The organism is uncultured Microbacterium sp. (assembly GCF_900078385.1).
GTDB lineage: Bacteria > Actinomycetota > Actinomycetes > Actinomycetales > Microbacteriaceae > Microbacterium.
This window is the reverse complement of sequence record NZ_FLQR01000001.1, coordinates 727,732-785,402: the sequence shown is the minus strand read 5'-3', so window position 1 is coordinate 785,402 and position 57,671 is coordinate 727,732. Positions and strand designations below refer to the sequence as shown.

At 71.8% G+C, this 57,671-nt stretch carries 46 protein-coding genes, 3 tRNA genes, 1 other RNA gene and 1 pseudogene (2 of these 51 only partly in view); 24 read left to right on the top strand and 27 right to left on the bottom strand.

Going from position 1 to position 57,671, the window contains the following annotated elements; translation table 11 throughout:
* The 4 genes in view from QZL85_RS03860 to QZL85_RS03845 are tightly spaced (at most 4 nt apart) and all read left to right on the top strand, a layout consistent with a single transcriptional unit that may run on beyond the window.
* Positions 1-585 carry the end of a DUF6603 domain-containing protein gene (locus tag QZL85_RS03860; protein ID WP_295573786.1) on the top strand. The gene continues 2,535 nt to the left of window position 1, outside the view, so 585 of the gene's 3,120 nt are visible here — the last part of the coding sequence; the start codon falls outside the window, past its left edge; its stop codon occupies positions 583-585.
* A gap of 4 nt (positions 586-589) precedes the next feature.
* Positions 590-3,898: a hypothetical protein gene (locus QZL85_RS03855; RefSeq protein ID WP_295573784.1), complete on the top strand. Its 3,309-nt coding sequence runs from the start codon at positions 590-592 to the stop codon at positions 3,896-3,898.
* 3 nt (positions 3,899-3,901) lie between these two features.
* Positions 3,902-8,452, top strand: a complete 4,551-nt coding sequence (locus QZL85_RS03850; RefSeq protein WP_295573782.1) for a hypothetical protein — start codon at positions 3,902-3,904, stop codon at positions 8,450-8,452.
* On the top strand, positions 8,452-10,314 hold the full coding sequence (locus tag QZL85_RS03845; RefSeq protein WP_295573780.1) for a hypothetical protein: 1,863 nt from the start codon (positions 8,452-8,454) through the stop codon (positions 10,312-10,314). Before QZL85_RS03850 ends, QZL85_RS03845 begins: the two co-directional genes overlap by 1 nt.
* 29 nt (positions 10,315-10,343) lie before the next feature.
* Here QZL85_RS03845 and QZL85_RS03840 read toward each other — a convergent pair whose 3' ends face one another.
* From QZL85_RS03840 to QZL85_RS03830, 3 genes and pseudogenes are all read right to left on the bottom strand, one after another.
* Positions 10,344-11,162 carry an ABC transporter permease subunit gene (locus tag QZL85_RS03840; RefSeq protein WP_295573777.1) on the bottom strand — a complete coding sequence of 273 codons (819 nt, stop codon included), beginning with the start codon at positions 11,160-11,162 and terminating at the stop codon, positions 10,344-10,346.
* Positions 11,159-12,106, bottom strand: a complete 948-nt coding sequence (locus QZL85_RS03835; RefSeq protein WP_295573775.1) for an ABC transporter ATP-binding protein — start codon at positions 12,104-12,106, stop codon at positions 11,159-11,161. Before QZL85_RS03835 ends, QZL85_RS03840 begins: the two co-directional genes overlap by 4 nt.
* A 40-nt stretch (positions 12,107-12,146) precedes the next feature.
* Positions 12,147-13,990 (bottom strand): annotated as a pseudogene (locus tag QZL85_RS03830) (heavy metal translocating P-type ATPase).
* 93 nt (positions 13,991-14,083) lie between these two features.
* Between QZL85_RS03830 and QZL85_RS03825 the strand changes: the two are divergent.
* Positions 14,084-14,530 (top strand): universal stress protein, encoded by a 447-nt coding sequence (locus QZL85_RS03825; RefSeq protein WP_295573772.1) that lies wholly within the window; start codon positions 14,084-14,086, stop codon positions 14,528-14,530.
* Positions 14,531-14,560: 30 nt separating this feature from the next.
* Here QZL85_RS03825 and QZL85_RS03820 read toward each other — a convergent pair whose 3' ends face one another.
* The 3 genes from QZL85_RS03820 to QZL85_RS03810 are packed head-to-tail and all read right to left on the bottom strand — an operon-like array spanning position 14,561 to position 19,178.
* The gene (locus QZL85_RS03820) at positions 14,561-17,560 is read right to left on the bottom strand and encodes a bifunctional [glutamine synthetase] adenylyltransferase/[glutamine synthetase]-adenylyl-L-tyrosine phosphorylase (protein WP_295573769.1); all 3,000 of its coding nucleotides are present in this window, start codon (positions 17,558-17,560) and stop codon (positions 14,561-14,563) included.
* 5 nt (positions 17,561-17,565) lie between these two features.
* Positions 17,566-18,903 (bottom strand): type I glutamate--ammonia ligase, encoded by a 1,338-nt coding sequence (gene glnA, locus QZL85_RS03815; protein ID WP_295573768.1) that lies wholly within the window; start codon positions 18,901-18,903, stop codon positions 17,566-17,568.
* Between the two features lie 32 nt (positions 18,904-18,935).
* Positions 18,936-19,178 (bottom strand): SPOR domain-containing protein, encoded by a 243-nt coding sequence (locus tag QZL85_RS03810; RefSeq protein WP_295573766.1) that lies wholly within the window; start codon positions 19,176-19,178, stop codon positions 18,936-18,938.
* A gap of 100 nt (positions 19,179-19,278) precedes the next feature.
* Here QZL85_RS03810 and ppgK point away from each other — a divergent pair, with 100 nt between their 5' ends.
* The gene (gene ppgK, locus QZL85_RS03805) at positions 19,279-20,097 is read left to right on the top strand and encodes a polyphosphate--glucose phosphotransferase (RefSeq protein ID WP_295573764.1); all 819 of its coding nucleotides are present in this window, start codon (positions 19,279-19,281) and stop codon (positions 20,095-20,097) included.
* 35 nt (positions 20,098-20,132) lie between these two features.
* On the opposite strand, the gene rnpB is transcribed toward ppgK, so the two are convergent.
* Positions 20,133-20,493: RNase P RNA component class A (rnpB, locus tag QZL85_RS03800), an RNA gene on the bottom strand.
* Positions 20,494-20,627: 134 nt separating this feature from the next.
* On the opposite strand from rnpB, the gene QZL85_RS03795 reads away from it, so the two are divergent.
* Together QZL85_RS03795 and QZL85_RS03790 are read left to right on the top strand one after the other, a co-directional pair.
* Entirely contained in the window at positions 20,628-21,278 is a 651-nt protein-coding gene (locus tag QZL85_RS03795) for an LPXTG cell wall anchor domain-containing protein (RefSeq protein WP_295573762.1), read from the top strand.
* A 4-nt stretch (positions 21,279-21,282) separates the two neighbouring features.
* Complete coding sequence (locus QZL85_RS03790) at positions 21,283-23,043, top strand: DUF4012 domain-containing protein (protein WP_295573760.1); 1,761 nt, start codon at positions 21,283-21,285, stop codon at positions 23,041-23,043.
* 3 nt (positions 23,044-23,046) lie between these two features.
* Here QZL85_RS03790 and QZL85_RS03785 read toward each other — a convergent pair whose 3' ends face one another.
* Positions 23,047-24,762 (bottom strand): bifunctional 3'-5' exonuclease/DNA polymerase, encoded by a 1,716-nt coding sequence (locus tag QZL85_RS03785; RefSeq protein ID WP_295573758.1) that lies wholly within the window; start codon positions 24,760-24,762, stop codon positions 23,047-23,049.
* A gap of 19 nt (positions 24,763-24,781) precedes the next feature.
* Positions 24,782-25,513, bottom strand: a complete 732-nt coding sequence (locus QZL85_RS03780) for a zinc ribbon domain-containing protein (protein ID WP_295573757.1) — start codon at positions 25,511-25,513, stop codon at positions 24,782-24,784.
* Positions 25,514-25,599: 86 nt separating this feature from the next.
* Between QZL85_RS03780 and QZL85_RS03775 the strand changes: the two genes are divergently transcribed.
* A complete protein-coding gene (locus QZL85_RS03775; protein WP_295573755.1) occupies positions 25,600-27,081 on the top strand; it encodes an amino acid permease in 1,482 nt (493 codons plus the stop codon).
* On the opposite strand, the gene QZL85_RS03770 is transcribed toward QZL85_RS03775, so the two are convergent.
* Positions 27,078-28,343 carry an APC family permease gene (locus QZL85_RS03770; protein WP_295573754.1) on the bottom strand — a complete coding sequence of 422 codons (1,266 nt, stop codon included), beginning with the start codon at positions 28,341-28,343 and terminating at the stop codon, positions 27,078-27,080. The genes QZL85_RS03775 and QZL85_RS03770 overlap by 4 nt on opposite strands.
* 30 nt (positions 28,344-28,373) lie before the next feature.
* Positions 28,374-28,446 (bottom strand) — tRNA-Val (locus QZL85_RS03765).
* A gap of 150 nt (positions 28,447-28,596) precedes the next feature.
* On the opposite strand from QZL85_RS03765, the gene aceE reads away from it, so the two are divergent.
* The 6 genes from aceE to QZL85_RS03735 all read left to right on the top strand — a co-directional run bounded on the left by aceE (position 28,597) and on the right by QZL85_RS03735 (position 36,203).
* On the top strand, positions 28,597-31,326 hold the full coding sequence (aceE, locus tag QZL85_RS03760) for a pyruvate dehydrogenase (acetyl-transferring), homodimeric type (RefSeq protein WP_295573751.1): 2,730 nt from the start codon (positions 28,597-28,599) through the stop codon (positions 31,324-31,326).
* A gap of 8 nt (positions 31,327-31,334) precedes the next feature.
* Complete coding sequence (locus QZL85_RS03755) at positions 31,335-32,549, top strand: CdaR family transcriptional regulator (protein WP_295573749.1); 1,215 nt, start codon at positions 31,335-31,337, stop codon at positions 32,547-32,549.
* A 120-nt stretch (positions 32,550-32,669) separates the two neighbouring features.
* Complete coding sequence (locus QZL85_RS03750; RefSeq protein ID WP_295573746.1) at positions 32,670-33,593, top strand: ACP S-malonyltransferase; 924 nt, start codon at positions 32,670-32,672, stop codon at positions 33,591-33,593.
* Positions 33,590-34,591: a beta-ketoacyl-ACP synthase III gene (locus QZL85_RS03745; protein WP_295573745.1), complete on the top strand. Its 1,002-nt coding sequence runs from the start codon at positions 33,590-33,592 to the stop codon at positions 34,589-34,591. The genes QZL85_RS03750 and QZL85_RS03745 overlap by 4 nt, the downstream gene beginning before the upstream one ends.
* A 73-nt stretch (positions 34,592-34,664) precedes the next feature.
* Positions 34,665-34,913: an acyl carrier protein gene (locus tag QZL85_RS03740; protein ID WP_028495632.1), complete on the top strand. Its 249-nt coding sequence runs from the start codon at positions 34,665-34,667 to the stop codon at positions 34,911-34,913.
* Positions 34,914-34,964: 51 nt separating this feature from the next.
* A complete protein-coding gene (locus tag QZL85_RS03735; RefSeq protein WP_295573743.1) occupies positions 34,965-36,203 on the top strand; it encodes a beta-ketoacyl synthase in 1,239 nt (412 codons plus the stop codon).
* 208 nt (positions 36,204-36,411) lie between these two features.
* On the opposite strand, the gene QZL85_RS03730 is transcribed toward QZL85_RS03735, so the two are convergent.
* Positions 36,412-36,915 (bottom strand): DUF3145 domain-containing protein, encoded by a 504-nt coding sequence (locus tag QZL85_RS03730; protein ID WP_295573741.1) that lies wholly within the window; start codon positions 36,913-36,915, stop codon positions 36,412-36,414.
* A gap of 359 nt (positions 36,916-37,274) precedes the next feature.
* On the opposite strand from QZL85_RS03730, the gene QZL85_RS03725 reads away from it, so the two are divergent.
* On the top strand, positions 37,275-37,424 hold the full coding sequence (locus QZL85_RS03725; protein WP_295573739.1) for a hypothetical protein: 150 nt from the start codon (positions 37,275-37,277) through the stop codon (positions 37,422-37,424).
* Between the two features lie 21 nt (positions 37,425-37,445).
* On the opposite strand, the gene QZL85_RS03720 is transcribed toward QZL85_RS03725, so the two are convergent.
* From QZL85_RS03720 to QZL85_RS03710, 3 genes are all read right to left on the bottom strand, one after another.
* Complete coding sequence (locus QZL85_RS03720; RefSeq protein ID WP_295573737.1) at positions 37,446-38,114, bottom strand: VOC family protein; 669 nt, start codon at positions 38,112-38,114, stop codon at positions 37,446-37,448.
* A 102-nt stretch (positions 38,115-38,216) separates the two neighbouring features.
* Positions 38,217-38,290, bottom strand: a tRNA-Ile gene (locus QZL85_RS03715).
* A 41-nt stretch (positions 38,291-38,331) separates the two neighbouring features.
* Positions 38,332-39,402, bottom strand: coding sequence for a DMT family transporter (locus QZL85_RS03710; RefSeq protein WP_295573950.1), 1,071 nt, complete (start codon positions 39,400-39,402; stop codon positions 38,332-38,334).
* A 58-nt stretch (positions 39,403-39,460) separates the two neighbouring features.
* Here QZL85_RS03710 and def point away from each other — a divergent pair, with 58 nt between their 5' ends.
* Positions 39,461-40,027 (top strand): peptide deformylase, encoded by a 567-nt coding sequence (gene def / locus QZL85_RS03705; protein WP_295573735.1) that lies wholly within the window; start codon positions 39,461-39,463, stop codon positions 40,025-40,027.
* A 13-nt stretch (positions 40,028-40,040) separates the two neighbouring features.
* Here def and QZL85_RS03700 read toward each other — a convergent pair whose 3' ends face one another.
* Complete coding sequence (locus QZL85_RS03700; RefSeq protein ID WP_295573733.1) at positions 40,041-40,883, bottom strand: universal stress protein; 843 nt, start codon at positions 40,881-40,883, stop codon at positions 40,041-40,043.
* A 323-nt stretch (positions 40,884-41,206) separates the two neighbouring features.
* On the opposite strand from QZL85_RS03700, the gene QZL85_RS03695 reads away from it, so the two are divergent.
* The 3 genes from QZL85_RS03695 to QZL85_RS03685 all read left to right on the top strand — a co-directional run bounded on the left by QZL85_RS03695 (position 41,207) and on the right by QZL85_RS03685 (position 42,924).
* Positions 41,207-41,521 carry a hypothetical protein gene (locus QZL85_RS03695; protein ID WP_295573732.1) on the top strand — a complete coding sequence of 105 codons (315 nt, stop codon included), beginning with the start codon at positions 41,207-41,209 and terminating at the stop codon, positions 41,519-41,521.
* An 84-nt stretch (positions 41,522-41,605) separates the two neighbouring features.
* Positions 41,606-42,556 (top strand): NAD(P)-dependent alcohol dehydrogenase, encoded by a 951-nt coding sequence (locus QZL85_RS03690; RefSeq protein WP_295573730.1) that lies wholly within the window; start codon positions 41,606-41,608, stop codon positions 42,554-42,556.
* A gap of 38 nt (positions 42,557-42,594) precedes the next feature.
* A complete protein-coding gene (locus tag QZL85_RS03685; protein WP_295573729.1) occupies positions 42,595-42,924 on the top strand; it encodes a hypothetical protein in 330 nt (109 codons plus the stop codon).
* A 205-nt stretch (positions 42,925-43,129) separates the two neighbouring features.
* Here the strand turns inward: QZL85_RS03685 and QZL85_RS03680 are convergent.
* From QZL85_RS03680 to dusB, 5 genes are all read right to left on the bottom strand, one after another.
* Positions 43,130-43,205 (bottom strand) — tRNA-Asn (locus QZL85_RS03680).
* 65 nt (positions 43,206-43,270) lie between these two features.
* Positions 43,271-44,038 (bottom strand): ATP-binding cassette domain-containing protein, encoded by a 768-nt coding sequence (locus tag QZL85_RS03675; protein WP_295573727.1) that lies wholly within the window; start codon positions 44,036-44,038, stop codon positions 43,271-43,273.
* Between the two features lie 32 nt (positions 44,039-44,070).
* Positions 44,071-45,906, bottom strand: a complete 1,836-nt coding sequence (gene dnaG / locus QZL85_RS03670; protein WP_295573725.1) for a DNA primase — start codon at positions 45,904-45,906, stop codon at positions 44,071-44,073.
* Positions 45,906-47,276, bottom strand: a complete 1,371-nt coding sequence (locus tag QZL85_RS03665) for a deoxyguanosinetriphosphate triphosphohydrolase (RefSeq protein WP_295573722.1) — start codon at positions 47,274-47,276, stop codon at positions 45,906-45,908. The genes dnaG and QZL85_RS03665 overlap by 1 nt, the downstream gene beginning before the upstream one ends.
* A complete protein-coding gene (gene dusB / locus QZL85_RS03660; RefSeq protein WP_295573719.1) occupies positions 47,266-48,432 on the bottom strand; it encodes a tRNA dihydrouridine synthase DusB in 1,167 nt (388 codons plus the stop codon). The genes QZL85_RS03665 and dusB overlap by 11 nt, the downstream gene beginning before the upstream one ends.
* 63 nt (positions 48,433-48,495) lie before the next feature.
* Between dusB and QZL85_RS03655 the strand changes: the two genes are divergently transcribed.
* A complete protein-coding gene (locus QZL85_RS03655) occupies positions 48,496-48,999 on the top strand; it encodes a glutathione peroxidase (protein WP_295573717.1) in 504 nt (167 codons plus the stop codon).
* 10 nt (positions 49,000-49,009) lie between these two features.
* Here QZL85_RS03655 and QZL85_RS03650 read toward each other — a convergent pair whose 3' ends face one another.
* The 5 genes from QZL85_RS03650 to recO form a co-directional block, all read right to left on the bottom strand.
* Positions 49,010-49,702, bottom strand: a complete 693-nt coding sequence (locus QZL85_RS03650) for a DsbA family protein (protein ID WP_295573714.1) — start codon at positions 49,700-49,702, stop codon at positions 49,010-49,012.
* A 45-nt stretch (positions 49,703-49,747) separates the two neighbouring features.
* The gene (locus tag QZL85_RS03645; RefSeq protein ID WP_295573711.1) at positions 49,748-50,698 is read right to left on the bottom strand and encodes a hypothetical protein; all 951 of its coding nucleotides are present in this window, start codon (positions 50,696-50,698) and stop codon (positions 49,748-49,750) included.
* 4 nt (positions 50,699-50,702) lie between these two features.
* Positions 50,703-51,311 (bottom strand): hypothetical protein, encoded by a 609-nt coding sequence (locus QZL85_RS03640; protein ID WP_295573708.1) that lies wholly within the window; start codon positions 51,309-51,311, stop codon positions 50,703-50,705.
* 109 nt (positions 51,312-51,420) lie between these two features.
* On the bottom strand, positions 51,421-52,224 hold the full coding sequence (locus tag QZL85_RS03635) for an isoprenyl transferase (protein ID WP_295573705.1): 804 nt from the start codon (positions 52,222-52,224) through the stop codon (positions 51,421-51,423).
* Positions 52,221-52,949, bottom strand: a complete 729-nt coding sequence (recO, locus tag QZL85_RS03630) for a DNA repair protein RecO (RefSeq protein ID WP_295573703.1) — start codon at positions 52,947-52,949, stop codon at positions 52,221-52,223. The genes QZL85_RS03635 and recO overlap by 4 nt, the downstream gene beginning before the upstream one ends.
* A gap of 36 nt (positions 52,950-52,985) precedes the next feature.
* On the opposite strand from recO, the gene QZL85_RS03625 reads away from it, so the two are divergent.
* Positions 52,986-53,672 (top strand): trimeric intracellular cation channel family protein, encoded by a 687-nt coding sequence (locus QZL85_RS03625; protein WP_295573701.1) that lies wholly within the window; start codon positions 52,986-52,988, stop codon positions 53,670-53,672.
* 19 nt (positions 53,673-53,691) lie between these two features.
* On the opposite strand, the gene leuA is transcribed toward QZL85_RS03625, so the two are convergent.
* Positions 53,692-55,452 carry a 2-isopropylmalate synthase gene (gene leuA, locus QZL85_RS03620; RefSeq protein ID WP_295573699.1) on the bottom strand — a complete coding sequence of 587 codons (1,761 nt, stop codon included), beginning with the start codon at positions 55,450-55,452 and terminating at the stop codon, positions 53,692-53,694.
* Between the two features lie 194 nt (positions 55,453-55,646).
* Here leuA and QZL85_RS03615 point away from each other — a divergent pair, with 194 nt between their 5' ends.
* Both QZL85_RS03615 and QZL85_RS03610 read left to right on the top strand, forming a co-directional pair.
* Positions 55,647-56,285, top strand: a complete 639-nt coding sequence (locus QZL85_RS03615; RefSeq protein ID WP_295573696.1) for a hypothetical protein — start codon at positions 55,647-55,649, stop codon at positions 56,283-56,285.
* A 129-nt stretch (positions 56,286-56,414) separates the two neighbouring features.
* Positions 56,415-57,671, top strand: partial view of an HNH endonuclease signature motif containing protein gene (locus QZL85_RS03610; protein WP_295573694.1) — the 5' portion only. It continues 150 nt past the right edge of the window; 1,257 of the gene's 1,407 nt are visible here — the first part of the coding sequence; it begins with the start codon at positions 56,415-56,417; the stop codon falls past the right edge of the window.

The window sequence follows — 57,671 nt, the reverse complement described above, 5'->3', positions numbered from 1 at the left end:
GTGCCGCTGGGCGTCAAGATCTCCCACATCGGCGCCTCGCCGGTGAAAGCCGACATGGTGACGATGGGCGCCCCGCGCACGAGCGCCGGCGACGCGGCGGCGGTGAGCGCGCTGCTCTCGCCGTTCCCTCCGGGCCACTTCTTCGATCTCGAGGGTGAGAAGCTCCTGGGGCGCCCCGGCTTCGAGGACATGCAGGGTGGCTACCGCGTCGCGATGGCCACGACCCCGGTGCACGGGGCCGCCAAGCCCGCCGACGTCCGCTACCACACCTACGTGCGGGACGAGGATGACGATCGGCTCGCGCTCGAAGTCCCGTGGACGTTCGAGAAGTACGGCGCCGCGTACGTCGCGGGAAGCGTCGTCGGGCGCCGGGTGACGGAGACCGCGAATCCGTACGTCGTGCCGCAGCCCGAGCCCCCCGTGACGCTCGCCCCCGCGGGCACCTCCCTCCTCCGCGACGCCGCGACCGGCGCCGCGGTCCTTGAGGCCTGGGGTGGCCTGAGCGCCACCCAGGCCGATCTCATCGGCGCCGCGGCCGCGGCGCACGGCATCGCCGACGTCACCCGCGTGACAGTGAGGGGATGAGCCGATGGCCGAGCTCGACGACATCGCCGCCCAGCAGGTCGTGCCGCTCACGGCGGCCATCACCTCCGCGACCACGAAGGTCGTGAAGGACGCCTTCCGCCTCACGATCGCGCCCGAGGAGGAGTACGTCGAGAGCGCCACCGTCATCGAGAGCCTCGAGTTCGCGTCCTACGCCGTCGGCGGGCTCGCGGCGGCCGCCGAGACCCCGACCACGGGGGTGCGGGCGGAGTCCGAGGTCATCCTGCCGCTCTCGGACAGCTCCGGCGCCGTCGCGGAGTCGCGGCAGCGGATCGTGCTGTTCGGGCCGGGGGACGTGCGCGGCATCGACGCGCAGCAGATCCTCCGCCGCTACCCCGCGCCGGGGACCCCCGATGCGGAGGAGACCGCGCTCGCCCACATCGAGTTCGACCGCCCCGAAGTGCCGTGGGCCTTCAGCGCCGCCAAGGCCGCCGACCTCCTCCGGCCGTGGGTCACGCTCATCGTCGTGGAGAAGGCGCACGCGCGCTGGCTGCCCGCGACCGCTCTCCTGCCGCTCCTGGAGGTGCCGGTCGACGAGCTGCCGCGCCTCACCGACGCCCACCTCTGGGCCCATGCGCAGACGGCCCGCTCGGGCTCCGTGTCCCTTCAGACGCGCCTGTCGCCGGAGTACGCCCGGGTGAACCTGTCGCGCCTCGTCTCACCGCGCGTGCTCAAGGAGGAGACGGAATACCTCGCCGCGGTCGTGCCGACGACGGATGTCGGCGCGCGCGGCGGTCGCGGGGTCAGCGGCGGGGCCCTCTCCGAAGCGTGGACGTCCGGCGTGGGCGACACGGTCGTGATGCCGGTCTACGACTCCTGGGAATTCCGCACCGGAGAGGACGGCGACTTCGCGACGCTCGCCCTGCGTCTCAAGGGCATCGCCGCGCCGTACGAAGTGGGCCGACGCTTCATCGACGCCTCCGAACCGGGCCGGCCCCTCCCCTCGCTGACGGCAGGTGCGCCGGGTGGCGCGCAGGTGCTGCGCTGCGCGCTGTACTCCCCCACGCCTCCGCCGCCGGAGGCGGAGGAGGCCGAGAACGCCTCCTGGCCGGACGAGATGACCACCGAGCTGCGCCGCCAGCTGGATCTCCCGGCCGGTGTCGAGGGGTCCGAGGAGCGGGACGGCGTCCTGCCCGTGGTCCCCATCCTCGGTCCACGGATCTACGCCAAGCTGCACCGCGGCGACGCCGTCATCACCGGCAGCGACTGGTTCGCCGAGCTGAACCTCTCACCGATGCACCGCATCGTCGCGGGGCTCGGCACGCGCGTCGTCCAGACCGATCAGGAGCAGCTCATGCAGGCGGCCTGGGCCCAGCTCGGCGACGTCGAGCGCGCCAACCGCGCCATCGCGCTCGCCGAGCTCGCCGAGCTCCTCGCGACGCGGCTGCACGCGCGGCTGTCGACCCTCGAGCCCTCCCGGCTCCTGCAGGTCGCGGGACCGCTCGCCAGCCGGGTCTCCGTCACGGCGGGACGCACCGTGTCCGCCGAGATCGCAGCGAGTGCCACTCCGACGACCGTTCTCTCCGGCGCGTTCCGCCGCAGCATCCGCCCCGACGGGCCCGTCCTCCGGCACGCGGCGGCCGCCACCCGGGCGCGCATCGGCGGATTCGTCGGCGCGGGCGCCTCGACCCGCGACTTCACGCGCGTGTACGCGAATCCGGACGGTGTCGCCCATCTCAGTGCGGCGTCGATCGCGGAGCTCGACCCCGCGCTGGTCGCGCCGGTCCTCCATGTCTCCGCCGGGGCCGTACCGGAGACGCTGCGGCGCGCCGGTGACGCGATGGCCGGCGGCGTGTTCGCCCACCTCGCCGACGCGTCCGCGTGGCGCGCACCCGAGCCGGGATTCGACGCGGGGGCGGTGGTGGTGGAGCGGTGGGGCGACGTCGTGCTGCGGGAGCCCCGCAGCCGGGCCGTCGCGGCCGTCCGCGACCAGCGGATCGCACCCCTCGTCGCCGAGCTCGCCACCGCGAGAGCGGCGCGCGGCCTCTCGGTCGTAGGGACGCTCGAGGAGCGCGCGAAGACGCTCAACAACAGCCTGCTCGTCCGCTCCGGGAACGCCGGCGGCGATGTCGGAGTCATCCGGGGCGGCGGCATCCGTCGCGGAGGCGCCATCATCCGCGGCAACGCGATCGGTGGAGCGGTCGCACGGGTCCCGCTGGAGGGCGCACGCGCCGTCCGGGGTGCCGCCCTCGCGCGCGGCGTCGGCGGTCTTCGAGGGGTGCTGGACACGAGCTCCCTCTCGCGGATCACCACGGCGACGACCGCCGAGGCCACGGCCACCGCCTTCACACGGCTCGCGGCTCTCGCCACCGTCCCGGTCACGCCCGTCCTCGACGCGCTGCAGGCGCTCGGGGTCGACGAGCTCCGGTCGGCGGTCACGGCACTCCTCGACCCCGCGGGGATCGCGAAGATCGCGCCCGTCACGCGCCGCGACACCGTGCGCGTGGACACGCTCGCCGCCGCGCTCGACCCGCGCACGACCGTGCGTGCCGCGTTGAAGGGACGTCTCTCGCTCTCCGCGGAGTTGGCGGGCAAGGTGTTCCTGCCGCAGCGGATCCGGCGGATCATGGCGGCACCGGTGTTCCGTCGCCCGATGTACGAAGCGCTGCATGCGTACAGCCCGGACTGGCTCATCCCCGGACTGAGCCTGCTGCCCGACACCGACTTCGTGACCGTCCTCGCCACGAACAGCCAGTTCATGGAGGCCTTCCTCGTCGGTCTGTCCGACGAGATGGGCCGGGAGCTGCTGTGGCGCAACTACCCCACCGACCAGTCCGGCACCTACTTCCGCCGCTTCTGGGACAAGGATGACGACGAGCTCGGGCAGCAGATCCATGCGTTCTCGAAACGGCCCCTCGGCGAGCACATCCAGATCGGCGGGGACGGCGGCAGCGAGCCCCGTGCCGTCATCGTCGTCAAGAGCGATCTCGTGCGTCGCTATCCCGACGTCATCATTCAGGCGGTGAAGAACCACGGCACTCAGGCGGCGCCCCAGTTCGACGGCCCGGAGACCGTGATCGCGCGGCAGCTCTTCGCCGCCCACCTCCCGCCCGACGTCGCGCTCGTCGGCGTCGACCTGGGGCTCGACGAGATCGACGGCGATGACTGGTGGATCACGATCGCCGAGCACCCCACCGCGACGCGCTTCGACCGTCCCCGCGACGCGAACATCGGCGCGGCGCCCTTCTATCGCCCGCCCGGAGTGACCTCGGCCGCAGAGTTCGCGGTCGACCGGCTGCACGAACCGGTCCGGGTCGCGTTCCACGCCACCGACCTCGTCGTCTGGGAGGACTGAGCGATGCCCCTCGACATCCCCGACGCGCTGCGCGCGACGCGCGCGGACGCAGCCCGCATCCTGCGCGCCCGCGACAAGCTCGTGGCAGAGCCGCTGGACCGGGTCGGGCGCGGCCGCCTCGTCGAACTCGATCGCGACCTCATCGACGTGCTTGACCGGCTGAGGATCGACCCCTGCGACGCGTCTCCGGACGTGCCGCTCGTGCTTCTGCCGGTGCGCGTGGAGTGCAAGACGTCGGGCTCGACGCTCCGGGTCCGGGTGACGCCGGACGAGATCCACGTGGATGCGCTCGCGCGGACCCTGTCCGACCTCGAAGCGGAGTCCGCCCGCACGTGGTGGCGAGCCGTGTGGACGGATGCCGCGTCCCCCGTGCCGTGGACGGAGCTCGTGGAGACCGTCGGATCCGACCGCGCCGCCTGGGCCGCCCGCGCCATGACCCCGCTCAACCTGGACGGATTCGGCGCGGGCGATCCGCAGTTCCCCGATCCGCCCACCGAGGTTGCCAATGGCAGCGTCGCGCGCTGCCTTCCGGACCGCTTCGTCGTGACCGTCTCGATCGCCGGGCGGGACCCGATCACGGTCGTGGGACCGCCGATCCCGCGGGACGTGCCGATCTCGCCCCTCGCGCTCGGCGACGACGACGTCGTCGACATCGCGGGCCTCCGCGTGCCGGCCGGCTCCGAGTGGGCCGTGAGCTTCGATGAGGCGAAGAAGATCGGCCTCGGCATCGAGGTGCCGCTCCCCCGCGGGGCGACGGCGATCGACAGTGTCGTCGTGGTCGGAACGCGGAACTCCGTCGCCGAGCGCGACAACGCGCGCGACCTCGGCGATCTCCTCGTCAGCCACGCCTTCAGCGACGGCTTCGACCTGCTCGCGCACGGAATGCCGACCAACAACGCGCAGGCCGACCGGTCCCCGTACCGCACGGCCGAGAGCATGGGCGCGCCGGCGACCGCGGTGCCCGCGCCGTCCGCGCAGGCGGCAGCGGTCGCCCGGCTCCTCGGTGTCGACGGGGCCGTCGTGGAGTCCCTCCTCACCCCGGACGGCACCCGCTCCACCCTCGAGGCGGCGCAGCGCGCGGCCAACACGGCGCTGTGGTGGACGACCTGGGAGCCGGTGCTGAAGAAGGTCGACGAGGCCGACATCCCCGCCGTCACGCCGGGGACCATCGAGTCGGCACGCCGGCTGCACCGCGACGACGTGCGCGGGGCCGGGCACTCCTCGACCATCCGGGTGGGCGCTCAGCCCTACGGCATCCTGCCCGTCTCGGACCTCGACGCCTGGGAGCCGGAGTCCGGGGACATCAGCGCCGCGCTCGTCCCCCTCGTGCGCCGGGTCCTCGCCCGCTGGACGGCCCGCGCGCAGCGACTCCCGCGCATCCGCCCCGGCGACGAGGTGAGCGACGAGGCCCTGCTCGAGATGCTCGGGACGAACCCGACCTCCACCGGCGTGCGCGCCCGGCCCGCCGTCGACGGCCCGCAGATCTCCACACTCGCCGCCGCGACCGGCGCGCCGGTCTCCGTCGTCGCGGCGGAGAAGCAGCTGGCGCAGGCGGTCGTGTCGCAGTACTCCGTCGAGCTGGGCCAGCGGCTGACGGCGCCGGCGCTGCAGGACCTCACCCGCACGATCGCACTGCCCCTCGTCTCGGCGCGCGACGCGGAGGTCGTCGCGACGATCCTCGCCGACGGCGCCCCGCAGGTGGACAGCGTGCTGCAGGCGCTCCTGGACATCGCGTGGGACGAGGCGAAGGCCGCGCAGCTGCGGGCGGCCCCCAGCACCTACGTCGGCCCGCTGCTGGACTTCCTCAGGCCCGACGCGCAGATCGTCGCCCTCGCGCAGGCCGCGATGTCGTCCTCTATCGACACCGCCGTCTCGGCCGCGCCCGCGCAGTCCGCGCGCGAGCTGTTCGCCGCCGCCTCGACGCTCCGGTCCACGGTGCACTTCGACGGCCAGCCGACCGAGGCGATCAGCCTCGCCGCGATCGAACCGGTCGCGGAGGCGCGCACCTCGTTCGCGCAGGTCGCGCTGGAGCTCGGCGACACCCCCGAGGCGCGGTGGGTCGGCCAGGAGGCGATCGCCGGCATCCTGGAATTGTTCGGGATGCGGTGGGAGACGCGCGACGCGATGACCGCACTGGCGGCCGCGCCGATCGACGAGCGACGCATCGCCGTCGCATCGGCCCTCGACGTCGCCTCGCATCGCGTCGACGCGTGGGCCACCGGCATCGTCGCGGCACGGCAGCGGGCGCTCAGCACCGACGAGGGCATCACGATCGGTGCGTTCGGCTATCTCGAGGACCTGCGACTGGGTGTCGCGGCCCGCGAGCCCGAGGGCTGGCTCCACGCGCCCAGCCCCTCCCACGCGGTCGCGGAGGGCGTCCTGGCGAGTGCCCATCGTTCCCGGATCGGAGCGACGCAGGGGGCGCAGCCCTTCGCGATCGACCTGTCCAGTCGGCGCGGCGCCGAGCTGCGGCGGATCCTCGAGGGGATGCGGCGCGGGCAGACCATCGGAGCCATGCTGGGCTACCAGATCGAGCGCGGTCTCACCCGCTCCGCCGGGCGGTTCCAGCTGACACTGCGTCAGCTCGCGCCGCTGAACACGGAGGAGGTCGCCAACGAGGCGGCATCCCGCAGCCGCACCGCACGGATGGCGGCCGCCGACGTCGTCGACGGTGTCGATCTGCTGCGCCGATTCCCGCTCGAGAGCCTGGACGCCGCCGCGCCGCCGCTGCGGACGAAGCTCTCCGAGAAGCCCGTCAACGCGTACATCGACGGGGACTGGCCGGCCGTGACCGACGAGGAGTGGGCGACCGTCGTGTCGGCGCTCCGCGGCGCCGCGGAGACGCTCGACGCCGTGTCCGACGCCCTGCTCGCAGAGTCCGTGCTGCACTACGTGTCGGGGAACCCCTCGCGGGCCTCGGCGGCCATGGACGCGGCAGGCAGCGGCGGCGCCGTCGACCCCGACCTCGACGTTCTCGGCGTGCGTCAAGCCGGACGCAACCTCACCCACAACGCGTACGTCGTCATCCCCGAGGGCGCGACCGGCTGGTCGAGCACCCGCCCGCGGGCGGTCGCCGAGCCGCGGCTCGAGGCGTGGGCCGCCCGCCGCCTGGGCGACCCCGGCGACATCGTCGTGAGCGACGGCGCGGGGGGCAGGCTCACCCTCGCCGACGCCGGCTTCGCCGCACTCGACCTCGTGTTCGCCGACGATCTCCCGAGCCTCGTCCGCGACCTGCGCGCCGCGCTGCCGGCGATGGGGGACGTCGTGACCGCGCGGGGCCCGTCCTGGCCGCGGAAGGCGCGCCCGCTCACCATGGCCGCGGCCCTCGCCGCGACGCTGCGTTCGATCGCGGCCGGCGGGAACGCCCTCACCCCCGATCGTCTCGTGGGCTCGGGCGACCCCCCGCAGCACGCGATCGACCGCGATGAGCTCCTCGGCCGGTGCAGGACCCTGCTCGAAGCCCTCGCGGGCGCGCTGGAGATCGGCGAGGCGACGATCGGCGCGATCGACCCGCTGACGCTCGCGATCGCCGAGGCCGACGTGGCGGACCTCCGCGCGGCGGTCGAGCCGCTCGCCGCGTTCGGCGTGACGCTCTCGCCGAACCTCGCCGTGCCGACGGACGCGGCGTGGGCCGTGGGCGCATGGGAGGGCGCCTCCGCGCGCTACGTCTCGGCGACGGCCATGCTCGACGCCCTCGCCGCGACCGCCGCCGATCTCGTCGATGCGCAGGTGCTGACACGGGTCGAGGCGATCGCGGAGAGCATCCTCGGCGACGGATTCCCGATCCTCCCCGTCCTCCGTCACATCGACGGGGAGGGGAACGACTTCGCCGACGCGGTGCGGAAGCCGCTCTTCCCGGCGCCCCCGCCCGCGCGACTGGCCGCCTTCGTCCGTGACCACGCCGCCGTGCACGTCGGGCTCGGACGGCTGGCCGAAGCGCAGCTCATCGGCCGGGCCGCAGGGGCTGCGGTCTCGCTCACCGCCGTGCAGCTGACTCTCCGCGCCGCCGACGGGTCGGCGCTTCCCGGCACCGATCGCTGGCTCGCGGGCGACCTCCCGGACGGCCTGCCGTGGCCGGCGCACCCCGTCACCCACGTCGTGCTGGAGCTCGTGGGCACGCCGGCGGCTTCGACCGACGCCGTCGCCGGCATCCTGTTCGACAGCTGGGTGGAGATGCTGCCCTTCCAACCGGACGCCCACGCCGTCGGCGACGATGCCATCGAGACCCCGCTCCGCGATGCGCGCGCGACGACCGGGCTCGCGGTGCACGCGCATCAGGCGTCCGCCCGCGCACCGCAGGTGATCCTGTCCGCCGTCTCGCCGGACGGCGCGCGGTGGACCACGGACTCGCTCGTCGCGACGGTGCGGAGCGCCGTCGCACTGTCCAAGGCGCGCCTCGTGACGCTCGAGAGCGTGCCCGGCGACGCCGCGATCCTGCCCGCGATCTACGTCGCGTCCCGCTGGCTGCAGGTTCGCAAGGGATTCGCTTTCCACGATCTGGCGCAGGTCTCCTGGAGTCAGGTCGCCTACCCGTTCCTCTCGGAGGTGAAGTGATGGCGATCGATCCGCTCTCCCTCGTCACATCGGAGATCTCGCCCGAGCTCGCGCTCATCTCGAAGCACATGAAGTTCATCGACCCGCCGTCGATGGTGCGCCTGGAGCCCGACTCCATCACGGGCGACCCGGCACCCGGTGCGGAGGCGCGCATCGCGGATGCGGCGTGGATGCTGGGCCGGCAGTGGCAGTTCGGCGAGCTGATCGGCGAGGATGCCGGAACCGTCGTCTCGGTCGCGGTGCAGTCGCGGGCGATCCCGGTGACGGCGTGGGCGCCGCTGGCCGGCGATGCCGCCGTCGAGGGCGCCCCGTGGCGTCCCTGGCGGCCCGGCGCTCTCCTGGAGGAGCTCGTGCAGGACGTGCCTGCGCTGGACTTCGGCGCGGGTCTGCGGCAGCGCGCGGAGGGCGGTCAGCAGCTCGTCGAGATGCTCCAGGATGCCGGCGAGGACGCGCTGGCGGGACGCCTCGTGGACCTCCACCCGCTGACCCTCCCGCCCGATCCGCTGTCACCGGATGAGCCGGTCGTCGGCGAGACCGCGGACGAGCGCGCGGCGCGCGAGGCGATCGTCGCCGGCCGCGATGCGCTGGACCCGATGGCCAAGCGCCTCTTCCACGCCCTCGGCGGCGCCGTCCCGGACGGCGGCGCGATCGCGGCGGAGGCGCGCGGGGGCGAACCGGCGTGGGTGGCCGAGGCCTCCGACCCGGCGGTCGCCCGCACGGTGCTGGCGGCCTGGCTGGACTGGGTGACGGGTGACCCCGACTCGGGCGGCGCGTGGGATCTGGAGCGTCTGGAGTACCGCTTCGCGGTGCGCTTCGGCGACGATGCCGACGCGATCGTCGCGCGCGCGACGCAGTTCGGCGCCGCGACCGTGCGCTGGAGCGACCTGGAATGGATCCCCGGCGCGCAGCCGCCGCTGCCGGAGGGTGCGCCGGCCGGCGCGGCGGTGGAGTCGGCGGTGACGATGCTCGCGACGCCGCTGCGGTATCCCGCCATGCCCGCCGACCGCTACTGGCAGCTCGAGGACGGTCGCGTCGACCTCGGGGCCATCGACGCGCAGGCGTACGACCTCGCCCGGCTGTGCCTCGCGGAGTTCGCGATGTCCTCGGGCGACGACTGGCTCGAGGTGCCCGTCGACGGACTGCTCGGGGCCGTGAACCAGATCGTCTCCGTCACGCTCACCGACGACTTCGGCGAGACGGCGCAGGTCGCCGAGCTCGCCGACCCCGGCTTCACGATGTTCCGGGTCTCCACGCGCGCCGGAAGGCCGCTGCCGGGGATCGTCCTCGCCCCGGTCGCGAGCGACATCCAGGCCGGGACGGCACTCGAGGAGGTGCTGTTCCTCCGCGACGAGATGGCGAACATGGCATGGGCGATCGAGCAGACCGTGCAGGGTCGCAGCGGCGATCCGCGCGCGCGCTCGGCCGAGCCGATGCCGCCGCCCGACCCGTGGCCCACGGGTCTCACGCCCGAGGAGCGCGTCTACCGACTGCAGACGCCGATCCCGGAGCACTGGATCCCGCTCGTGCCGGTCTCGCTCCGTCCCGGCGCGATCTCGCTCCGCAAGGGTGCGATGCTCCGCAGCGTGATCGCCCCGGACGGGACGCGTGGCCCCGGCGACGGCGAGGAGATCCGACCCCTCGGCGTCACGCTGCAGCCACGGCCGCTCACGTTCCCGGGCGAGGAGATCCCGCGGGAGGGCATCGCGCTGCGCGCCCTGCCGATGCTCGCGCGGCGCGCCGACGGCCGGTACGTCCGGTGGACCGGGTACCGGGTGGGCACCGGGTCCGGCGAGGCCTCGAGCCGCCTCGCGTGGGATGCCGCGCTCTCCGTCGTCGACATGGGCCGCGGCCCGCGTCCCTGAGCCCCGTCGGGCCCGCGGCTCCCCCGCACCTAGCCGAGCACGTCCCGGCGCGCCAGGCCGAGCGTCGCGACCGCGATGAGCAGTGCGGACACTCCGAGGAGAAGCGCGAGACCGCCGCCGTCGAGCCCGTTCGTGAGCGGGGCGTTCCCGAACGCCCAGTCGAACGGGGAGAACCGGCGCAGTCCGTCCAGGTCCGCGCTGTTGTTCGCGACGGCCTGCAGCGTGTAGCCGGCGACCGCGACCCCCGCGCCCGCGCCGACGCTCCAGGCGCGCCGCCCGGTGAGTCCGCCCGCCGCCAGCGCGGCCGTCGCGGAGACGAGTCCGACGCCGACCCAGGCCGCGACGGTCCACCACAGCTTCCCGGCGTCCAGATCGAGCTGGGCGGGTCCGTTCAGCGCCCAGATGATCAGCCACGCCGCGAGCCCGAGCCATGCGAGCTTCACGATGAGCGCCGCGGCGCTCTGGAGCGCATAGGACGCCCGTCCCACGCCGTGCGCGAGGGTCAGCTCCAGACGACCGGACTCCTCCGCGCCGCCGATGAGGGCGGCGCCCCACGTGATCGCCGCGATCGTGAGCAGCACGTAGCCGATGAGCCCGAAGAACGTCGCCTGGGTGTACCCGGACCCGGTGCCGATGTTCTGATAGCCGATCGTCTCCACGAGCGCCGGCGGCAGCGAGTCCAGCAGGTCGGTGAGCTCCGGCGACTGCATCGACGGGAACAGGGGCAGGTACAGCAGGGCGACGGCCGCCAGGCCCACCGTCCAGCCGAGCAGACCCCGCCAGCCGTCGGTCAGCGCGCGTCGCAGGATGGGGAGCGCCGCGGGACGGGCGCCGCCACGGTCGCTCACGGCCGTGCCCGCCGACGGTGCGGCCGCGACTCGGCTTCGTACAGACCGAGGACGGACTCCTCCAGGTCGGGCTCCTCGACGGTCAGCTCACGGACGGTGGATGCCGTGAGGACCCGGAGCACGGGATCGATGTCGCCGCGGCTCGTGGCGCTCACCCGCACAAGGCCGCCCGTCGGCGCCTCGGCGACCTCCAGCGCCTCGACGCCCGGGGTGCTCTGAAGGGCGCCGCGGACGGCATCCGCGGTCGATCCGGCCAGCGTCGCGTGGATGCGGCGGACGCTCGCGAGTCGCAGTGTCGCGACGGGTCCCTCGGCGACGACCCGCCCCTCGGCGAGGACCGCGACGTCGTCGGCCGCCTGCTGGATCTCGCTGAGCACATGCGAGCTGAGCAGGACGGTCTGACCCCGATCGCGTGCCTCCCGGATGAGGGCCAGGAACTCCCGCTGGACGAGCGGGTCGAGCCCGCTCGTCGGCTCGTCGAGCACGAGCAGTGCGGGCTCGTGCATGAGCGCCTGCACGAGTCCGAGCTTCTGCCGGTTGCCCTTGGACAGCGCACGCACGGGGCGCGCGAGGTCGAGGCCGAGCCGTTCGGCGAGCTGCTCGATCGCCCCGGGGCGCACGGGCCCGCTGATCTCGGCGAGATGTCGGAGCAGAGCCCCGCCGCGGAGGCGCGTCCCCCATCGCAGCTCGCCCGGGACGTAGCCGATCCGGCGGCGCAGGGCGGCGCCACCGGCCCGCGGATCCTCGCCGAGCACGGAGATCTCGCCGGACGTCGGGCGGATGATGTCGAGAAGCATCCGCAGCGTGGTGGTCTTGCCGGCGCCGTTCGGCCCGATCAGACCGTAGACCGAGCCGCGCGGGACGAGGAGATCGAGCCCGTGCAGGGCGGTGTGCCGGCCGTAGTCCTTGCGGAGCGCGCGGGTGCTGATCGCGGGCGAGCTCATCCGGGTTCCTCCTCTTCCGCGGCCAGTGTGCCACCGGCGGTCATGCCACGGAAGATGCGCGCGGCGACGGCATCAGCCCCGACGTCGGCCCGCGCAGCGCCCGGAGGGCGTAGAGGATCGTGGCGAGGTCGACGAGCTCCTGGATGAGCGCCCCGCCGACGGCCGGGATGACGCCGGTCATCGCGACGATCATGAGGCCGAGGCTGAGGCCGATGCCGATCCAGATCGCGGTGAGGGCGACCCGCACCGTGTGCCGGCCGATCGCGACGGCCTCCGCGACCTTGGCGAGCGAGTCGACGAGGATGACGACATCCGCGGCATCGCCGGCGGCCGTCGCCCCCCGTGCTCCCATCGCGACGCCGATGTCGGCCGCGGCGAGGACCGGGGCATCGTTGACGCCGTCGCCGACCATCATCGTGGGGCGGGGGCGGAGCCCGGCGGCCAGGTGCACCTTCTCGGCCGGCAGGAGATCGGCGTGCACATCGTCGATGCCCACCGTCGCGGCGATCGAGGCGGCGGTCGCGCGCGCATCGCCGGTGAGCATCGCGATGCGCGCGACGCCGTGCCGACGAAGCCAGGCGACGACCTCGGCGGACTCGGGCCGCGCGGCGTCGGCGAGGATCAGCGCGCCGGCGAACCGGCCGTCGATCGCGACATAGGCCGCCGCCTGCCCCGGCGCGAGCGTCGCGGGCTCCATGTCGGGTGTCAGGCCGGCGACGTAGCCCGGCTTGCCGACCACGACCTCGCGGCCCTCGATGACGGCGGTGACGCCGTTCGTCGCGACCTCGCTGGCGCGCGTCGCGGAACTCAGCGGGATGCTGCGCTCGTGCGCCGCGCGGCGGATGCCGTCGGCCAGCACGTGGGACGAGTACTGCTCGGCGGATGCCGCCAGGCGCAGCAGGTCGTGCTCCTCGACGCCGGGCGCGGCCCGCACCTCGACGAGCTCCGGTCGGCCCTGGGTCAGCGTCCCGGTCTTGTCGAAGCACGCCGAGCGCACGAGGGCGAGCTGCTCGATCACCGCGCCGCCCTTCATGATGACCCCGGACTTGGCCGCCCGCGAGAGGCCGGCGAGGAAGGCGACCGGCGCGGCGATCAGGAGCGGACACGGGGTGGCGAGGACGAGGACCTCGGCGACCGGCCGGGTTCGCCGGAGATGGCCCACGCCGTCCCGGCGAGGACGAGCGAGACGGCGGTGAACGGCACGGCGAAGCGGTCCGCGAGGCGCACCACGGGCGCGCGGGACTCCGCGGCGCCGCGCACGAGCGCCACGATCTGCTGGTACTGGCTGTCCGCGCTGCGGCGCACCACGCGGATCCGGACCGCCACCGTGCCGTTGGCGGCGCCGGAGAGCACTTCCTCGCCGGCCCGCCGGGTCACCGGGAGGCTCTCCCCCGTGATCGAGGATTCGTCGAACGAGCCGGTCTCGCTCAGCAGCGTGCCGTCCACCGGCACGATCTCCGACGGACGGACGAGGAGGACGTCGCCGACCACGACGTCGTCGACATCGGCATCCTGGATCTCGTCCGCATCCGCCGACCGGGGGTGGACGATCACATGCGCGACGCGCGGAGTGCGGTCCAGCAGTGCCGTGAGCTCCCGCTTGGCGCGCCGCCCCGCGACGTCTTCGAGGGCCTCGCCGCCGGACAGCATGAGCACGATGATGAGCGAGGCGATGTACTCCCCGACCGCGAGGGTCGCGACCATCGCGACGACCGCGAGGACGTCGAGCCCGACATGCCCGCGGAGGACGTCGCGGACCATCCCGACGAGCGTCCACACGACGAACAGTCCGACGAAGACCGTGGCGACCCCTCTCCCGACGGCCGGCATGCCCGACACATGCAGCAGGAGGACGACCGCGAGCACCACGATCGCGAGCACCATGACGCGGTAGCGACGGATTCCACGGAGGACGCGCACGACCCCAGCTTGGCGCAGATGCTCGACACGTGCGATCTCGTGCGGTGAGATGGGCGCATGACGGACGACGAAGGGGCGGAAACCGCCGCGGCGCACATCGTGGTCGGCGTCGACGGCTCCGACTCCTCGGTCGCGGCCCTGCGCCATGCGGCGAGGATCGCTGCGGCCGTGGACGCGCCGCTCGAGGCGGTGATCACCTGGACCGCGCCGCCCTACGTCGACTATTCGCCCATCGCGGGCTGGTCGCCGGAGGCGGACGCCGCCGCCGTTCTGGACGATGCGGTCGCGCAGGCCTTCGCCGACGCGCCGCCCCGCGGACTCCTCCGCACGGTGCTGCCCGGCCTGCCCGCCGCGACGCTGATCGCGCAGAGCAGGGATGCCGAGATGCTCGTGCTCGGCAGCCGCGGCCACGGCGGCTTCGCGGGGCTCCTGCTCGGCTCGGTCAGCGCCGCGTGCGCGGCGCACGCGCACTGCCCCGTGCTGATCGTGCGCGCCGAGGACTGACGGCGCGGGAGGACGGCGTCGCCGTCCCGCCTACCCGTAGAAGAGCTTCTCGAATGCCCGACGGGCACGTCGCGCCGCACCCATCCAGTCCTCCTCGACGAGGGTCGCCGAGCGCGGCGGGTATTCCAGAAGACGCCCGATGCCGTCGAGCTTGCCGCGGTCCACCGGCAGCACGTCGCTCGTCTGCCCGGACAGCAGCGTGTTGGCCGATCGCAGCCGGCTCGCGAGCCGCCATGCGGCCTCGAGCAGCTCTGCCGCGGTGTCCGGCACCAGGCCCGCGTCCACGGCGGCCGCCAGGGCGCCGAGGGTCGAGGTCGTCTGCAGCGCGGGGACGCGGTGCCCGTGCTCGAGCTGCAGAAGCTGCACGAGCCACTCGACGTCGCTGAGACCGCCCGGCCCGAGCTTCAGGTGCCGTGATCGGTCGGCGCCCTGCGGCAGACGCTCGTTCTCCACGCGCGCCTTGATCCGCTTGATCTCGCGGAGCCCCTGCAGCTCCACCTCCGCCGGATAGCGGACATCGTCGGCGAGGTGCATGAACCGCCGGATGAGCTTGACGCTCCCGGCCACCCCGCGGGCGCGCAGCAGCGCCTGCGCCTCCCACGACAGCGACCAGCGTCGGTAGTACTCGGCATACGCCTCGATCGATCGCGCGAGGGGGCCGTTGCGCCCTTCGGGGCGCAGCCCGGCATCGAGCTCGAACGGCACCCGCTGGTCTTCGGAGTACGTGCGCAGGCCGGTCACGATCTGGGTGGCGAGCGTGTGCGCGCGCTGCGGGTCGAGCCCGTTCGCGTCGTAGACGTACATGACGTCCGCGTCGGACCCGAACCCGAGCTCGCTCCCCCCGAAGCGGCCCATCGCGATGACGGAGAAGTCGAGCGCGCGGTCCTCCGCGGGCACGATCTCGCGCCGGACGGCGCGCAGCGTCGCCTGGATGGTGACCTCGCTGATCGTGGTGAGGCCGTGGGCGAGCTCGTCGATCGTCAGGATGCCGAGCACGCCGCCGATCGCGAGCCGGAGCAGTTCGCGGCGGCGCAGCGCCCGGACCGCCCGCATCGCCTCGTCGATGGGCGCGTGGCGGCCCTGGATGGCGCGGGCCTCCTCCTGCAGGGCGACGCCCGTGCGCGGGCGGAGACTCTCCTGCGAGTCGAGCCACGCGACCGACTCGGGGATCCACTCCATGAGCTCGCCGATGTAGCGCGACCCGGACAGGACCCGCGTGAGTCGCTCGGCCGCGCCGGACGAGTCGCGGAGCATCCGCAGGAACCAGGGCGTGTCGCCCAGGCGCTCGCTGATCCGACGGAAGGAGATGAGGCCGTAGTCGGGGTCGACGCCGTCGGCGAACCACCGGATCATCACCGGCATGAGATGCCGCTGGATCGTCGCCTTCCGGCTCAGGCCACTCGTGAGCGCGCCGATGTGGCGGAGCGCGCCGGCGGGGTCGCGGAACCCGATGGCCGCGAGGCGGTCGTGCGCCTGTGCCGGCGAAAGGGCCTGCTCGTCGCTCGGCAGCGCCGCGACCGCGGACAGCAGGGGCCGGTAGAAGAGCCGCACGTGGATGTCGCGGACCTCCCGCTTCACCGACTCCCAGAGCTGCCACACCCCGTCGCCGGTGTCGGCCAGCCGCGAGGCGCGCGCGAGGACGCGCAACCCGTCCGGTGTCGACGGCATGAGGTGCGTGCGGCGGAGGTCGCGCAGCTGCAGCCGGTGCTCGAGCACCCGCAGCTGCCGGTAGTCGTGCGAGAACGCGGCCGCGTCCGAACGGCCGATGTATCCCTCGGTCACGAGGGCTTCCAGGGCATCGAGCGTCCCGCGCTGCCGGATGCGCTCGTCGGCGAGCCCGTGCACGAGCTGCAGCAGCTGCACCGTGAACTCGATGTCGCGGATGCCGCCGGGCCCGAGCTTGAGCTGATGGGCGACCTCGGCGGCCGGGATGTGCTCGGTGACCCGCTCGCGCATACGCTGCACGCTGTCGACGAAGTTCTCCCGCGCGGCGCTCGTCCAGACCTTCGGCTGGACCGCCGCGATGTACGCGTCACCGAGCTCGCGATCGCCCGCGATGGGGCGGGCCTTCAGCAGGGCTTGGAACTCCCAGCTCTTGGCCCACCGCTCGTAGTACGACACGTGCGAGTCGATCGTGCGGACGAGCGCGCCCTGCTTCCCCTCCGGCCGGAGGTTGGCATCCACCTCCCACAGCGGCGGTTCGATCTCGATGCTCGTGATCCCGCGCATGGTCTGCACGGCGAGGCGGGTCGCGATGTCGATGACGCGGCTCTCCCCGATCTCCGCCGTGGCGCCCTCGTCGGCGCCTCCCGCGAAGATGACGTCGACGTCGCTCACATAGTTGAGCTCTCGTGCGCCGGTCTTGCCCATCCCGATGATCGCGAGCCGGACGGCGGACACCTGGTCGCGCGGGAAGAGCCCTGCCCCTGCGCCACCCGTCGTCACGCGGGTCCGCGCGACGCACAGCGCGGCTTCGAGCGCGGCGCCGGCGGCGTCCGCGAGGGCGGCGGCGACCGGGGCGAGCACGTCCACCGCGCTCGGCGCACGGAGGTCGAAGGCGGCGATCCGGGCGAGGAGCCGCCGGTAGCGGACGCGCAGGGCGACCCAGGCCGTCTCGTCTCCGGTCGCGGCGAAGCCCTCGCCGTCCGCGTCGACGGATGCCAGCAGTTCCGACCGCAGCACATCGGCGGTCGGCAGTGCTGCCCCGGCGCCCTCGAGATGGGCGAGTTCGGCGGGATGCCGCGCGTAGAACTCGCCGAAGCCGGGAGAGGCGCCGAGGAGAGCCCAGACCGTCACCGGGTCGCTCCGCAGCGCCGCGCGCACCGGCGCGGGGTCGCGTCGCGCGATGCGCGCGAGCGCGGCGATGGCGGCGTCCGGGTCGGCGGCCGCGTCGGCGCCGGTCACGACGTCGAGGCGAGCGATCCCGAGCTCCGCGGCGAGCTCGTCGAGCAGCGCGTCAGCGGCGGCCAGCTCGCCGAACCCGGCGCGCGCGAGCGTCGTGAGGGACGACGAGCGCTCCGTGGCGGACATCCGCTTTAGAGCATCTCCAGGTTGCTCTTCAGCTCGAAGGGCGTGACCTGGGCCCGGTACTCCTGCCACTCACGGCGCTTGTTGAGCAGGACGTAGTTGAAGACCTGCTCGCCGAGCGTCTCGGCGACCAGCTCGGACTCCTCCATGTACTCCAGCGCGTGGTCCAGGCTCGCCGGCAGCGGCGCGTACCCGAGGGCGCGGCGCTCCGCGTCGGTGAGGGACCAGACGTTGTCCTCCGCCTCCGGCGGCAGCTCGTAGCCCTCCTCGATGCCCTTGAGGCCCGCCGCGAGCATGAGCGCGTACGCCAGGTACGGGTTCGCGGCGGAGTCGAGGGCGCGGTACTCGACGCGCGAGGACTGCCCCTTCTTCGGCTTGTACATCGGCACGCGCACGAGAGCGGAGCGGTTGTTGTGGCCCCACGTGATGAAGCTGGGAGCCTCGTCACCGCCCCACAGGCGCTTGTAGGAGTTCACGAACTGATTCGTCACGGCGGAGATCTCCGGGGCGTGCCGCAGGAGACCCGCGATGAACTGGCGGCCGACCTTGGAGAGCTGGTACTGCGCGCCCTCCTCGTAGAACGCGTTGACGTCGCCCTCGAACAGCGACATGTGGGTGTGCATGCCGCTGCCGGGCTGGCCGCCGAGGGGCTTCGGCATGAACGTCGCGTAGACGCCCTGCTCGATCGCGACCTCCTTCACGACGGTGCGGAAGGTCATGATGTTGTCCGCCGTCGCGAGGGCATCGGCGTAGCGCAGGTCGATCTCGTTCTGCCCGGGACCGCCTTCGTGGTGGCTGTACTCGACCGAGATGCCGAGGTCCTCCAGCATCCGCACCGAGCGACGGCGGAAGTCGTGCGCCGTGCCGCCCGGCACGTTGTCGAAGTAGCCGGCCGAGTCCACCGGCTCAGGGCCGGCGGGTCCGTAGGAGGAGGACTTCAGCAGGTAGAACTCGATCTCGGGGTGCGTGTAGAACGTGAAGCCGGCGTCGGCGGCCTTCGCGAGCGTGCGCTTGAGGACGTGGCGCGGATCGGCGACGGCGGGCTGGCCGTCCGGCGTCGTGATGTCGCAGAACATGCGCGCCGTCGGGTCGATCTCGCCCCGCCACGGCAGGATCTGGAAGGTCGACGGATCCGGGTGCGCGAGCAGGTCGGACTCGTACGAACGCGTGAGGCCCTGGATCGCGGAGCCGTCGAATCCGAGGCCCTCCGTGAACGCGCCCTCCACCTCGGCCGGCGCGATCGCGACCGACTTGAGGGTGCCGATCACATCGGTGAACCAGAGGCGGACGAACTTGACGCCGCGCTCCTCGATCGTGCGCAGTACGAAGTCCCGCTGCTTGTCCATCGTGTCCTCTCGATGCCGACTTTCCGCCCAGACTATCGGCCCGCGTCGTCGTCCGAGTCCGCCGACACGTCCGGCGCGGACGACGATCCCCAGGAGTCCTCGCGCGCCTCCTCCTCGGCCCACGCGCGGGATCGGCGCTTCATGAGCTCGGGGGCCGCGGCGGCCTCCTCCGCGGTCTCGAACGGGCCCGCGCGGTCCACGGCGGGAGACTCGAAGCCCTTCTCGACCTGGTGGGTCGTGAGGTTGAACCAGTACTTCTCTGCGCCATCGGACATGTCGCGCCTCCTCGTGCGTCGTTGCGGGGTGCCCGTCTCGATCCTAACGAGGCGGTCCGTCCGGAACGAGGTTCCGCCGCCGGTCGGTAGGCTGGGAGCCATGACGGCGCAGGCGACGACAGCGGTCGGTGTGGACATCGGCGGAACAGGCATCAAGGGTGCACTCGTCGACCTCCGGGTGGGGCGACTGCTGAGCGACCGCGTCAAGGTCGCGACGCCGGCAGGAGCGGAGCCGGACGACGTGCTCGCGGCCGTCAAGGTGGTCCTGGAGACGCTCGACGTCACCGACGCGGACGTGCCGCTGGGCGTCGCGTTCCCGGCGATCGTCAAGCACGGCAAGACGCTCTCGGCAGCCAACGTGGCCGACACCTGGATCGGCTTCCCGGCCGAGGAGTTCTTCGAGCAGGGACTCGGGCGGGAGATCCACTTCGCCAACGACGCGGATGTGGCAGGCGTCGCCGAGCTGCGGTACGGCGCCGCGAAAGGGGTCGACGGGCTCACGATCCTGACGACGCTCGGCACCGGCATCGGCACTGCGATGCTGCACAACGGCCACCTGATCCCGAACTCCGAGCTCGGTCACCTGCAACGGGCGAAGCACGGCAAGGATGCCGAGGCGTGGACCGCGTACTCCGCCATGGAGCGCGACGAGCTGACGTTCCCGCAGTGGGCGAAGCGCCTGCAGTGGTACTACAGCCACCTCGAGTTCCTCCTCAGCCCCGACCTCTTCATCGTCGGCGGCGGCGTCTCGAAGCACGCTGAGCAGTTCCTGCCCCTGCTGAAGCTCAACACGCCGATCGTCCCGGCCGTGCACCGCAACAACGCCGGCATCATCGGCGCGGCGGCGCTCGCGCTCGCGGCGGACGTCGGCGTGCAGGGCGAGGAGACGGCCGCGCTGGTCGACAAGGCGACGCGCTGAGAAACCCACGCCCTGCGGCGATGCTCCCGGTGAGGCGAATGGGCCGGCCTGTACGCCGGGTTCTGTTCCGGGGCTGACGCCCCTTCGACGGTCATCTCTCTCGGCGACACGTTGCCGTGCCGCTCCAGCGGCCTACCCGGGGACTCGGCGGGCCGCGTCGTCATCCCCTGTCTGGCCTTGCTCCGGACGAGGTTTACCTTGCGGATCGTGTCACCACGATCCCGGTGGTCTCTTACACCACCCTTTCACCCTTACCGGGACTCGCGTCCCGGCGGTCTGCTCTCTGTGGCACTGTCTCGCGGATCACTCCGGGTGGGTGTTACCCACCATCCTGCCCTGTGGAGCCCGGACGTTCCTCGGTGCGGTCTCCCGCCACGCGACCGTCCAGCCGACCCATTCGCGTGTCCGATCCTAGTCGGCGCGCGCGAAACGCCGGAGGTTCTCCCCCTCGGGGCGTCGGGGTGATAGCGTGTGTTCACCGAGCCGTCTGGGGGGCAGAAGGCTCGGAGCCCATTGGGGGGGCATTCATCATGCGCAAGACAGCTCTATTCCTTGTCGTCGCCGCTGCGCTGGTCTTCAGCGCGCCGAACGCAGCATCCGCTGCCGACGAATCGACAGATTACGGACCCGACGAGCCGCGGACGCCGACGCTCGCGGGATCGACCGTCTCGCCGGCCTGTGATGCCGACGTGCCGTGGATCACGTACTCGATCGTGCTCACCGATCCGGACGATCAATCCACCGGCGACACGGCCCAGCTCACGCTCACGGACGGCTCGAGCTCGGTGACGCTGCCGCTCGGGACGCTGGGTCCCGACGGCACGCTCACCGGCAGCGTCCTCTGGCCCGGCGCGTCCGTGGACGGCAACGGCAACGGCAACGGCTGGCCGGGCTGGGTGTTCCAGAACGGCGAGTGGGTGCAGACCTCGGGCAACTACGCCTGGACGCGCGGCGACATCTCCGCGACGATCCAGGTGAACCCGGAGATCTCGGTCATGCTGTCCTACCCGCAGGCCACGCCGGATTGCGCGGTGTCGCCTTCGGTCACCGGCACGCCGAGTGGGCTGGCGGTCACGGGCGGACAGAGCGACGCGCTCCTCCCGCTCGCCGCGGGTGGCGGTGCAGCGCTGCTGCTCGGCGCCGGCCTCTACGCGGCTCGTCGTCGGCACGCGCGCAGCTGAGCCCGTGACGGGCGACGCGGCGGGCCGCCGGGCTACGCTCCGGCGTACCCGGGTCGTCGTCGCGATCGTCCTGGCTGTGCTGCTCCTCGGAGCAGCCGGCTGGGTGATCGGGCGCGGGTTCCTGGCCAAGAGCGAGCTCGAGTCCCTCGCCGCATCGGCGGGGCGGCTCGAGGACGCCGTGCAGGAGCGTGACATCGCCGCCGTCGAGGCGACGGTGCGCGAGATCGCCGCGCACGCCGGCACCGCCGCCGGCCTCACCTCCGACCCGCTGTGGCGGGCGACCGAGGTGCTGCCGGGCATCGGCGCCAACACGGCGGCCGTGCGGATCGTCTCCGCTCATGCGCGCGACCTCGCGGACGACGCGCTGCCCGTCCTCGAGCTCTTCCGCGCGCACGGGGACGAGGCCGACGCCGGCCTGGATCTCGCCGTCCTGGTCGATGCGCAGGCGCCGCTGGCCACGCTCGCCTCCAGCTTCACGGCAGCGGATGCCGAGCTGTCGGCGATCCGCGTCGATGAGCTCCTGGCACCCGTCGCAGACGGTGTCGGCACACTCGCGGCCGTGGTCGCCGACGGCGCCGAGGTGGCGGACGGCATCAGCTCGGCCGCCCGGATCGCGCCCGGGATGCTCGGGATGGACGGCACGCGACACATCCTGCTCATGATGCAGAATCCGGCCGAGCTGCGGACCGGGGGCGGGCTCAGCGGCAGCTTCGCGCTGCTGACGGCCGAGGACGGCAGGCTCCGTCTCACCGAGCAGGTCGACTCGTCGACGTTCCGTCATCGCCCCGAGGCGATCGTCCCGATCCCGGCGTCCACGACCGAGCTCTACGGGGATGCCGTCGGACGGTACGTGCAGAACGCGTCGATGACGGCGGACTTCGAACTCACGGTCGATCTCGCCACCGCGTGGTGGCGGACGCACTCCGACATCCCGGTGGATGCCGTCGTTTCGATCGACCCGCGCGTCCTGGCCTCGCTCCTCGCCGTCACCGGTCCCGTGGAGATGCCGGGCGGAGCCGCTCTCTCGGCCGACAACCTCGTGAAGGTCATGCTCGTCGACCCGTACCTGACCCTCTCCGGCGCCGAGCAGACGCGCATCCAGCGCGCCGCGACGCAGGCCGTGTTCGATCGGGTCCTCGGCGGCGGGTTCGATCTGTTCGCGTGGGCCACCGCCTTGGCCGATCCGATCGAGGAGGGCAGGGTGGCGCTGTGGAGCGCGCACGCCGACGAGCAGGACGTGCTGGCGGACAGCGCCGTGGCGGGCCCGCTCGCGCGTCATCGCGCCGCCGGCGACGACGCGTACGCGGTGTACTTCAACGACATGACGCAGGGGAAGATGGACTCCTTCCTCGACGTGGCGATCACCGCGGGGGCCGCGCGGTGCCGGACGGACGGCCGCCGCGACGTCGCGGTCACGGTCACGCTGACCTCCCTCGCACCCACCGAAGCCCGCACCTTCCCGGTGCTCATGACCGGTGCGAGCCAGGCGGGCATCGCCCCGGGGGACATCGCGACCCTCGTGACCGTCGCGGCGCCGGCGGGAGCCGATGTCGGCGGGGTCTGGGACGGCGACCGCACCGTCCTGTCGACGAACGTCGAGGACAACGGATTCCCCAGCACGGCCGCGAAGATCACGGTGGCTCCGGGACAGACGAAGAACCTCCAGTTCCGCTTCACGTCGGCGGGCGACGGCGATCCCGTCATCCTGCACACCCCGCTGCTGCGCGATGCGACGGTGGATGCGGAAGAGCCCGCCTGCCGCTGATCCTCACGCCTTCCCGGCGTCCTCCGCGATCCGCAGGTCGAGCGGGAAGTCCAGCGGGAAGTCGCCGAAGAGCAGGCGCCGGGCCGCATCCGCCGCGGCCCGCACGGCCTCCGCGGCCGCGTCGGCCTGCGCCGCGGGGGCGTGCACGATGATCTCGTCGTGGAGGAAGAACGCGAGGTGCGCTCGTCTGCCGAACACGGGGCCGGAGCGGCCGACCTCGTCGACGGGGTCGAAGGCCGCGAGCCGGCCGCGCACGTCGGCCAGCCAGGCGAGAGCCCACTCGGCGGCCGTGCCCTGCACGATGAAGTTGCGCGTGAACCGGCCCCGGTCCCGCGCCGAGCGTCGCGCGCGGGTCTCGTCGGCGGCGGTGGCCTCCGCGGCGCCGGCGCCCGACTGCACGTCGCGCCAGCCCGCCGAGGGCGCCGGCGCGGAGCGCCCGAGCCACGTCGTGACGATCCCGCCGTCCTCCCCGATCCGCGCGGCGTCGTCGACCAGGGTCATCGCGCGTGGGTAGGCCCGGCGGAGGGCCGGCACGAGCCGTCCGCTGTCACCGGTCGTCGCCCCGTACATCGCGCCCAGAACGGCGATCTTCGCCTCCTGCCGGGTCGCCACCACCCCTTCGGCGACGATGCCGGCGTAAAGATCGGTCCCGCGCGCGGCGTCGGCGAGGGCGGTGTCGCGCGCCATCGCCGCCAGCACGCGCGGTTCCAGCTGCGCGACGTCGGCGACGATGAGACGCCAGCCGGGATCGGCCCGGACCGCAGGGCGGAGCTGCCGCGGGAGCTGCAGCGCTCCCCCGCCGGATGAGGCCCAGCGTCCGGTGACGACGCCGCCCGGGACGTAGACCGGACGGAACCGGCCCTCGGCGGCCCACTCCTCCATCCATGCCCAGCCGTTCGCCGACAGCAGCCGCATGAGCTTCTTGTACTCCAGCAGCGGGGCGATCACCGGGTGGTCGTACTGGGCGAGCTCCCACCGGCTCGTCGACGTCGCGAGCACCCCGACGCGGTGCAGCGCGCGCAGCAGCTTGGGCTGCGAGTCGAGGCTCGCCGCGGGGTCGCCGAGGGCGTCCCGCACGCGAACCGCCAGCTCCTCGATCCGCGCGGGGAGCCGACCGGCGACCGGGCGGGGTCCGAGGAGCTCCACGAGGATCGCGTCGTGCACGCCGCCGTCCCACGGCAGTCCTGCGGCGTGCAGCTCGACGGCGATGACGGCTCCGGCCGACTCGGCCGCCAGCAGCAGCCGCAGCCGGCCGGGGTCGGTGGCCGTCTCGAGCGACGCACGCTGACGGGCGAATTCCGCGAGTGCCTCGTCGATGCCGTCCGGGACGGAGGCCCCGCCGCCGCGCTCTTCGAGGTCGAAGAGCGTCTCGGCGGCGGGCGCGACGGCGTCCGCCGCGGGGCCGTCCCATTCCGGGTGCGTGTGCAGCGCGGCGGCATCCGTCACGAGGGTGCTCCCGCGGAGGATCGTGTGGGACAGGCGCAGGTCGTGGCAGCGCGACACGACCACACCGGCGGCAAGGAGCGGCGGATACCACCGCGCCGTGTCGCTCCAGACCCAGCGCCGCGCCGGACCGGCGGCCGTCACGAGGGCCGGCAGGGCGGTCGACGCCACGGCGGTGCGTCGGCGTTCGCTGCCGTCGCCGGTCAGATCGGCGATGACCAGGTTCCCGTCCGGGCTCCGCCCGAGGACGCTCCAGACCGGATCGTCGACCGTCATCGCGGGAACGCGTGCCGGGTCAGAGACCGGTTTCGTCGCCGCGCACGAGGATGCCGCCGCACTCCGGGCAGGTGACGACGTCGTCCGCCGCGGCCTGCCGCAGGGTCTGGAGGTCGGTGCCGGAGAGGACCATGTTGCAGCCTTCGCAGGTGCGGCGACGCAGGAGCCCGGCGCCGACGCCGCGCGCGGCGAGCTTCTCGTAGAGCCCCACGAGGTCGGCCGGGATCTCTGCGGCGACGGCCTCGCGGTCGCGCGTGGCAGCCTCGAACCGTGCCGTCGCGTCGGCGACGGCGGACTTGCCCTCCGCGCTCAGCCGCGCGCCCTCGTCGTTGATGGCGGCGATGAGGGTCTCCTGCGCGAGCACGTCGGCGTCGGCGGTCTCCAGCCGCTCCATGATCTCGAGCTCGAGGTCTTCCAGGTCGCTCTTGCGCTTCGTCAGCGACGCGATCTCGTGCTCCAGGCCCTGCGCCTCCTTCGCGTTGGCGCTCGTCGCGAGCCGCTCCGCGTCGCGCGCCGCGCGGGCGTCCACCAGCGCGACGTCCGACTCGAGCCGCGACAGCTCGGTCTTGGCGTCGTCGCGGACGCCGAGGAGACGGGTCAGCTCCGCCGACAGCTCCTTGCGCTGGGCGAGCAGCTCCTGCACGCGGGCCGTCTGCTCGGGGTGCCGACGCTGGTGGTCCGCGTGGCGGACGGTCGCGTCGAGCGCGGCGAGGTCGAGGAGACGGCGCTGATCGGAGGGGCTGGCTTTCACAGTCCCCAACCTACCCCGCCCCCTCTCGCACGAGACCCGATCGGTCTAGCATGTGGGCTCTGACGCCCATGCGAAGGAGCCGTGAGATGAGCCTCATGAGGACGAAGTCCGTCGAGCAGTCGATCGCCGACACCGAGGAGCCGGAGTTCCGGCTCAGGAAATCCCTGTCTGCCCTCGATCTGACGGTCTTCGGCGTCGGGGTCGTCATCGGCGCGGGCATCTTCACGCTCACCGGCCGCGCCGCGCACGAGGTCGCCGGCCCCGCCATCGTCGTGAGCTTCGTCGTCGCCGCGATCGCGTGCGCGCTGGCCGCCATGTGCTACGCCGAGTTCGCCTCGACGGTCCCCGTCTCCGGTTCGGCGTACACCTTCTCCTACGCGTCGCTCGGCGAGCTGTTCGCATGGATCATCGGGTGGGATCTGATCCTGGAGATGTTCCTCGGCGCGAGCGTCGTCGCACAGGGCTGGAGCGCCTATCTCGGCGTGCTGCTCGAGCAGCTCGGGATGCCGATCCCCGCCGTCATCGGCTACGGCGGCACCGTCGACCTCATGGCGGTCATCCTCGTGCTCGTCCTCGGCGCGCTCATGACCCTCGGCATCCGCGAGTCGATGCGCGTGAACCTCGTGCTCGTCGCCGTGAAGCTGTTCATCGTGCTGTTCGTCATCGTCGCCGGCATCCTGTTCATCGATCCCGCGAACTACTCGCCCTTCGTGCCGGCCACGGCGCCGCGCGAAGCGGCCTCCGGACTCACCCAGCCGCTCCTGCAGTTCCTCTCCGGCGCCGAGCCGATGGCGTTCGGCCTCGGCGGGATCTTCGCCGGCGCCGCCCTCGTCTTCTTCGCCTACATCGGGTTCGACGTGGTCGCGACGACGGCGGAGGAGACGAAGAACCCGCAGCGCGACCTGCCGATCGGCATCATCGCATCGCTCGCGATCTGCACGGTCCTGTACTGCGCCGTCGCGCTCGTGGTGACCGGCATGGTCTCCTACCAGGACCTCGACCCGGCGGCCGCGCTCGCCAACGCCTTCGCCTTCCACGGGCAGACCTGGATGGCCACCGTGATCTCCGCCGGTGCCGTCGCGGGCCTCACAACGGTCGTCCTGACGCTGCTGATCGGTGCAACGCGCATCATCTTCGCCATGTCGCGCGACGGTCTGCTGCCCGAACGGCTCGCGAAGGTGCACCCCACCCGCCGCACGCCGTGGCTCATCTCCATCATCGTGACGGCGATCGTCGCCGTCGTCGCCGGCTTCACACCCGTCGGGGTGCTCGAGGAGATGGTGAACATCGGGACGCTGTCGGCGTTCATCCTCGTGTCGGTCGGCGTCATCGTGCTGCGCCGCAGCCGCCCCGATCTTCCGCGCGGATTCCGCGTGCCGTGGAATCCGTGGCTCCCGGGGCTGTCCGCGGTCATCTGCATCTACCTGACGCTCAACCTGACGGTGGAGACGTGGCTCCGGTTCATCATCTGGCTCGTTCTGGGCTTCGTCGTCTACTTCGCGTACTCGCGGCGCAACTCGAGGCTCGGACGCGGTGCGCGGCCGGACCACGCGTCGCGGCGGGGCTAGACGCCGTCCGGCGGCGCCGCGCGCCGCAGCCGGACCAGCCGGTAGCCCACGCCGACGACGAGCACGGTGAGGCCGACGACGATCGAGGCGGGCGGCAGCGTGACGACCAGCACGAGACAGCCGGCGGCACCGAGCACCTGGAGCCCTCGCACGTAGCGGCGGTGCTCACGGGTCTGCGTGAAGGCGGCGACGTTGGCGATCAGGTAGTACAGCAGCACGCCGAAGGAGGAGAACCCGATCGCACCGCGCAGGTCGACGACGAGCACGAGGATGCCGACGACGGCTGCGAGGGCGACGTCGGCGTGATGCGGGACCCGATACGTCGGGTGGACACCGGCGAGCCAGGTCGGGAGGTCGCCGTTGCGCGCCATCGCCAGGGCGGTCCGCCCGACCCCCGCCACGAGGGCCAGCAAGGCGCCGAGCGCCGCCGCCGCCGCGCCGACGCGGACGATCGGGGCCGCCCAGTGCGCGTCGGCGACGGTCACGACCTCCACGAGGGGGGCTGTGGCGGTCGCGAGCCGGTCCGGACCCAGAACGAGCAGCACCGTGACGGCGACCAGCGCGTAGACGACCAGGACCAGCGCCAGCGCGGTCACGATGGCCCGCGGGATGGTGCGCCGAGGCTCCTTCACCTCCTCGCCCATCGTCGCGATCCGCGCGTAGCCCGCGAACGCGAAGAAGAGCAGCCCGGCCGACTGCAGGATGCCGTACGGCCCTCCCGCGAACAGCTCGCCGTCGAACCCGGTCGGAGCCCGATCTCCGGCCGTGAGCCCCACCACCACGACGAGGCCGAGGACGAGGAGCACCACCGTCACGATGATCCGGGTGAGGCGGGCCGTCCGGGTGACGCCGCGATAGTTCACCGCCGCGAGCCCCAGGACCGCAGCGACCGCGACCGGCTTCTCCCATCCGGCGGGGGCGGCGTACGCCGCGAAGGTCATCGCCATCGCCGCGCAGCTCGCCGTCTTGCCCACCACGAAGCTCCACCCGGCGAGGAAGCCGGGCCATGCGCCCAGGCGCTCCCGGCCGTAGACGTAGGTGCCGCCGGACGTCGGGTACTGCGCGGCCAGCTGCGCCGACGCCGTGGCGTTGCAGAAGGCGACGATCCCGGCCATCGCCAAGCCGATCAGCAGACCGGCGCCCGCGGCGGCGGCGGCCGGAGCGAACGACGCGAAGATGCCCGCCCCGATCATCGAGCCCACCCCGATCACGACGGCGTCGAACGTGCCGAGTCGGCGGGCGAGGGCGGGACCGGAGCTCATCGCGGGAATGCTAGCGGGTGAAGGTGACGGTGGGCCCTGCCGGGATCGAACCGACGACATCCACGGTGTAAACGTGGCGCTCTACCAGCTGAGCTAAAGGCCCCTCCCCCCAGTGTAGGAGGCCGCGGCGGGGCACCCCGCCCCGCCGCAGAGTCGCTAGGCTGAGTGGCGATGCGTTGTCCGTGCTGTACAAAGCCGCGCGCGTCCGAAGCCCCATTCCTGGCATGACCTGCCAGACGACGAAAGGTCTCCCGTGACTGTCAACGATCAGGATCCGTACTCGCAGGGCCCGCTGGACAGCGATCCCGACGAGACGGCGGAGTGGCGGGAGTCCCTCCAGCAGCTCGTGGATGCCAAGGGCGCCGGGCGCGGCCGCGAGATCATGCTGAGCCTCCTGCAGACCTCGCACGAGCTGCAGCTCAACGTGCCGCAGGTCCCGACGACGGACTACATCAACACGATCGCGCCCGAGAACGAGCCCGAGTTCCCCGGTGATGAGGAGCTGGAGCGCCGCTACCGCCGGTGGATCCGCTGGAACGCCGCCCTCACGGTGCACCGCGCGCAGCGCCCCGGCATCGGCGTCGGCGGGCACATCTCCACCTACGCGTCCTCTGCCTCGCTGTACGAAGTGGGCTTCAACCACTTCTTCCGGGGTCTGGACCACCCCGGCGGCGGCGACCAGATCTTCATCCAGGGTCACGCCTCCCCCGGCATCTACGCCCGGTCCTTCCTCGAGGGTCGGCTCTCCGCCGACCAGCTCGACGGCTTCCGCCAGGAGAAGTCCAAGGCGCCCGTCGGCATCCCGTCCTACCCGCACCCGCGTCTGATGCCGGATTACTGGCAGTTCCCGACTGTCTCGATGGGTCTCGGTCCGATCAACGCCATCTACCAGGCGATGAACAACAAGTACCTGACGAACCGCGGCGTCAAGGACCTCTCCGACTCGCACGTTTGGGCGTTCCTCGGCGACGGCGAGATGGACGAGGTCGAAAGCCGCGGCCAGCTGCAGGTTGCCGCGAACGAGGGCCTGGACAACCTGACGTTCGTCGTCAACTGCAACCTCCAGCGCCTCGACGGCCCGGTCCGCGGCAACGGCAAGATCATCCAGGAGCTGGAGAGCTTCTTCCGCGGCGCGGGCTGGAACGTCATCAAGGTCGTCTGGGGTCGCGGCTGGGACGAGCTGCTCGACGTCGACCGCGCCGGCGCGCTCGTGCACCTCATGAACACGACGCCGGACGGCGACTTCCAGACCTACCGCGCCGAGGACGGCAAGTTCATCCGCGACCACTTCTTCGGTCGCGACGAGCGCACCGCCGACATGGTCAAGGACTGGTCGGACGAGGACATCTGGGGCAAGCTCCGCCGCGGTGGCCTGGACTATCAGAAGCTGTACGCGGCGTACGACGCCGCCGTCAAGCACAAGGGTCAGCCCACCGTCATCCTCGCCAAGACGATCAAGGGCTACGGTCTCGGTCACCACTTCGAGGGCCGCAACGCGACCCACCAGATGAAGAAGATGACCCTCGAGGACCTCAAGCACTTCCGCGACTCGATGCGCATCCCGATCACGGACGCGCAGCTCGAGGAGAACCCGTACGCCCCGCCGTACTACCACCCGGGCAACGAGGACGAGACGATCCAGTACATGATCGAGCGTCGTCGCGGCCTCGGCGGGTTCCTGCCCGAGCGCCGCACGCACCACGTGCCGATCAACCTCCCCGACGACAGTGCGTACGCGCTGCCGAAGAAGGGCTCCGGCACGCAGGAGATCGCCACGACGATGGCGTTCGTGCGTCTGCTGAAGGACCTGCTGCGGGCGAAGGACTTCGGCCACCGCATCGTCCCGATCATTCCCGACGAGGCGCGCACGTTCGGCATGGACGCGTACTTCCCGACGGCCAAGATCTACAACCCGAACGGGCAGAACTACACGTCGGTGGACCGTGAGCTGCTCCTGGCGTACAAGGAGAGCCCGCAGGGCCAGATCCTGCACGTCGGCATCAACGAGGCGGGCGCCGTCGCGGCGTTCACCGCGACGGGCACCTCGTACTCGACGCACGGCGAGCCGCTCATCCCGGTCTACGTCTTCTACTCGATGTTCGGCTTCCAGCGCACCGGTGACGCCCAGTGGGCCGCCGGCGACCAGATGGCGCGCGGGTTCATCATCGGCGCCACCGCCGGCCGCACGACGCTGACGGGCGAAGGCCTGCAGCACGCCGACGGCCACTCCCACCTGCTGGCATCCACGAACCCGGCGACGGTCTCCTACGACCCCGCGTACGGGTACGAGATCGCGCACATCGTGCGGTCGGGCCTGGAGCGCATGTACGGCGGGAACCACGCCGACCCGAACGTCATGTACTACATCACGGTCTACAACGAGCCGCTCGTGCAGCCGGCCGAGCCGGAGCACGTCGACGTCGAGGGCATCGTCCGCGGCATCCACCGCATCTCCGTCGGCGAGGGCGATGGGCACCGCGTGCAGCTCCTCGCCTCGGGCGTCGGGGTGCCGTGGGCACTCGAGGCGCAGCAGCTGCTCCGCGAGGACTGGGGTGTCGTGGCCGACGTCTGGTCGGTGACGAGCTGGACCGAGCTGCGCCGAGACGGCCTGGCCGCCGACGAGCACAACTTCCTGCACCCGCTCGACGAGCCGCGCACGGCGTACGTGACGCAGAAGCTCGCGGACTCCGAGGGCCCGATCATCGCGGTCAGCGACTTCATGCACGCCGTCCAGGACCAGATCCGGCCGTGGGTGCCGCGCTCGTACGCGACGCTCGGTGCCGACGGGTTCGGCTTCTCCGACACCCGTGCCGCAGCACGCCGGTTCTTCAAGATCGACGGGCCGTCCCTCGTCGTGCGGACGCTGCAGTCGCTCGCCGATGAAGGTCGCGTGGACCGCGCGCTGTCGGCGCAGGCGATCGAGAAGTACCGTCTGCAGGATGTGACCGCCGGCACGAGCGGAAACGCCGGCGGCGAGAGCTGACGGCCTCGATGCCCGTTCGCCCGACGGCGCAGGAGAAGGCGGAGACCCTCGCATGGCTGCGGCGTATCTCCGGGGACCTCGCGACCATCACGATCAAACGGCTCGAGGACTCTCTGCCCTGGTACGCGGAGATGCCGCCCGCGCGACGCTCGACCGTCGGGCTCGTCGCGCAGGCGGGCATCTCCTCGTTCATCCAGTGGTACGACGACCCCACCTCCACGCCGTGGATCGCGGCCGACATCTTCGCCGCTGCTCCCCGCGAGCTGCTGCGCAGCGTCAGCCTGACCCAGACCCTGCAGCTCATCCGCGTCACCGTCGAGGTGACCGAGGAACGGGTCGCCGGTCGCGGTGAGGACCTGCGTGAGAGCATCCTGCTCTACTCGCGCGAGGTGGCCTTCGCCGCCGCCGACGTCTACGCCCGCGCCGCCGAGGCGCGGGGACTGTGGGATGCGCGGCTGGAGGCGCTCGTCGTCGACTCGATCCTGACGGGCGAGGCCGACGAGGAGCTGCCGAGTCGTATCGCGGCACTCGGCTGGCACGGGCACGGCGAAGTCGCGGTCCTCGTCGGCACGACGCCCCCGCAGTTCGACGTCGACCAGCTGCGGCGTCTCGCGCGCAAGCTCGGCGTCGACGTCCTGATCGGCGTGCAGGGCTCGCGGCTCGTGCTCGTGATCGGCCGGGCCGACCTGCCCGGGCGCGAGGACTCCGCGGCCGAGCCGCTTCCGTTCTCCGAGATCGCGAAGCGACTGGAGCCCGGGTTCGGTGCCGGACATCTCGTGCTCGGCCCGCCGGTGGCCGCCCTCATCGACGCCGGGCAGAGCGCTCGCGCCGCCCTCGCCGGCTTCGCCGTCGCGAAGGCGTGGCGCCACGCCCCGCGTCCCGTCGAGGCCGACGACCTCCTGCCCGAGCGGGCACTGGCCGGCGACTCGGTCGCGAAGGTCACGCTCGTCGAACGGATCTACCGCCCGCTGCAGGCGCACTCCACCGATCTCGTGCTGACGCTGTGGAGCTACCTCGACAACGGCCGGTCGCTCGAGGCGACGGCGCGGGAGCTGTTCGTGCACCCGAACACCGTGCGCTACCGGCTCAAGCGGGTCTCCGACGTCATCGGCTGGGACGCCACCGGGCCGCGTGAGGCTCTCATCCTGCAGACGGCCCTCATCCTCGGCTCGATCGGCACCGAGGTCACCCGTCGGCGTCCCGCTCCCCCGCGCCGTGGCTGAGTGAGAGCTGGGAACGGCCGCGCTGTTGAGGCATGCTGTGTATGACGCGCACAAAGGATTCGGCGTTTCTTGTGACCCCTTCGCCAGTCGGGGCCGTCGTGTTCTTGGGAGGATGGTGGAGTGATTGTCGTCGTCTGCCCCGGACAGGGCTCCCAGACCCCCGGGTTCCTCGCTCCTTGGCTCGAACTCGACGGTGCGCGTGAGCGCCTCGATGCCTTCTCCGCGTCGTCCGGTGTCGATCTCGTCGCACACGGCACCACATCGGATGCCGACACGATCCGCGACACCGCCATCGCCCAGCCGCTCATCGTCGCGGCCAGCGTCCTGGCCTGGTCGGCCCTCACGGATCGGGCGGGCGCGGCCCGTCCGGGCGGCGTCGCCGGCCACTCCGTCGGCGAGGTGGCCGCGCTGATCGCCGCGGGCGTCGTCTCCGCGGAGGACGGCATGCGCCTCGTGGGTGAGCGCGGCCGTGCCATGGCCGAAGCCGCGGCCGTCGAGAAGACCGGCATGAGCGCCGTGATCGGCGGGGACCAGGATGCCGTGCTCGCGCGGCTCGCGGAACTCGACCTCACCCCCGCCAACTACAACGGGGCCGGCCAGGTCGTCGCCGCGGGGGCGCTCGAGCCTCTCGCGGCGCTGGCGGCCGAGCCGGTCGCCGGCACCCGCGTCATCCCGCTGCAGGTGGCAGGCGCCTTCCACACCCGGTTCATGCTCCCCGCCGTCGAGCGCCTGCGCTCCGCCGCCGACGGCGTCGCCGTCTCCGCGCCCAGCACGACCCTGTGGACCAACCGCGACGGCACCGTCGTGGACGACGGCGCCGCGGCGCTCGACCTTCTGGTCGGGCAGGTCGCCAACCCTGTCCGGTGGGACCTCTGCATGGCATCCTTCGCCGAGCACGGGGTCACCGGCATCATCGAACTCACGCCCGCCGGCACCCTCACCGGGCTCGCCAAGCGGGCGCTCCGCGGCGTACCGTCGGTCGCGGTGAAGACCCCCGACGACCTCGCGGCCGCGACCGCCCTGCTGACAGGAGACGCCGCATGACCGTCACGCTCAACCAGGCGACCGGACCCGCGTACACGCGCATCTACTCGTACGGCGCCGCACGTGGTGAGAACGCGGTTCCCAACGACGACCTCATCGGACCCATCGACTCCAGCGATGAGTGGATCCGTCAGCGCACCGGCATCATCACCCGCTCGCGCGCCGTCGCGGGCACGAGCGCGATCGACCTCGCGGCGGACGCCGCGGCCGAGGCCGTCGAGCGCGCCGGCATCCCGGCCGACCAGATCGACGCCGTCATCGTGGCGACCGTGTCCAACCCGAAGCAGACCCCGTCGGTGTCGGCGATCGTCGCCGATCGCATCGGTGCCAACCCCGCCGCCGCGTACGACGTGAACGCCGCCTGCGCGGGGTTCGCGTATGCCGTCGCGCAGGCCGACGCTCTGATCCGCGCGGGCGCCGCGCACTACGCCGTCGTCATCGGCGCGGAGAAGCTCAGCGACATCGTCGACCCGACCGATCGCTCGATCTCGTTCCTGCTGGGCGACGGCGCCGGCGCCGTCGTGATCGGGCCGAGCGACTTCCCGGGGATCGGCCCCACGGTGTGGGGCTCGGACGGCTCGAAGGCCGACGCGGTCGGCATGAACCACACGCTCGTCGAATTCCGCGACGGGCAGGCGCCGTGGCCGACGCTCCGCCAGGAGGGCCCGACGGTGTTCCGCTGGGCCGTCTGGGAGATGGTCAAGGTCGCCCGCAAGGCGCTCGAGGAGGCCGGCGTCGAGCCCGGCGACCTCGCCGCCTTCGTGCCGCACCAGGCCAACATGCGCATCATCGACGAGTTCGCCAAGCAGCTGAAGCTGCCCGAGTCGGTCGTGATCGGCCGCGACATCGAGACGACCGGCAACACCTCGGCCGCCTCGATCCCCCTCGCCACGCACCGGCTCCTCGAAGAGCACCCCGAGCTCAGCGGCGGGCTGGCCCTGCAGATCGGCTTCGGCGCCGGGCTCGTCTTCGGCGCCCAGGTCGTCGTCCTCCCCTGACCGCGCGCACCCCACACCTAAACTGAACAGCGGCCCGGCCGGGCCCGCGACCGCCACCGAACAAGGAGAAACCATGGCATTCACGAACGACGAGGTCCTCGCAGGGCTTGCCGAGCTCATCACCGACGAGACCGGCATCTCGGCCGACGAGGTCGCGCTGGAGAAGTCCTTCACCGATGACCTCGACATCGACTCCATCTCGATGATGACGATCGTCGTCAACGCCGAGGAGAAGTTCGGCGTCACCATCCCCGACGAAGAGGTCAAGAACCTCAAGACCGTCGGCGACGCTGTCACGTTCATCACGTCGAACCAGGCGTAGCCCCGACACCGGTGGGGGCGTGAGCCCCCACCGGAGCATCCCGAGGAGACCATGAGCATTCCCCGAATCGTCGTCACCGGCATCGGCGCCTCGTCGCCCATCGGCGGCACCGCACCGGAGAGCTGGTCGGCGCTGCTGGCCGGCGCATCCGGCGCCCGCACGCTCGAATACGACTGGGTCGAGCAGTACAACCTGCCCGTCACGTTCGCGGCGCAGGCACTCGTCCGCCCCGACACCGTGCTGGAGCGCCCCGTCGCGAAGCGCCTGGACCCGTCCTCGCAGTTCGCGCTCGTCGCCGCGCAGGAGGCCTGGGCTGATGCCGGTGCACCCGAGGTCGACCCGGACCGTCTGGGTGTCGACTTCGCGACCGGCATCGGGGGTCTGTGGACCCTGCTGGACGCCTGGGACACGCTGCGGGAGAAGGGACCCCGGCGCGTGCTGCCGATGACCGTCCCGATGCTCATGCCGAACGCCGCCGCCGGCAACCTGTCCCTGCACTTCGGGGCGCGGGCGTACGCCCGCACCGTGGCGAGCGCGTGCGCATCGAGCACGGAGTCGATCGTCAACGCGATCGAGCACCTCCGCGACGGCCTCGCGGATGTCGTGATCGCCGGTGGCACGGAGTCCGTCATCCACCCGGTGACGATCGCATCCTTCTCCTCCATGCAGGCGCTCTCGCGCCGCAACGACGACCCCGCGACGGCCTCCCGTCCCGCGAGCATCGACCGTGACGGCTTCGTCATGGGCGAGGGTGCCGCCGTCCTCATCCTCGAGACCGAGGAGCACGCCAAGGCCCGCGGGGCGAAGATCTACGCCGCCGTCGTCGGCGGTGGCGTCACCGCGGACTCGTACCACATCACGGCCAACGATCCCGAGGGCACCGGTGCCGCACGTGCCGTGCGGCTCGCCCTCGAGATGGCCGACGCCTCTCCGGACGACGTCACGCACATCAACGCGCACGCGACCTCGACGCCGGTGGGCGACCCGAACGAGTACGTGGCGCTGAAGACCGTGTTCGGCGATCGCATCGACGACATCCCGGTGTCGGCGACGAAGGCCTCCACGGGTCACCTGCTCGGCGGCACGGGCGCACTCGAGGCGATCTTCACGATCATGGCCCTGCAGGAGCGTCTCGCACCGCCGACGATCAACCTCACCGAGCAGGACCCCGCCGTCCCGTTCCGCCTCTCCGGCGAGCCGACGCCGTTGGGCTCCGGTCAGCAGCTGGCGATCAGCAACTCGTTCGGGTTCGGCGGGCACAACGCCGTCGCCGCGTTCGCGTCGGTCTGACCCGCATCCCGACGAACAAGAACGCCCCCGGGAAGCCATCCGGGGGCGTTCTTCATGTCAGACGGTGCGGAACGCGGTCCCGGATCCCGGGACACCCGTCGACCGAGCCCGGTACTGGCGCCTCGCGCCGTCTGAAGTCTTCAGTTGTGGAGTGTCGCGAAGCGGAGGGGCGTCTCAGCCGACCTTGTGGTTCAGCCGACCCCGTGGTTCAGCCGACCTTGTGGAGCCAGACGACGGGTGCGTCGTCGCTCGCGTGCCGGAAGGGCTCGAGCTCGTCGTCCCACGCGGCGCCGAGCGCGACGTGCAGCTCGCGCTGGAGTTCGAACGCGTCACCCGCGGCGATCTCCATCGCGTACCGCAGCCGGTCCTCGCCGATGACGACATTGCCGGCCGTGTCGGTCTGCGCGAAGTGGATGCCGAGACCCGGCGTGTGCAGCCAGCGACCGCCGTCGCTGCGCGGCGTCGGGTCCTCCGTCACTTCGAAGCGGAGATGCTCCCAGCCGCGGATCGCGGTCGCGAGGGACGCGCCGGTGCCGGCCGGTCCCTCCCAGTAGAACTCCGCGCGCCGACTGCCGGCGAGTACCGGCTGGTCGGCCCAGTCGAAGTTCACCGCACGCCCCAGCGCGCGTCCGACCGCCCACTCGAGGTGGGGGCACAGCGCGCGTGGCGCGGAGTGGATGAAGATCACTCCGCGCGCCTGTGGTGTCGCCATTTCGTCTCCGTTTCATCAGGTGCGTCTTCCCCTACGACCTGAGTGCCGGAGTGCGGCGGTGTATGCGGTTGTGGGGCCATTATCCCCCACGGGCCGCGCGAATCACAACCCTGTCATTCGGCGCGTTTCGGGGACCGCGCCGCGGCGCCGGACGAGATGCGCCGTGGCAGCGTGGGGCATGGCCTGGGACGCCCAGATCGCCGAAGATCGAGGGATCACTGGCGCTCCCTGGAAGGGTCGAGCTATGGAGTACGACGCTCGACTTCCAGCCCAAGGAGATCAGGGGCTCGGGCGACCTCTGGATCGCGGAGGGGCTGCTCAGCTACGACGGCGGCGACCCGCTCCACTACGTCAAGATCATGGAGTTCCGCGGCGAGAAGGTCGCCCGCGAGACGCTCTCCTTCGAGGAGCCCTTCCCGGCACCGGAGTGGCGGAAGCCGTGGGCGGCCGAGGGGCCGCGGCCCACGCGTCAGCATGACCTCCCCGCGCATGTCCTCGGCGGAAACTGACGCGCGCAGCGCGGGAGGCCCCTACCCTTCGTAGGTGTCGGTCCAGGACGCGATGTCCACGCCGTGGTTGTCGGGTGAGGCGAGCGACCACCAGGCGGGCGCGTAGGAGTCATCGGCGAGCCGGCCCCCGGCCGCGATCGCGGCATCCACGCGCGCTCGGGCCTGGTCGGCCGGCACGAAGACGTCGAGATGTGTCCGCCCACGTGCCGGCGCATCGCCGGTGATCGGATTGAACGCGAGCTGCGGCCCGCAGCGCAGCGGATCGACGGCATCCGTGTCGCCGAGCGCCTCATAGCCGAGCGCCGCCAGGAAGAACGGTCGCGCGTCCGCCTGCGAGTGCTGGGCGACGTAGATGCCGACCGACTGCGCCGACGAGGGATCGGGCGTCAGCCGCAGCGCGGCGGCCGCCCGCGACACTGCCGCGGCGAAGGGCCCCGCGGACGCAGGGATCCCCTCCGGAGCGGGGATCCGCACGACGACCCCCTCGGGTCGCACGTCGATGTCCGGCAGGATGCCGAACTCCTCGGCCGCGGCGACGACCGGGGCGACGAGGCCCGCCGCCTGGGCGAGCGAGCTCGCGGTGAAGACGGCCTGCGGGCCGGTGCCCGTGACGCGCCAATCGGAGACGCCCGGAGACCGGTGGAACGCGGCCGCCGAGATCGGAGTCGAGTCGTCGGTGGGTTCGCCCATGAGGAGCTCCTTCGCTGTCCGAGTCCACGCCGGTGACGAGCGAGGGCCTCGCGAGGACTCCACGGTACCCGGGGCGTGCGACGCGGGGAATGTCGCCATCTGTAGGGCGGGTGGGACTTGAACCCACGATCGTCGGGTTATGAGCCCGCTGCCTTGACCAGCTTGGCCACCGCCCCCTGCGACAGAGAGCCTACCGGAGCGCCGCGGCGCGCCCGGCTCAGTGCCGGTGCGGGCCGAGCGGCCGCTCGTCGTCGACGGGCGGGTCGGGCCACACCTTCGACACCGCCTCGGTGATCCGGATGGAACCGGTGCGCGGGGACGGGCCGTCGACGGTCTCGCTCCCCCGCTGGATCGGGATCTCCTGGCTGTCGCTGACCACCTGAGGATGGTGCCGAGCCAGCTGGAAGACCCCTGCGACCGCCATCGCCCCGGCGATCGCGAAGCCGACGTAGGCCCACAGCGGTGCGTTCACGGCCTCGCGGAGGACGATCAGGCCGATGAGGATGGCGACGATCGGGTCGATGACGGTGAGCCCGGCGATCACGAGGTCGGGCGGCCCGGACGCGTAGGCGGTCTGGACGAAGTACGCGCCGATGGCCGTTCCGGCGAGCAGCGCCGCGAGGCAGACGAGCGTCAGCCACTCGAAGTCGCCGGTCTGGATCCGGCTGATGACGACCTTGGCGAGCGTCGCGACGAAGCCGTACATGATGCCCGCCGCGACGATGTAGAAGAGCGCGGCGATGCGCTTGCGCAGCCAGAGCCACAAGCCGGTCAGCACGATCGTGACGGCGCCGAGGATGAGGAGGATCGTGATGAGCTGGCTGTCCAGCACACGCGTCTCGGTCGCGAAGAGGGCCGCGATCGTGATGAAGACGAAGATGCCGCCGACGCACAGCGCGATCGCCGTGAGCGAGCGCTTCGTGGGGCGGTGTCCGCTGATGCGCGCGTTGAGCAGCGTCGTGATGACGAGCGAGATCGCCCCGACCGGCTGCACGAGGATCAGCGGAGCGAAGGACAGGGCCGCGAGCTGGCACACGATCGCCAACCCGAGCATCACGGTGCCGGCGACCCAGGACGGCCTCGTCAGCAGACGCAGAAGCTGTCCGCCGGTGAGTCCCCCGCCGCCGTCGACGTGGCTCAGCGCTTCGACCTTCTGGACGCCGCGATGCTGGTACTGCGCGCCGAACGACATGAAGACCGCGCCGAGCAGGGCGAGCGGGATGCCGATCAGGATTGCGGGATCACGGAAGACGCCCACCACCTGGTCGGCGATGTCGTCGAGCGGCATGGCCAGGGCTTCCACCCCTCGACACTAACGGCCCGCGCGGCTCGATAGGCTCAAGGACGTGGCTGTTCTCCCGATTCGCATCATGGGCGATCCCGTCCTGCACTCCATTGCCTCCCCCGTGGGCGAGGTGACCGATGAGATCCGCACCCTCGTCGCCGACATGTTCGAGACGATGGATGCCGCCCCCGGCGTCGGCCTCGCCGCGCCCCAGGTGGGTGTCGGTCTCCGCATCTACACGTACTCCTACCCCGACGACGACGGCGAGCCGTGGCGGGGCGTCATCCTCGATCCCGTCCTGTGGATGACGCCGCCGGAGCCGGGCACACCCGACGACGACGACGAGTCGGAGGGATGTCTCTCGTTTCCGGGCGAGCGTTTCCCGCTGCGGCGCTCCGACGAGGTCCGGGTGACCGGCACGGACCTGGAAGGCGCACCCGTCGAGATCCACGTCACCGGATGGCGTGCGCGCATCATGCAGCACGAGTTCGACCATCTGAACGGCATCCTCTACATCGACCGGCTCGACGATGCGGACTGGAAGACGGTGCAGAAGATCGCGCGCAAGCGGGGCTGGGGCCGTCCCGGGAGCAGCTGGCAGCCCGGCGTCGACGACATCGACGCGTAGCAGCCGCGCCGACTCAGCGCACGACGGCCGTGACGGTCGCCAGCCGGGCGAGCACCTCCTGGCTGATGGAGCCGAGCAGGAAGCGCGCGATCGCGCCCCGGCCGTGCGTGCCGACGACCGTGAGCCGCGCGGATGCCGCGAGTTCGTTGAGGACGTGCGACGGATACCCGCGTTCGACGCGCCGGACGACCTGCACATCGGGGTAGTCCTCCGCGATCCCCGCGATCGACAGGGCGAGGATCTCCTCGGTCGCCGCCTGCATGTTCGTGAGGTACAGCTCCGGATAGACCGCGAGACCGTTGCGCGGCGCCTGAAGCGGCGTCCACACCGCGCACGCGGTGAGGGGTTCGCCGAGGCGGTCGGCTTCGGCCGCCGCGAAGCGGATCGCCCGTTCGGACACCTCCGAACCGTCCACGCCCACCACGATGCCCGACCGGGCGCCCAGGTCGATGTCCGGGACGACGACGACCGGGCAGGCGGCGCCCGCGGCGATGCGGATACCGTGCATGCCGCGCGCGGGACCGGATCCCGGACCGGTGTAGTCACTGCCGATGACGAGGAGATCCGCCGATGCCGACGCGTCGATGAGCTTCGCGACCGGGTTGCCGTTGTCGACGCGGGTCGTGATCTCCACGCCGCGCCCGCGCACGCGGTCCGCCTCGAGATCCAGCATCTTCTGCGCCGCGGCACGCGCGTCGATGACGACATCCGCTTCGCCGACGGTGCCCATCGCCCCGCCCACGACGGCGACCAGTTCGACGCGCTGGCGGTTCTCGGCCGCGCGGGCGACGGCCCAGTCCACAGCGCGGGGCGAGACGGGAGCTCCGGTCACGCCGACGACGATCATCTCAGCCATGGTGCCCTCCATTGGGATCCGCTTGCCCCACACGATAGCCCTCGGGCGGAGTCTTCGCCGTGGGGTCGGCCGTGAGAAACGGAGGCGCCGGGGGAAGGGTGAAGGCCAGGGGTGGAAGCCCTGGCCTTCGTTCGGGATCCGCGCAGATGACGCGGGATTCCCGACTGCCAGTGTACCCGCCAAATGGTCACGTACGAATCCGATATCTGGCAGACTCTTCATCTGTAGGCGGCTGGGGCCGCCTCGTGACGACCGCACGAAGCACAGTGGGGACCGTGCTTGCGGCTGTCGCCGGCTTGCACGCGCCGCCAGGGAGTAGACGCATGACCGACCTGATCGCCAGGACCATCCGACGCACCGCCGACGCCGCCGGCAGCGTCACGGTCGGCCTGGCACCGCGCATGGATGAGAACAGCTTCCGTGTCTTCCTGGGCGACGCCTATCTCGGCGACGTCGTGTCACGCACCACGCAGACCCGCAAGCGCGTTCCGGGGACCCATCTCGTCCTGACCGGCGCCGCGCACGTCGAGTGGGTGGCCACCGCGCCGGAGTCGACCGGTCACGGCGCCACGTCGCACCTCATCCAGGACGACGCGATCCGCGCGCTGTTGAGCCTCGCCGGGGCGCTCACGGTCTGAGGTCTCGACGGCAGGCGGGGCGCGGATGCGCCGACGCGGCCGCCCCTACACTGGCCCCATGACCGGCCCCCGCACGACGCCCCGATGAGGGCGGTCGTCTACGACCGCTACGGACCCCCGGACGTCCTGCGACTCGACGATGTCCCGGTTCCGGCTCCCGGTCCGAGCCAGGTTCTCGTCGAGGTCGCGGCCACCTCGATCAACCTGTCCGACTGGGAGTGTCTGACCGGATCACCCGCCTACGCCCGCATCGGCGGCCTCCGTCGCCCGAAGAATCGCGTCCTGGGCTCCGACATCGCCGGCCGCGTCACCGCGGTCGGGAAGGATGTCACGCGCTTCCACGAGGGCGACGAGGTCTACGGCGACAATCTCGCCCTGATGGGCGGCTTCGCCGAGTACGCGGTCGTGCCGGAGCGTGCCCTGGCGCTCAAGCCGGCCGGGCTCACCTTCGAGCAGGCCGCGGCCCTCCCCCAAGCGGGCGCGATCGCGTACCAGGGGATGGCGGGGGCCGGCGCCGGAATGCGGGTCGCGATCAACGGCGCGGGAGGCGGGAGCGGATCGCTGGCGATCCAGATCGCGAAGCGCGCCGGCGCGCACGTGACCGGTGTCGACAATGCCGGCAAGCTCGACTTCCTCCGGCAGATCGGCGCGGATGACGTCGTCGACTACCGCACCGAGGACTTCACGCGCCGGGAGCCCTACGACCTCATCCTCGACCTCGTGGCGCACCAGTCGGTGTTCGCGTACCGGCGAGCGTTGGCGCCGGGTGGCCGGTACCTCTGCGTCGGGGGCACCGTCCGATCGCTCCTGCGCATCCTCACCGTCGGCGCCGCCGCAGGTGCGCTCACCGGTCGCCATCTCGGCATGCTCGTCGTGCAGGCGGGGCCGACGCATTTCACGCCGGTCGCGGAACTGTGCGCGGCAGGGGACCTCCGCATCCACATCGATCGCACGTTCCCGCTGGGCGAGACGCCGCAGGCGCTCGCGCACGTGGGCGCCGGCCGCGCACTCGGCAAGGTGATCGTCGTCCCGTGAGCCTGGACCGGCGCACGGGTGCGGCGTTACCGTGAAGCATGTCGGGCATTCGGTGGAGGCGCGTCGCGATCGCGAGCATCGTGGTCGGGATGTTCGCCCTGCTGATGACCATGACGATCCTGCAGTGGGAGCTCCCCGTCTGGGTGGTGCCCGTGATTCCCGGTTTCGCGCTCGTCGCGATCTCGCTCCTGGCCCGGCCTGCACCGCCCGTCAGAGGAAGCGCCGAGCTGTACGCCGCGGACGGCTACTCGGATGCGGAGCTCGGGCGAAGCCGGCCCACGCACCCGTTCGTGGATCCGGAGGCCGCGTCGGAGATCGGCGACGCGCTGCCCGCCGATCCGCTCCGTCTCCCGGACAGCCCGCGCTGAACGCAGCGCGGGCCTGAACGCGGGCGTGAGCGAGCAGCCGGCCGCGAGAAACCACATCCGGCATGAGAAACCACGCGAGTACCGGTTTCTCATGCTCGATCTGATTTCTCGAGCCTGGGAGGTCGGGCCAAGGCCGGAGCGGTGCGGCGGCGGCCCCGGGAAAGACGAAACTCCCTTGATTCGTCAAGGGAGTTCAGGCGCCTAGTGGCTCCCCGGCTTGGACTCGAACCAAGAACCTATCGGTTAACAGCCGATTGCTCTGCCAATTGAGCTACCGAGGATCAGCCGCCCATCTTGCGGTGGGCAACCCGACTATCGTAGCAAAGCCGCAGGGGTGCTCGTGACGTCAGGGGGCCAACCGCGTGTCCTCATCCGGCGTCCACAGCACGTCATCCAGGCCCGCCCCATACCCCACCGGGTGACCGTCGCGGAGCACCAGCACGGCGGCCGCGAAGTGCCGGATGACCTCCTCCTCGTTGGTGACGAGCAGCAGCGACATGCCCGACTCCCGCCGCCGACGCTGCAGGGCATCGCGCACGGTCACGCGGACCTCGGGATCGAGGTTGGCGAACGGATCGTCCCCCACCAGCAGCCGCGGTTCGAGGACGAGGGCCCGCGCGAGCGCGACGCGCTGCCGCATCCCCGCACTCAGCTCGTACGGGTACTTCGCGGCGGCCCCGAGAGGCAGCTGGAGCTCGTCGAGGAGCCCGGCGACGCGGATGGCCAGAGCGCGGCGGTTTACCCGCCGGTCGCGGCTCGTGATCGGCTCGGCGATGATGTCCGAGATCGTGAGCCGGGGGTTCAGATCTGCGCCGACCCCCTGACCGAGCCAGCCCGTGACGTAGGTGAGCACGCGCCGACGGCGTCCGCGCGCACGGGCCGGGATCCCCTCCACCAGCGCCGATCCTCCGACGATCGTGGCGTCGGTGTCCGCGCCGGCCAGGACCGCGGCGAGACTCGACTTTCCGGCACCCGCGGGACCCATGACGGCCAGGGCTGCCCCGCGCGCCAGCGTGAACGACACGCCGTCCACGACGCGCGGTCCCCGCCTGCCCCGAGCGATCGAGAGGTCCACGCACCGGACGGACACGTCGGTTTCGGAGCGCGGAGACATCCCCTCATCCTGCCCCGGCGACGCGGGAGACGCTACTCGTCGGACAGGGCCCGGCGGCGCGCGTCGAGCTCACGGAGCGCGACCCGCACGGTGCGGCCCTCCTCGGAGTCGGCCGGCACCCGCTGGATGGCGCCGATCATCTCGTGCTTCTCCCGGTCCACGGCGCGCAGGCGCAGCCGGCGGCAGAGCGACAGCGTGGATGCCGTCGCCTCGGCCTCGGTGAGGGCCGGGAAGTCGGCGGTGAGCAGCTCGACGGCGAGGGAGCGGAACGGCTCCCGGGCCGACTCGGCCGCCGTCGACGCCCAGCCGATGCGGCTGCGGTCGGCCTGCGCGACGATGGCCTGCCGCACTGCGTCGAGCGCGGGATGCGACATCGGCAGCGTCAGCGCGGCATCCACTTCGGCGGCGTCCAGGAGGTGCCCGTACTGGAGGATGCCCATCAGCGCGTCGCGCTCGATGGCGACATCCGATGTGCGGGGCAGCGAGACCAGCGTGACCCGCGTCGTCTCCCCCACGGGCGCGGCGGCGGCCGGTGCCGTCTCGCCCGACCGTGCGGCGCGGGCGGCGCGTTCCACGGCGGGAGCGACCTCGGACAGATCCATCCCGAGCTTGCGGGCCAGGACGCGGGTGTACCCGGGGCGAAGCGCCGGGTCGCGGATGTCGGCGACGATCGGCGCCGCCGAACGCAGCGCGCCGACCCGGCCCTCCACGGTCGCCAGGTCGAAGCCGGTGAGGCGCTGGTCCATGACGAACTCGAACATGGGGGCCTTGGTCTCGATGAGCGAGCGGACGGCGCCGTCACCGCGGTTCAGGCGCAGATCGCAGGGGTCGAGGCCACCGGGCGCAACGGCGACGTACGTCTGCGCAGCGAAGCGCTTCTCGTCGCCGAACGCGCGCAGCGCGGCCTTCTGCCCGGCGGCATCCGGATCGAACGTGAAGATCACCTCGCCGCCGACGGAGTCATCGCCCATCACGCGGCGGAGCACCGTGATGTGGTCGGAGCCGAAGGCCGTGCCGCAGGAGGCGATGGCCGTCGTGATGCCGGCGAGGTGACAGGCCATGACGTCGGTGTAGCCCTCGACCACGACGACCCGGTGCTGACGGGAGATGTCGCGCTTGGCGAGGTCGAGCCCGTACAGCACCTGCGCCTTCTTGTAGATCGGCGTCTCGGGGGTGTTGAGGTACTTCGGACCCTGGTCGTCCTCGTAGAGACGCCGCGCGCCGAAGCCGATGGTCTGCCCCGTGACGTCGCGGATCGGCCACACGACGCGCCCGCGGAAGCGGTCGTAGACACCGCGCTGGCCCTGCGAGACGAGCCCCGCCGTCGCGAGCTCCTCGTCGGTGTATCCCTGCGCGCGCATGGCGTCGCGGAGGGAGTTCCAGCCCTTGGGCGCGTAACCGACCCCGAAGTGCGCCGCGGCGCCGGCATCGAAGCCCCGCTCGCCCAGGAACCGGCGCCCCGCGTCGGCCTCGGGGGTCGACAGCTGCGAGCGGAACCACTCCGCGGCGGCGGAGTTGGCCTGGTACAGGCGGGTGCGCCCGCTCGTCTCCGGCGCCGCCTGCCCGTCTTCGTAGTGCAGCTGGTAGCCGATGCGCGCGGCGAGCCGCTCGACGGCCTCCGTGAAGGAGAGGTGGTCCATCGCCCGCAGGAACGAGTAGACGTCGCCCGACTCGCCGCAGCCGAAGCAGTGGTAGTAGCCGACCTGCGGCCGGACGTGGAAGCTCGGGCTGCGCTCGTCGTGGAACGGGCAGAGCCCCTTCAGCGAGCCGACGCCGGCGGACTTGAGGGCGACGCGCTCGCCCACGATGTCGCCGATGTTCGTGCGGGATTTCACCTCGTCGACGTCGGCCTGCCGGATGCGCGCCATCAGAGCCCCTCGAGCGGTTCGGGAAGCGCGAACGCATGGGAGGGGACGACGGTGCCGGAGGACCACAGGCCGAGTTCGCGCAGGTCGACGGGACCCACGAGCCGCGTGTGCCATTCGATCGCGAACCGGTCGGTGAGCGTCGCGACCTGGTCGACGACGACGCGCGTGCGCTCGGCATCCGTGCCCGCCCGCACGAAGTCGCCGGCGTGCATCAGGTCGAGCTGCTCGGGGCGGGCGAGGAGGGCCGACGCGAGCCGCTTGAGCACGCGCCGCTGCTCCTTGTAGAGACCCTTCCGCCCCTCGATCGAGACCACGAAGGCACCCAGGATGCCCTTGAGCACCGCCATCTCCGCCTCGATCACGCGGGGGACGATCACGCGCCCCCGGTAGCGGGTGAGCACGGAGGCCGTGAAGTGCTCGCGGGTCGCGGCCGTCGCGGCGCGGGCGAAGCGGCCGATGAGATCGGAGGTCAGGTTCTTCAGCCGTGCGACGTCGTCTCGGGAGCCGTCGAACGAGGTGAACCACTCCGGCAGTCGGGTGATGCGATAGAGCGCGTCGGCGAGTTCGTCGCGTGTGAACCCGTAGCCGACCCACGACTGGATGGCGGTGAGCAGCGCCTCGCGCTCCCGCGGGTCATCGAGCCGCCGCGGGTCGAGGTAGTCGTTGAGGATCGCATCCTCGAAGTCGTGCACCGAGTAGGCGATGTCGTCGGAGAGGTCCATGACCTCCGCTTCGATGCACCGCACGCGCCCGGGGGCGTCGGCGCGGAGCCAGCGGAACACGGCCTCGTCCTCGGGGTACACGCCGAACTTGAGCCGCCCGCCCGGATCGGGCACCGGATTGTCCGCGGTCCACGGGTACTTGCAGGCCGCGTCCAAGCTCGCGCGCGTGAGGTTCAGCCCGAAGCTGCGCCCGTCGTCGTCGATGACCTTCGGCTCGAGCCGGGACAGGATGCGCAGGGTCTGCGCGTTGCCTTCGAAGCCGCCGATGTCCTCGGCCCACTCGTTGAGCGCCCGCTCGCCGTTGTGGCCGAAGGGCGGGTGGCCGATGTCGTGGCTGAGGCACGCGGTGTCCACGACGTCCGGTGACAGTTCGAGGGCGATCGCGAGCTCACGGCCCACCTGGGCGACCTCGAGCGAGTGGGTCAGGCGGTTGCGGGCGAAGTCGCCGGGGCTCGCCGGGCTCAGGACCTGGGTCTTGGATGCCAGCCGGCGCAGGGCCGCCGAGTGCAGCACGCGGGCGCGGTCGCGCGCGAAGCTGTCGCGCTGGGACCGGTGCCGTTCGGGGTGGAATCGCTCGGCGTCGTGGTCGTCGTAGCCGGAAGGTCGTCCCGGCGCGACGCCCACGCCGCTCGCGAGGTCAACCGCCACTGTGGTCGAGCTCCGCATCGGCGAGGGCGCTGGAGGCGTCGGCCCCGAGATCGCGGGAGTCCAGCCAGCCGTCCGGCAGCGCCGGGCGCTTGGGAGTGCCCGCGCGTCCCCGCTGGCCTTCGGCCGCGGCACCCGGGTACGGGGCCGTGAGGTCGAGGGTGTCGATGAGCTCGTCGATCTCGTCGAGGGTCGACACGGTCGCGAGCCGTGCGCGCGTATCGCCGCCGACCGGGTAGCCCTTGAAGTACCAGGCCACGTGCTTGCGGATGTCGCGGCAGCCGCGCCCCTCGTCCTCGAAGAACTCGACGAGCAGCTCGGCGTGACGGCGGAAAGCCCGCGCGACGAACGCGAGATCGGCGTCGACCGGCTCGCCGTGCGCGGCCTGCGGTCCCCCGAGCGCGCGCGCGAGGTCGCCGAACAGCCAGGGCCGCCCGAGGCAGCCCCGACCGACCACGACGCCGTCGCACCCGGTCTCCGCCATCATGCGGGCCGCGTCCTCCGCCGACCAGATGTCGCCGTTGCCGAGCACCGGCACGCTCGTGACGGTCTCCTTGAGCCGCGCGATGGCGTCCCAGTCGGCCGTGCCGGAGTAGAACTCCGACGCCGTGCGGGCGTGCAGGGCGACTGCGGCGATGCCGGCATCCTCGGCGATCCGTCCGGCATCCAGGTACGTGAGGTGGTCGGGGTCGATGCCCTTGCGCATCTTCACAGTGAGGGGGATGTCCCCGGCCGCACGCGCCGCGCGCGTGACGATCTCGCGGAAGAGCCCGAGCTTCCAGGGCAGCGCCGCCCCTCCGCCCTTGCGGGTGACCTTGGGGACGGGGCAGCCGAAGTTCAGGTCGATGTGGTCGGCGTGGTCCTCTTCGACGAGGATGCGGACCGCGGACTCGACCGTCGTCGGGTCGACGCCGTACAGCTGGATGGATCGCGGCGTCTCCGACTCGTGGTGCCGGATGAGGCGCAGCGTGGTGGCGTTGCGCTCCACGAGGGCGCGCGTCGTGATCATCTCGCTGACGTAGAGTCCCGCGCCGTACTCGCGGCACAGCCGGCGGAACGCCGTGTTGGTGATCCCCGCCATGGGGGCGAGCACGACGGGCGCGTCGAGCGCGATGGGCCCGATGCGCAGCGGGGGCGCGGGTGCGAGGGTCGTGGACATCCTGTCCATTCTCCCAGACGCAGCGCCGCCCGCGCGCTTGTGGACGGCCGTATCGTGGAGAACATGACCGTGACGCAGACTGTGGACCTCCACCGCATCCCCTTCGAGACCGCGGATGGCACCGCGCAGACCCTCGCGGACTACGACGACAGCCTGCTGCTGATCGTCAACGTCGCCTCGAAATGCGGGCTGACGCCCCAGTACGAGCAGCTCGAGCAGCTGCAGCGCACCTACGGCGCGCGGGGACTGCAGGTCGTCGGGTTCCCCTGCAACCAGTTCATGGGTCAGGAGCCGGGCTCGCTGGACGAGATCCTCGAGTACTGCTCCGTCACGTGGGGCGTGAGCTTCCCGATCATGGACAAGGTCCGCGTCAACGGCTCCCACGCCGCGCCGCTCTACAAGGCGCTGAAGAAGGCGCCGAACGCACAGGGCTCGAAGGGACCGGTCAAGTGGAACTTCGAGAAGTTCCTCGTGACACCGTCCGGCGACGTCCACCGCTTCCGTCCGCAGATGAAGCCGGACGACCCGGAGATCGTCACGGCCATCGAGGCGAACCTCCCGCGGTAGCCCGCAGCCGCTAGGCGGTCTGCGCGGCGGGCTCCTGCTCGGCATCCTGCCGCTCGGCCCACACCTGACGGGCGATCTGCGCGAACGCGTCCGCCGGCTGCGCGCCGCTGACGCCGTACTTTCCGTCGATCACGAAGAACGGCACGCCGTTGATGCCGTACGCGGCCGCCTGTGCCTGATCGGCGCGGACGTCGGCCAGGTGCCGGTCGGACTCCAGCGCCGCGCGCGCGGCTTCCGCGTCGAGACCGGCCTCCGCGGCGAGATCGACGAGGTCGTCGATACGGCCCACGTGGCGGCCCTCCATGAAGTACGCCGACATCAGGCGTTCGGCCATGGCGTGCTGAGCGCCCTGCGACTTGGCGAAGTGCAGCAGCTCGTGCGCCTTGACGGTGTTCGTGTGCTTCAGGATGTCGAACCGGTACGCGAGACCCGCCTGCGCGGCCACGCCCGTCACGTTCTCCAGCATCTCCTGCACGCGCTCGCGCGGCATCCCCTTGTGGCCGGCGAGGAAGTCCACCTCATCGCCGTCGAAGTCGACGGGTGTGTCGGGCGACAGCTCGAACGAGTGGAAGGTCACCTCCACCTGCGGGGCGTCGTCGTCGGCGGCGATCTGCGCGAGCCCGTTCTCCAGGTTCCGCTTGCCGATGTAGCACCAGGGGCAGGCGATGTCGCTCCACACGTCGATCTTGATGGCATCCGTCATACCGGGGGGAACAACGTTTGCACCCCGACATATTCCTGCGCCGCGTCAATCAGGCGGATCTGCGTCAGGGAAGAACCGGAACCGCACCCGGATGTCGTCGCTGAGAGGCACGACGAGCGTGGACGCGTTCGGGGACCACCGGTCGGGGACGAGGAAGAGGCGGTCCTCGCCGCGGACGAGCAGGCGGAGCCCGTGGTAGCGGTACGCGAACTGTCCGGCGATCGGCTCCCCCGCCGCGTCCCGCTCCTTCTCGAGTTCGATGACCGTGATGGCGGGGTTGCCCGGAGCCAGCCGCTCCCGCGTGTCGAGGACGACGGCGGGCAGCGTGGACAGGTCCGCGGCCTGCGTCCGCGCCTGGCCCCGGCCCCACCATTCTGCGACCGTCGCCGTCGCCCAGAACGTGCCGGCGACCATCACCGCGACGAGCAGCACGACCAGCGGACGGGCCCGCGCGGCGTCACGGGGCGGGTGGGCGCTGGAGGCCGCATAGGCGGCCAGGCCTGCGCCGACGGCGAGGCACGCCGCGGTCGCGAAGCCGTAGAACGGCCACGTGGCGAGGAATGCGTAGCCGAAGGCGAGGGCGAGTCCGACGATGAGCAGGAGGACGCCCGCCGCGGCCAGGACCGTGGTCACGCGGCGACGCGCCTCAGCCGAGACGGCGAGGCGGCGGCGGAGCATCCGGTGCGCGACGAGGACGGCCGCCGCGAGCAGCAGAAGCACCATCACCGGGATGAAGAGCGCGCCGGGGCTGCGGATGACGAACTGCTGGTTGCTGAGGCCCAGCACGTCGACGTCGACGCCGAAATAGAGGAAGAACGCACGCGAGGATACGTATCCGAAGTAGAACAGCAGCCCCGTGATGAGCGTCGCCGGCGCGATGAAGGTCGACAGGAAGCTCAGCCACTTCTCGAACCCCAGCCCGGTCGGTGCCTCCTCCGCGACGGCCTCCGGCTCCTCCGCGGGCGGCCGGGCGGGCGTCCTCCGGACGCGGACCACGCCGTCACCCGCCCAGCACGATCGGTGGGCCGCGGTCGGCCTGACGCTCGATCGCGGCGTCGCAGAAGCTCGGTTCGGTGCACTCCAGGGTCCCGGCGAAGCCCACCTCGGCGCTCCCCTGGTACGACGCGGTCGCGGTGAGGATCATGCTGCAGGTCGTGAACGGCGTGTCGGGTTGCATCACGAAACCGATGCAGGTCTCCGTGGCGCCGACCGACCCGCACACGGCGGGCTCGGCCGTGACCGCGTCCTCCGGGTCGGAGACGATCCCCTCGACCGTGAACGTGACGTTCTCCGGCGGGGCCTCGCCGCCCCAGAAGAAGCCGACGGTGACGCACCACACGCCTGCGGAGATCTCCTCGGGGTCGCCCTGCGCGCCGAACGGCGGTCCGCCGAAGTCGACGGAGGGGCCGGAGCGACGGGTCTCCTGCGTCGGGTCGACGGGGCCGTCCGTGACCTCCCCGTCGCCGTTGCCGCCGTCATCCGGAGCGGTCGTCTCCACCGGCGGGTCGGCCGTCCCCGTCTCGGCGGGCGCGCAGGCGGCGAGCCCGAGCGCGAGGAGCGCGGCGGCGACGATGACCGTCGTGCGGGACCTGTGCTGACGCGCGGACATCCGAGGCCTCCCGACCGCGGCGCGTGCGCGCCGCCCCTGTATCGGAGAGCGTCTGCTCGGCTGCATGATACGCCGCAGCGTGCGCTGCGGATACGGCCTCGCGAACGGCTCAGGCCGTGGGGGCGTCGACCGCCCCGCCGAAGCGGCGGTCACGGCTGAGGTAGAGCTGGATGGCATGCCAGAGCTCGCTGCGGGAGAAGTCCGGCCACAGCGTGTCGAGGAACACCATCTCGGCGTAGGCCGACTCCCAGAGCAGGAAGTTCGAGGTGCGCTGCTCGCCGCTGGAGCGGACGAACAGGTCGACGTCGGGCATGTCCGGGACGTACAGGTTCCGCCGGATCGTCTTCTCGGTGATCGCGGACGGTTTCACGCGGCCGGCGGCGATGTCCTCGCCGATCCGGCGCATCGCGTCGACGAGTTCGACACGCCCGCCGTAGTTGATGCACATCGTCAGGGTCAGCACGTCGTTGCCCGCCGTGAGCTTCTCGGCGTACTGCAGCTCGGTGATGACCGACCCCCACAGGCGCGGCTTCCGCCCCGCCCACCGCACGCGGACGCCCCACTCGTTCAGCTGATCGCGGCGCCGGTGCAGCACATCGCGGTTGTAGCCCATCAGGAAACGCACCTCGTCGGGCGAGCGGCTCCAGTTCTCCGTGGAGAACGCGTACACGCTGAGGTGCTTGACGCCCGCCTGGATGGCCCCGGCGACGACGTCGAGCAGCACCTCCTCCCCCGCGCGGTGCCCCTCGATGCGCGTGAGTCCGCGGCGGTTCGCCCAGCGTCCGTTGCCGTCCATCACGATCGCGATGTGGCTCGGCACCCCGCCCCTGGGGAACGCGGGCGGATGGACGCCGGTCCAGTCGAGCGGTCGGTAGGGCACCGCATCGCGGTGCGTATACGGCTTGGGACTCACGAAACCGCCTCGATGTGACTGAGCGAGCGGATGCCGCGCTCGAGGTGCCACTGCGCGTACGCGGCGATGAGTCCGGATGCCGCGCCGGTCGCGCCCGGCGACGCCGCGTCCACGTCATCCCATTCGCCCGCCATGAGGGCGCGCAGCAGATCCCCGGTCTCGGGGCGCAGGCGCGCGGACCCGACCGGCGCGCATGCGCTGCAGACCGTGCCGCCGAGCTGCGCCACGAACCACTCGTGCGGGCCGACGGTGCCGCAGCGCGCGCAGTCCTCGAGCCCCGGCGCCCATCCGGACAGCGCCATGGCGCGGAGCAGGTACGAATCGAGTACGGCACGCGAGGCATGGTCGCCGCGCGCGAGGGAGCGGAGCCCCCCGACGAGCAGGAGGTACTGCTGCGGCGTCGCCTCGGCCTCGTTGAGGCGGTCCGCGGTCTCGACCATGGCGTGCGCGGCGGTGTAGCGGTCGTAGTGGACCGCGATCTCCGCCCCGTAGGACCCCAGCGACTCCGCCTGCTGGATGATGTCGAGCGAACGGCCCTGATAGAGCTGCACGTCGGCGACCATGAACGGCTCCAGGCGTGCCCCGAACCGCGACGAGGTGCGGCGCACACCCTTCGCGACGGCGCGCAGCTTGCCGTGACGGCGGCTGAGCATCGTCACGATGCGGTCGGCTTCACCCAGTTTGTGGGTGCGAAGGACCACGACTTCGTCGCGGTAGGTGGGCACTCCTCGATTATCGCCGCCAGCGACGACAATGGAGGCGTGACAGAGCCGCTCTTCCTGATCCCTCTCTGGGCCGACCTCATCGCCGTCGGCCTCGGCGGCGTGCAGGGCGCGCTGTTCGCCTCCGGCTTCGTCGGCCAACGTCGCCTCGATCTCCTGGGCGTCGTCATCATCGGCACCGTCGTGGGCATGGGCGGCGGTCTCATCCGCGATCTGCTGCTGAACGTCGAGCTCGCCACGATGCAGAGCAACTGGTACCTGCTGACGGCGGTCGGCGCGGCCCTCCTCGGGATGCTCCTCGCGAACATCTTCCAGCGCCTGAACGCCGTCATCGTCGCCCTCGACGCCGTCGTGATCGGCCTGTTCGGCGCGTTCGGCACGAGCAAGGCGCTCGCGATCGGCCTTCCCGAGGTCCCCGCCGTCTTCGTGGGCGTGTGCGCCGCGGTCGGCGGCAGCGTGCTGCGCGACGTGTTCATGGGGCTGCCCGTCGCGATCATGCACGTCGGGTCGCTCTACGCCGTCGCCGCCGCGGGCGGCTGCATCGTCCTCGCGCTCAGCAAGTCGCTCGGCGCTCCGCTGCTGGCCGCCGCGATCGCCGGTCTCATCGTGACGACCGTCATCCGTCTGCTCGCGGTGCTGTTCGACATCTCCCTGCCCGAGCAGCGCGCGCTCTACCGCCGGAAGGTCGCCGTGGAGACGTCGACCATCCCGATCGTCCGGTCCTGACCGGGCACCGCCCGCCGGCTCAGACGGAGGCGAGCTCTCCCGAGCGCTCCCGCGTGCGGATCGCGCGGTTCACGCACGAGACGATCGCCTTGAGGCTCGCGGTCGAGATGTCGCCGTCGATGCCGACGCCCCACAGGCGGTCGCCGTCGACGTTGAGCTCGACGTACGCGGCGGCCTGGGCGTCGCCGCCGGCGCTCAGGGTGTGCTCGACGTAGTCGTAGAGCGACACCTCGAAGCCGCGCTCGTGCAGGATCGAGAGGAACGCCGCGATGGGTCCGTTGCCGTGCCCGGTCGCCGGGACCCTCTCGTCGCCGTCACGCAGCGTGACCTCGAGCGTGACGTCGCCCGACATGTCGCTGTTGGTGCGGGTCGAGAGCAGCTCGAAGCGTCCCCACTTGTCCTCGTCCGCGCGGGCGGGCAGGTACTCGTCGGTGAAGATCGCCCAGATCTGGTCGCTGGAGACCTCGCCGCCGTCGGCGTCGGTCTTGGCCTGCACGACCCCGGAGAACTCGATCTGGAGCTTCCGCGGCAGGTCGAGGGCGTGGTCGGTCTTCAGCAGGTACGCGACGCCGCCCTTGCCGGACTGCGAGTTCACCCGGATGACGGCTTCGTACGAGCGGCCCAGGTCCTTCGGGTCGATCGGCAGGTACGGGACGGCCCATTCGATCTCGTCGACGGAGACGCCTTCGTCCGCGGCCCGTGACGCCATGGCCTCGAAGCCCTTCTTGATGGCGTCCTGGTGCGACCCGCTGAACGCCGTGAAGACGAGGTCGCCGGCCCACGGGCTGCGCTCGGGCACCGGCAGCTGGTTGCAGTACTCGGCGGTGCGCTTGACGTGGTCGATGTCGCTGAAGTCGATCTGCGGGTCGATGCCCTGCGTGAGCAGGTTGATGCCCAGGGCGACGATGTCGACGTTGCCGGTGCGCTCCCCGTTGCCGAACAGGCAGCCCTCGATCCGGTCCCCACCCGCCATGTAACCGAGTTCGGCGGCGGCGATCGCCGTGCCGCGGTCGTTGTGCGGGTGCAGCGACAGGATGACGTTCTCGCGGTGCGCCAGGTGACGGCTCATCCACTCGATCGAGTCGGCGTAGACGTTCGGCGTCGCCATCTCGACCGTCGCCGGCAGGTTGATGATGACCTTGCGCTCGGGGGTGGGCTCGAGCACCTCCAGCACCTGGTTGCAGACGTCGACGGCGAACTCCAGTTCGGTGCCGGTGTAGCTCTCCGGGGAGTACTCGTAGAAGACCTTGGTCTCCGGGATCCGCTTCTCGAACTCGCGGCACAGCCGCGCGCCCTCGAGCGCGATGTCGACGATGCCCTGCTTGTCGGTGCGGAACACGACCTCGCGCTGCAGGATGCTCGTGGAGTTGTACAGGTGCACGATCGCCTGCTTGGCGCCCGCGATGGACTCGTACGTGCGGGCGATGAGGTGCTCGCGGGACTGCGTCAGCACCTGGATCGTCACGTCGTCGGGGATGCGCCCCTCTTCGATGAGCTGGCGGACGAAGTCGAAGTCCGTCTGGCTCGCCGAGGGGAACCCGACCTCGATCTCCTTGTAGCCCATCTTCACGAGGAGCTCGAACATGACGCGTTTGCGCTCGGGGCTCATCGGGTCGATGAGGGCCTGGTTGCCGTCTCGGAGGTCGACGGCGCACCAGCGCGGGGCCTTCTCGATACGGGCGTTCGGCCACGTGCGGTCGGGCAGATCGACGCGGATCTGCTCGTGGTACGGGCGGTACTTGTGGATCGGCATGCCCGACGGCTGCTGCGTGTTCTCCATGATGCTGTCGCTTCTACTCTCGTCGAATGATGCGGGCCGACGACAAGCTCCGCGACGAGGGAGGCCCTAGAACGAGGTCTCGTCGCGGCGGCTAAGAAGGAGGAGCCGGCCGAAGCGCATGCGCCCAGGTTACACCCGTGCGCCGGGTGCGAGAACTTCTGAGACGATCACGCGGGCGGCGACACTCCCCGGACATGAACCCTCGTCGCTTCATCGTCGGATCCGCGCTCGGCGTCGCCGCCCTGCTGTCGATGTCCGCCTGCGCCACCAGTTCGCCGTCCGCCGGATCATCCGACGCGCCGGTCGGACACTCCCTCGGCTCGCTGTGGCCGGCGCCGCCCGAGGGCGAAGTCGTCGGCCAGGGCACCGTCATGGACGTCGACGGGACCGCCGAGCTGTGCGTCGGCGCCGTGATGGAGTCCTACCCGCCGCAGTGCGACGGCATCCCGCTGAAGGGGTGGAGCTGGGACGGCGTCGACGGGTCGGAGGCGGAGGGCGACGTCCGTTGGGGCACGTATGCCGTGCAGGGCACGTATGACGGCGAGGTCCTCACCGTCACGCAGCCGCCCATCATGCTCGCGCTGTACGACCCGATGATGCCGGAGGACCCCACGGGCGGGAAGGCCGGCGCGGGCGAGGAGGCGGAGCTCCTGGAGATCCAGGAGGCGCTCCCGGATCTGCTGGGCGCGGAGTACCTCAGCTCCTACCCCGAGAACGGCTGGCTGTGGGTGGACGTCGTCTGGGACGACGGCACCTGGCAGAAGGCCGCCGACGACGACTACGGGAAGGGCGTCGTCGTCGTCCGGTCAGCATTGCGCGAACTCGCGGGCTGACCCCCACCCGCGCGCGCCGCGATGGCTTCCGCGGCGCGCGCGGGTTCTCTTTGCGGGGACGAGCGATCCCCCATCTCACCTGGGGAAAACCGGGCGCGGAATGTCTGACCCCCGCGCGAGAATCGAGGCATGCAGGCACTCCTGGCACACCTGACCGACATCATCGGTCAGACGCGCGAGCAGGTGCGGACGGGGCTCGCCGACGGGGAGATCCTCTGCGCGTCGGACGAGGATCTCGTGCATGCGCTCTCGCTCGCTGGCGAGTTGCAGCGACTCACGGATGCGGTGCTGATCGAGGCTGTCGGGGAGATCGACCGACGCTCGATCGCCGCCGATCGCGACCTGCGGCTGACATCGCGGTTCGGATGCCATGACGTCGTCGAACTCGTCCAGCGGGCGACGCTGGTCGGCCCGGCGACGGCCGCGCGGCTGCGACGCGCCGCGGACGACGTCCGTGTGGGCGTATCCCTGGCGCAGGAGCCGATGCCGGCACCGCTCCCCGCGATGCGTGCCGCCCTGCTCGAGGGCGCCGTCGGGATTGATGGCGTGCTCGCGGTCGGCGATCCGCTTCGCGGATTACGGCGGCGCGTGAATCACGATGACCTTCTCGCCGCCGACGAGATCCTCGCGGCCGAGGCGCGCGGTTCCGGCCCGGACGGTGCTCCGCCCGCGTGCGCCGACCTGCTCCGGATCCAGGCGCGCGCGTGGGCGGCGGCGCTGGATCAGGACGGCGCCGAACCGCGCGAGGAGAAGGCGTTGCGCCTTCGCGGTCTCACCTTCGGGACCGCGCACGACGGCGTCGTGCCCGTCAGCGGTGCGCTGCTCGTGGAGGTCGCAGCGCAGTTCCAGCGCCTGCACGACGCGATCGTCTCTCCGCGCACCGCTGGGCCGGTGTTCCGCCCGGAAGGGTCGGAGCCGACGGTTCGCGAAGACGACGACGTGCGCACGTCTGCGCAGAAGCGGCACGACACGTTCGCGTCCGTGCTGTTCACGGCAGCGTCCAGCGCCCTGCTTCCGACGATCGGCGGCGCCGCACCGACACTCGTGGTCTCGGTCCGCGAGGAGGATCTGCTGTCCGGCACGGGATGGGCGCACATCGACGGCGCCGATGAGCCCGTCTCCGTCGCGGCGGCGCGGCACAGCGCCTGCACGGGCGTCGTCCAGCGCGTCCTGCTCGGTGCGAACGGCAGGGTGAAGCGCATCGGCACGGAGGAACGGGTCTTCAACCGCCACCAGCGCCGGGCGATCGCGCTCCGTGACGGCAACTGCCTCATCCCCGGATGCGGCGTACCGGCGGGCTGGTGCGAGATCCACCACGTCACCGAGCATGCGCGCGGCGGAGCGACGCACACCGACAACGGCGTCCTGCTGTGCTGGTTCCACCAC

Bases quoted from the DNA above. Each gene is read 5' to 3' on its own strand.
- QZL85_RS03810 (WP_295573766.1), bottom strand. From the start codon at position 19,178: ATGTCCGATGGCGCAGAGAAGTACTGGTTCAACCTCACGACCCACCAG.
- QZL85_RS03685 (WP_295573729.1), top strand. From the start codon at position 42,595: ATGTCGGGCATTCGGTGGAGGCGCGTCGCGATCGCGAGCATCGTGGTC.
- QZL85_RS03795 (WP_295573762.1), top strand. From the start codon at position 20,628: ATGCGCAAGACAGCTCTATTCCTTGTCGTCGCCGCTGCGCTGGTCTTC.
- QZL85_RS03690 (WP_295573730.1), top strand. From the start codon at position 41,606: ATGAGGGCGGTCGTCTACGACCGCTACGGACCCCCGGACGTCCTGCGA.
- dusB (WP_295573719.1), bottom strand. From the start codon at position 48,432: ATGTCCACGACCCTCGCACCCGCGCCCCCGCTGCGCATCGGGCCCATC.
- QZL85_RS03740 (WP_028495632.1), top strand. From the start codon at position 34,665: ATGGCATTCACGAACGACGAGGTCCTCGCAGGGCTTGCCGAGCTCATC.
- QZL85_RS03845 (WP_295573780.1), top strand. From the start codon at position 8,452: ATGGCGATCGATCCGCTCTCCCTCGTCACATCGGAGATCTCGCCCGAG.
- leuA (WP_295573699.1), bottom strand. From the start codon at position 55,452: ATGGAGAACACGCAGCAGCCGTCGGGCATGCCGATCCACAAGTACCGC.
- QZL85_RS03615 (WP_295573696.1), top strand. From the start codon at position 55,647: ATGAACCCTCGTCGCTTCATCGTCGGATCCGCGCTCGGCGTCGCCGCC.
- QZL85_RS03710 (WP_295573950.1), bottom strand. From the start codon at position 39,402: ATGCCGCTCGACGACATCGCCGACCAGGTGGTGGGCGTCTTCCGTGAT.
- QZL85_RS03755 (WP_295573749.1), top strand. From the start codon at position 31,335: ATGCCCGTTCGCCCGACGGCGCAGGAGAAGGCGGAGACCCTCGCATGG.
- QZL85_RS03730 (WP_295573741.1), bottom strand. From the start codon at position 36,915: ATGGCGACACCACAGGCGCGCGGAGTGATCTTCATCCACTCCGCGCCA.
- QZL85_RS03745 (WP_295573745.1), top strand. From the start codon at position 33,590: ATGACCGTCACGCTCAACCAGGCGACCGGACCCGCGTACACGCGCATC.
- QZL85_RS03785 (WP_295573758.1), bottom strand. From the start codon at position 24,762: ATGACGGTCGACGATCCGGTCTGGAGCGTCCTCGGGCGGAGCCCGGAC.
- QZL85_RS03725 (WP_295573739.1), top strand. From the start codon at position 37,275: ATGGAGTTCCGCGGCGAGAAGGTCGCCCGCGAGACGCTCTCCTTCGAG.
- QZL85_RS03650 (WP_295573714.1), bottom strand. From the start codon at position 49,702: ATGACGGATGCCATCAAGATCGACGTGTGGAGCGACATCGCCTGCCCC.
- QZL85_RS03640 (WP_295573708.1), bottom strand. From the start codon at position 51,311: ATGTCCGCGCGTCAGCACAGGTCCCGCACGACGGTCATCGTCGCCGCC.
- QZL85_RS03820 (WP_295573769.1), bottom strand. From the start codon at position 17,560: ATGTCCGCCACGGAGCGCTCGTCGTCCCTCACGACGCTCGCGCGCGCC.
- QZL85_RS03850 (WP_295573782.1), top strand. From the start codon at position 3,902: ATGCCCCTCGACATCCCCGACGCGCTGCGCGCGACGCGCGCGGACGCA.
- QZL85_RS03735 (WP_295573743.1), top strand. From the start codon at position 34,965: ATGAGCATTCCCCGAATCGTCGTCACCGGCATCGGCGCCTCGTCGCCC.
- QZL85_RS03825 (WP_295573772.1), top strand. From the start codon at position 14,084: ATGACGGACGACGAAGGGGCGGAAACCGCCGCGGCGCACATCGTGGTC.
- QZL85_RS03675 (WP_295573727.1), bottom strand. From the start codon at position 44,038: ATGTCTCCGCGCTCCGAAACCGACGTGTCCGTCCGGTGCGTGGACCTC.
- glnA (WP_295573768.1), bottom strand. From the start codon at position 18,903: ATGGACAAGCAGCGGGACTTCGTACTGCGCACGATCGAGGAGCGCGGC.
- QZL85_RS03720 (WP_295573737.1), bottom strand. From the start codon at position 38,114: ATGGGCGAACCCACCGACGACTCGACTCCGATCTCGGCGGCCGCGTTC.
- QZL85_RS03770 (WP_295573754.1), bottom strand. From the start codon at position 28,343: ATGAGCTCCGGTCCCGCCCTCGCCCGCCGACTCGGCACGTTCGACGCC.
- QZL85_RS03835 (WP_295573775.1), bottom strand. From the start codon at position 12,106: ATGAGCTCGCCCGCGATCAGCACCCGCGCGCTCCGCAAGGACTACGGC.
- QZL85_RS03855 (WP_295573784.1), top strand. From the start codon at position 590: ATGGCCGAGCTCGACGACATCGCCGCCCAGCAGGTCGTGCCGCTCACG.
- QZL85_RS03695 (WP_295573732.1), top strand. From the start codon at position 41,207: ATGACCGACCTGATCGCCAGGACCATCCGACGCACCGCCGACGCCGCC.
- QZL85_RS03700 (WP_295573733.1), bottom strand. From the start codon at position 40,883: ATGGCTGAGATGATCGTCGTCGGCGTGACCGGAGCTCCCGTCTCGCCC.
- QZL85_RS03775 (WP_295573755.1), top strand. From the start codon at position 25,600: ATGAGCCTCATGAGGACGAAGTCCGTCGAGCAGTCGATCGCCGACACC.
- QZL85_RS03655 (WP_295573717.1), top strand. From the start codon at position 48,496: ATGACCGTGACGCAGACTGTGGACCTCCACCGCATCCCCTTCGAGACC.
- ppgK (WP_295573764.1), top strand. From the start codon at position 19,279: ATGACGGCGCAGGCGACGACAGCGGTCGGTGTGGACATCGGCGGAACA.
- dnaG (WP_295573725.1), bottom strand. From the start codon at position 45,906: ATGGCGCGCATCCGGCAGGCCGACGTCGACGAGGTGAAATCCCGCACG.